The following is a 57,671-nucleotide window of genomic DNA, read 5'->3' as shown; positions in this document are numbered from 1 at the left end:
TCAGCTGTTAAATATGCTGGACCTCATACATTAGTTGAAATGGTTAAGGCTGCTTCTGATGAAATAGGTGTAGACGTAGCTCTTCACTTAGACCATGGTCCAAATATGGATGCTATTAAAACTTGTATTGATGCTGGTTTCTCTTCAGTTATGATAGATGGTTCTCATTTTGACTTTGAAGAAAATGTTAGAATAACTAAAGAAGCTGTTGAATATGCACACTCTAAAGGTGTTGTTGTTGAAGCAGAACTTGGTGTTCTAGCTGGAACAGAAGATGATGTTACTTCTGATGTTCATAAATACACTCAACCAGCTGAGGCAGTTGAATTTGTTGAAAGAACAGGAGTTGATTCATTAGCAATAGCTATAGGAACTTCTCATGGTGCTTTCAAATTCAAAGGAGAGGCTAAATTAAGATTCGACATACTAGAAGAAATCCAAAGCAAATTGCCAGGTTTCCCAATAGTTCTTCATGGTGCATCTGCTGTTGACCAAAATGCAGTTGCTACATGCAATGAATTTGGTGGAAATATAGCTGGTGCTAAAGGCGTACCTGTAGACATGTTAAGAAAAGCATCTTCTATGGCTGTTTGTAAAATAAACATGGATACTGACTTAAGACTAGCTATGACTGCTGCTATCAGAAAATTCTTAGCTGAAAATCCAAAAGAATTCGACCCAAGAAAATACATTGGTGCTGGTAGAGATGCTATACAAGCTGTAGTTGAAAGCAAAATAGATGATGTTTTAGGTTCTGCTAACTCTATAAACTAATATAACTTTTAAATATTTATAAAAGAAAAGAGATGACTTATAGTAATTAAATTTACTTCTAAGCCATCTCTTTTAAGTTGTATATATCTTTTTATATAAACAAATATATATTATTTTTCTACTTTATCTTTAATGATAGTACCCTCTTTAACGCCTTTATCTATTTCGTCTGGACTTAATTTATTAGAAGCCTTATCATATGTTTTTTCATTATCTGGGGTGATTTCATGCTCACCAGCGCCTTTTTTTGTATTTGCATCTTCATTCTCTTCAGTAGTTATTTCATACTCATTAGTAGTTATTTCATACTTATCAGTACCCTCCTTTTTATCTCCATTTTTATTATCTTCTTTCACAGTATCCTTAATTATAGTACCATCTTTAAGTCCTTTAGCTATTTCTTCTACACTCATTTTTATCTTATTAGAAGTATCTGCAAATGATTTATTTGTAAGCAAACCAAATCCACCTAAACCAATAAGTCCTGTTAATCCTAAAGCCATAAATTGTTTTTTCATAATTATTATCTCCTTTTTTGTTATTTTCTAAATAATATCATAATAATGTTTATTGAATGTTTATGTACTAATACAAAAAACACTTTTAGCAATAAGAATACTTACTATAATTGATATAATTATAAATGTATTATTCAATCTAGTAGATTCTTACTTTTTTAGAAAACTGGAACAAGTCAGATGAGTACAAAACCTATAGTATTTCTACCAAAAAACAAAAAAATATTACTGGAATCAAAAATTCTAGCAATATCTAATAATAAAAAATATATTTACATAAATCTATGTACATTTTTCTAATAAAGTATATTTTATCAATTCTAATTACTTTACTAAACTAATAGCTACACATGAATGTGTCCACTCTTTATTTTTCTATGAATAGTAGAAGGATATATACCTATAACTTCAGCAGCTTTTGTTATTGAACCATACTTATTTATAGCCTTACTTATCATTATTTGGTCTACTATTTTATATGCATCATTAAGATTCATAATTCCATTTACCACTATTGGTGATAAATCATCTGTTTCATTATCAATCATATCTAAATTTATAAGCATGTTAAATTCATCTTCTCCAATTACGTTTTTAGCTGATAATACTACGAATCTTTCAATGATGTTTTTTAATTCTCTTATGTTTCCTGGCCAAGAATATTCTTCCAATAACTCAATAACTTTAGGTGAAACTTCTACTTCTCTATTATACTTTTCATTGTAAAGTTTTAAGAAATAATTTACTAATGGTACTATATCCTCTTTTCTTTCTCTAAGTGGTGGTATTTTTACTGGAATAACACTCAATCTATAATACAAATCTTGTCTAAATTTAAGGTTATTTCTAAGGTCTTCATGAGAAATATTAGTAGCACTTATATATCTAACATCTATTTTTATAGGTTTACTGCCACCTATTCTAGTAATAGTATTTTCTTGTATAACTCTAAGTAATTTTTTTTGCATCTGCATTGGTAACTCGCCTATCTCATCCAAGAAAATGGTTCCACCATTCGCCTCTTCAAAAAGTCCCTTTTTACCTTTTTTCTTAGCACCAGTAAAAGAACCTTCTTCATATCCAAAAAATTCTGACTCTAATAATTCATTTGGTATAGCTCCACAGTTTATAGCTATAAAAGGTTTGTCCCTTCTTGAACTATACTTATATATTGTTCTTGCTATTATTTCTTTTCCTACACCTGATTCTCCATTTATAAATATAGAAGAATCTGATGCTGCTGCTCTCTTAACAACTTTTTTTATATTATCCATAATCTTACTTTGACTTATATACTCTGTGTCTTCTGATATATCATTATATTTTATCTGAGATTCAAGCTTAATAACCCTTGAAATATCTCTTCCTGTAAGTACACCTCCTGTAAGCTTTCCCTTAGAATCCCATCTTGGAACGGCTGTATATGCAATAAGCTTTCCATCTGGGTAAACGATATTTCTATAAATCTTTTTCTTCACTTTAAGCATGTTTAATATTATTGGTTCTTCAACCAACCCTTGTCTCACAAGGTCTGTTATATTTCTACCAAGTACCTCAGTTCTTTTAAAAGGTAATATCTCATCACTGACAGTGTTCATCTTTTCAATTACCCCATCTTTATTAAACACAACAACAACTTCATCTATATGCTCTATTATATCCTCAATTACTTTATCAGATATTAGAGATTTCTCAAATAAATAAACTATATTATTTTCATTATCATTATCTTTCATATTGTATATATGTGCAGTCATCCTCAACTCTCTGAAAGCTATTTTCTTTTTAATATCTGTCAGTATTTCTGTTTTGTCAAAATTTGAATCTAATTCATTTATGTTTTTAGGCTTTTTTATATCTAGAAAGTTAAAAATACTATCTATTAGATGATTACAATATATTATTTCACCTGATTCTTTACATAAAATAGCTGGATTTTCTACATGTTCTATAAGCCCTATTAAATTATTATCCATCAATATTCTCACCTTTCATTAAGTAATTTATTGAACTACATACAAAATTTATTGTTTGCTTACAATAAATACCATTCGCACATATAACCAACTCCTTATAATATTTGTCTTTTTAGATATTTTACTTCATTAAAAAGTAACTGAGATATAATTTTAATGATTATGGTTTGTTAAAAATTTCATTTTGCTTTTAATTGTATTTTATCACATATTTAGTAATTATTTGTCTATTTAACACAATTTAATTAAATTTAAGATTTATTTCAAAAAAATAAAGATAATCCTTACAGAATACAACTCACAGTTTGTAAGCAATATACATATAAGGATTATCTAAATTATCTTGTATTATAAAATTTTATTCAAACAGACTTTTTAATAACTGACAAATACACACTAGCAATAACTTATCAAATGGTTAATAATTATGTTACTAACTAATAAGACTTATTCAACCAGTAATATTTATATAATTTGTGTCTATTAAGCTTTTATAGCTTCTAATAAATCATCAACGCTATCTAATTTTTCTATAAGCATTGGCACTATTTCATGTAAGTCTCCAACTACTCCATAATCAGCAATTTCTAAAATTGGAGCTGCTGGGTTTTTGTTTATAGCAATTATGAAATCTGATGATTGCATACCTGCTAAATGTTGTATTGCTCCTGATATACCACAAGCTATGTATAGGTTTGGTTTAACAGTAGTTCCTGTTTGACCTACTTGGTGAGAATGGTCTATCCATCCCGCATCTACAGCCGCACGAGAAGAACCAACTACTCCACCTAATTTGTCAGCTAATTTCTTAAGCATTTCAAATCCTTCTGGTCCACCTAATCCTAGACCACCTGATACTATAACATTTGCATCTGTAAGAGATACTAAATCTTTTTTAGTTTTAACTGTTTCTAAAACAGTAGTTCTTATATCATCTTGAGTTATTTTGTAGTCTAATGCTATAACTTCACCAGTTCTTGTTTCGTCTTTTTCAGCTTTATCCATAACACCAGGTCTAACTGTAGACATCTGAGGTCTATGGTTTGGACAAATGATTGTAGCCATTATGTTCCCACCAAATGCTGGACGAGTTTGTTTTATTTTCTTATCTTCTGGGTCTATTTCTAGTTTAGTACAGTCAGCTGTTAATCCAGTTCCAACTCTTGAAGCTATTCTAGGTGCTAAGTCTCTACCTATATGAGTTGCTCCAAAAAGCATTATTTCTGGTTTTATTTCATCTATTGCATCTTTTATTACTTTTGTATATGCATCAGTTGTATATTTTTCTAAAAGAGCATCATCTGCAACATAAACTTTATCAGCTCCAAAAGTGATTAATTCTTTAGCTAATCCATCAACATCTTTTCCTAATAATATTGCACAAAGCTCTGCATCTACTTCTTTAGCTAATTTTCTTCCTTCTCCTAATAATTCGATAACTACTGGAGCTATTTTTCCTTCTCTTTGTTCTGCAAATATCCATACGTTTTTATAAGAACTTAAATCTTTTATATCATTCATAGTTTGTACTCCTCCAACTTATATAATGTGCTTTTGTTTTAGACCGATTATTATTTTACTAGCTATTTCATCAGCTTTACCTTCTAAGATTTCTCCTTTTCCTCTTGGCTCAGGAGTAAATGATCTAAATACTTTAGTTGGTGATGCTTTTAAACCAACTTCTTCTTTATTTACATCTAAATCATCAATTGTCCAAACTTTTACATCATGTTTATATGCTTTTACTATTTTATCAACAGACATATATCTAGGTGTATTTAACTCTTTTACTGCTGTTAAAAGTACAGGTGTACTTACTTTTATTAATTCGTATCCATCTTCTAATTGTCTTTGAACTATTATGTCTTTTCCTTCTATTTTGAAGTCTTGTACATATGTAACTTGAGGAATGTCTAATTTCTCTGCAATTTGTGGTCCAACTTGTGCAGTATCTCCATCTATCGCTTGTCTTCCTGCAAATATTATGTCATAGTCGCCTATTTTAGATATTCCTGCTGCAATAGTATTTGATGTAGCCCAAGTATCAGCTCCTCCAAATGCTCTATCGCTTAATAATACTGCATCATCAGCCCCCATGGCTAAACACTCTCTTAGCATAAAGTCTGCTTGAGGAGGTCCCATTGTTATAACTGTTACAGTTACATCATCATACTTATCTTTAATTTTTAAAGCTTCCTCCAATGCATTTGCATCATCTGGGTTTAATATACTTGGAACTCCATCTCTTATAAGAGTACCTGTTTCTTTATTTATTCTTACTTCGTTAGTATCTGGAACTTGTTTTACGCAAACTAATATTTTCAAAGTATATACCTCCAATTTCATTAGATTATTTATTATTTTAATACGTTTGATGAAATTACCATTTTCTGAACTTCTGATGTTCCTTCGTATATTGATACGATTCTAGCATCTCTGTACATTCTTTCGATTTCATAATCTTTTATAAATCCATATCCACCGTGAAGTTGTAATGCTTTATAAGCAACTTCATTTGCAATTTCTGATGCATAGTATTTAGCCATAGCAGATTCTTGAGCAACTCTCATTCCTGCATCTCTCTTTTGTGCTGCATCATAAACTAATCCTCTAGCTGCACAAACTTTTGTTTCCATGTCAGCTATAGTAAATTGAGTATTTTGGAATTTAGCTATAGGCTTACCAAATTGAACTCTTTGTTTTGTATATTTAACAGCTTCATCTAAAGCACCTTGAGCTATTCCTAGAGCTAAGGCAGCAACACCTATTCTACCTACTTCTAGAGTACCCATTGCTATCTTAAATCCTTGACCTTCTTTTCCAAGTAAGTTTTCTTTTGGAACTTTAACGTTTTCAAATATTAAGTCAGAAGTTTCAGTTCCTCTTATACCCATCTTATCTTCATGAGCTCCTGTTGAGAAACCATCCCATTTGCTTTCTACTATAAATGCTGATGTTCCTCTAAGTCCTTTACTTCTATCTGTAACTGCTATTACTATAGCCACATCGCAGAATGGTCCATTAGTTATGAAAGTTTTTCTACCATTTAATATATAGTGGTCTCCAACCAACTCTGCTGTTGTTTGTTGTCCAGCTGCATCAGAACCAGCTCCTGGCTCAGTTAAACCAAATGCTCCTATTAATTCACCTGTTGCTATACCTTTTAAGTATTTTTGTTTTTGTTCTTCAGTACCATTGTAAAGTATTGGTAATGAAGCAAGAGAAGAACCTGCTGTAACAAAAGTAGCTGTTGAAGCACATCTTCTAGCTATTTCTTCCATTATTATAGCGTAAGAAACATATCCTGCTCCTCCACCGCCGTACTCTTCTGGGATATTACTACTTATAAATTTTGCATCAGCTAATTTTTTGATTAATTCCTTAGGCATTACACCTGTTTTATCCATTTCTGCTGGTAAAGTATCTAATTCTTTACTAACAAAATCTCTTACTGCTTTTCTTAAAAGTTCTTGTTCTTTGTTATATAACATAGCTTCCTCCAATTTTCACATTTTATAGTAAATTTATTTTAATGAACTTACGCTAAACTCATCATCTCAGCAAAAGTCTGAATACGAGTTCTGGCTTGTTCATTATTCTGAGTTTGTTGGTCGATTTCAACATATAAAGTAGGTATTCCACTGTCTTCTATATCTTTTCTAACTAAAGGATAATCGTACTCTTCTGGGTCACAGAATTTCATCATACAGAAGATAACACCATCTATATCTTTCTTTTTAACTTCATCTACTATAAGTGACCCACGTTTTTTCTTAGGGTCATAAGCTAATGAACATCCTTCTATATTTGACCATTGTCTTGCTAATCTCTCTAACGCATCATCACCTGCTGGTACATCTGTTCTGAATTGTCTTGTTTCTTGAGCTAAATCGTCAGCTACAACTGATATATTGTTGTCTTCTAAAATATCTAATATATCTTTAGAATCGGCTAATATACCTGTTAATAAAACTTTCTTTCCAGAACAAACCTCTTCTGGCATAGCATTTAATTTTGCTATTAAATCTTTTACCAACTTAGTGTGTTCTTCTTTTCTCATAAAGAATCCACTCTTAATTACTAAGCTTCTTATTGATGGTTTTATAGTATTAGAATGTTTATAAGCTGCTTCAACAAAATCTCTCATAGTTTTTCTATGTTCATTGTAAACTTCTATACTTTCATGAATTTTTGCTTCTTCTATTTCATAGCCACATATTTCTTCAAGTTCTCTTTTTACACCTTTATACTCACTAATTAAGTATTTTACACCAGCTTCAAGTTTTCTATTTTGTGGGTGTACTAATGATATATATTTTATATGAGGTACTGCTGATTTCCAGTTTTGTCCTAAACAAATTAGTGTATCACACATACCTGGTATAATAACTCCAGATAATTCATCATAAGCACCTTTTAATCCATATTCTAAACATGATTGCATTATTGAACATGCAAATGCAGGGAAATATTGTTTAGCTAAATCTAATTCTGTTTGTCCTCCCCATATACCAACTGGAAGCATTCCAGCTGCATGTATAATCTCTTCTGGGCAATAAACTGGAAAACAACCTATAGCTTTTTTACCAGTTTCACTTTTATATTTTTTTACAGCCTCATTTGGATTTTCAACTACTTCTTTCATTTTAGATAAAATAGCTTCCATTATATCTCACCTCTATTAAGTTTTTTTCTTTCTTCCATTACTTCAACTAAACCTTGAATCCTTGTTTCAAACTGAGCATTAGTAAAAGCTCTAGGGTCTGCTTGGTCACCATCAAATCCAGCATATGGTAATCCAGTTTCTTCAGCTGCTCTTCTTTGCATTTCATATTGTATTAAACTCATAAGTTTACAGCTTCTATTCATATGATAGAATGCTCCATCACATTTACCCTCTACTAAAGAATCAACTCTATATTTTGTCATACGGTCTAAGTTTACATTATTAAACATAGTACTGTATGCTACTGCCATTCCATCTAAATCATTAACTTCATATTGTAATGCCCAAGCATGTGGATAAACACTACCTGTCATATTAACTCCAAATTTAGCTAATGTTTTCATTTTATATCCTATATATGGCCAACAAGGTATACCTTCCATCATTATTCTGTATTTTTCTTCTCCTCTGAAAGAAGATTTACCAGTTTTCATATTGTCCTCTAATTCTTCTATAAGTAACTTAAATGCTTCTGTAGTTTCTTTCTTACCTCTAGCACAAACTATTACAGCCATATAAGTAAATAAGTCAAATCCATTCATTGGAGAAGGAGAAGAATCTGCTGGTAAACTCATAGAATATTTCCATAGTCTTCCGTTTTCAGCTGATATTTTCATTACTTCTTCAAACTTCTTAGGGTCAAATTTTTTCCCTGATATAACTTCTAATTGCTTTATAGCCTCCTCAAATTGAGCTTTAATATAATCAATTCTTGATTGAGTAACTTCATCTTCATTATTGAAAGTTGTATCAATCATTATTAGAGGTATATCTAATTCTCTTGAAATATTTTCATACCATTTTATAACTTGGTTGCATATATTGTTACAGCAAAGTAGGAAATCTGGAGCTGGCATATCTAAAGCTTCACAGCCACCATTTTCTAAAAGACCAAAGTTTGTTCTTGCATATGCACATAGGTCGATAGAATATCCTTTAGATTCAGCCATTTCACATAATTCTAAAGAACCTTTTTTAGCCGCTACCCCAGCTGCTTGGTTTTCTGGATATAATACATTTAAGTCAAATACTTCTGCTAATTCTTGAGGAAATACTGATGTTGACCAACCTACAGGTCTTCCTTCTTCTTTAGCTTTAAATGCATTTGCATATTGTTCAGCTAATAAATCATTAATTACTACTCTAGCTTCTTTTTTTTCAGACATTTTCATCCCTCTTTTTATATATTTTTCACTTCTTTTTGTGATGTTTTTGCTTCATCAAAAGCGTATAACGCTGCTCCTAAAGCACCCGTTAATTGAGGTATATCAGGTACAATAATTTCTGTGTTGATTTCTCTTGCCATAGCTCTTACGATACCACTATTTCTAGCAACTCCACCAACCATAACTACATTTCTTTGTACTCCTATTCTTTTTACTAGGCTAGAAACTCTCTTTGCTACTGAAGTATGGATACCTGCTACTATATCTTCAATTTTTGCATTTTCAGATAAATGTGATATAACCTCAGATTCTGCAAATACTGTACATGTACTGCTTATTGATACTTCATTTTGAGAATTCATAGATATACTTCCAAGTTCAGATACATCAACCTCTATTATCTTTGCCATTACATCTAAAAATCTTCCTGTACCTGCAGCACACTTGTCATTCATAAGAAAGTTCAGTAGTCTTCCATTATTATCCAACTTTAATACCTTTGCATCTTGACCACCTATGTCAATAATAGTTCTTGTCTCTGGAATTATGAAATTTACTCCCCTAGCATGACAGCTTAATTCACTTATTTGCTTGTCAGCATCTGAATAATTCATTCTTCCATATCCTGTAACTACAACTTTTTCAATATCTTCTCTTGCAAGACCTGTCTTGCCATATAATTTTTCTAAAACTCTTGATGGTCCAGTAGTCCCAGTACCAGAAGATATTGTTTCATAAGCTACAATATCTTCTCCATCTTTCAAAATTACTCCCTTTGATGCAGTTGAACCTATATCTAATCCCATTGTGTACATCTTTAGCATTCTCCTTTTATAAAATCTAGAATTACTAATTAGTATCTTACAACTTTATCTTCTTTTAAGTTATTTATTCTTGATTCATCATAACCTAAAGATTTTAATACTTCTACAGTATGTTGACCTACTTTTGGTGCTGGTGTATAATCTTTAATTCCTTCATTTCTAAACATAACTGGAGTATTAACTAAGACACCTGTATTTCCGCTATCATATGTTTTCTTAAATAAGAAGTCATTTGCCCAAGCCTGTTCGTCATCTAATAAGTCTTCACAGCTTTGGATTTTTTCAAATGGTAAGTCTGCTTCTTCTAATAGAACTGACCACTCATCTAATGTTTTTTCTAACATAGCTTCTCCAACTATCTTAACTAAGTCTTCAATATGATTAACCATTGAGTCTATGTTATTGTATCTATCGTCTTCTAATATATATTCTCTATTTATAACCTTACAGAATTTGCCTAACCACTTGTTGTATTGTATTAAAGCTAATTGAATCCATCTTCCATCTTTACATTTATATGTAGTCATTAATGGGCTGTTTGGATTTTCTCTTGATAAAGGCATCTCATTTCCATATTGTGCTGTTGTTATCATTGTTCCCATTCCATATATAGCTGTATGGAAAAGACTTACTGTTACTCTTTCGCCTTTACCAGTTTTTTCTTTTTTATGTAATGCTGCTAAGCTTCCTGCTGCTAATGCTAAACCTGCATAGTGGTCACCAAATCCTGCTGCTGTATTTGCTGGAGATGTCCCTTTTTCCATAACAGATTGGCTAACTCCTCCTCTTGCAAAGTATGCAGTATAGTCAAATCCTGGTTTATCTTTTAAAGGTCCTTTTTCTCCATACCCTAATATTTGAGAGAATATTAATCCTGGATATTTATCTTTTATTTGGTCATAAGCGATACCCATTTTTTCTAATGCCTGAACTCTAACATTAGTTACAAATATATCTGCTTCTGATATTAATTTATGTAATATTTCTATTCCTTCTTTTGACTTTATATTAATACTTACACCTTTCTTATTTCCATTCTCTAATTCAAACATAGGATTTTCATCATCTGATGCTGGAGATTTAAATGTTCCACCCATAACTCTTATTCCATCACCTTCTATAGGCTCAACCTTAATAACCTCTGCACCCCAATCACCTAACATTTTTGCACAACATGGTGCTGCAATGAAACTTGAAAGTTCTACTACTTTAACTCCTTCTAAAAGCATAACGTTTTCCTCCTTAATAGTATCAATTATAAAAATTCAATTAAATCACACATAAAATACTTTCTTTCTGATATTAACTATTTGATGTCAAAGTTCCTAATCTTGTTAAAATAACTTAAAAGTTATTAAAATTATTTTTAATTATTTTATTGTCTTATATCTATATTGTTAAGCATTTATCGTGCCAACTTTATATTCAATCAAAATATCGCTTGATTTGAATGTTTTTTAACAATGTATAATTGAATAACCATTTTCATACCGTGGCATCTTGCAACTCTCCATTGCATTTTGCTATTTTTTTCATACTTTCAAAAGTTTTTTTTATATATTTTTTTATGAAAAAGCTTGACATTTCAAAAAAAGTTTTCATTGCTAAACTCAAAAACACATGTTATTATTGTAATTAATCAGCAAGTTAGTTAACTAATTTCAAACTTAGATAATTTTTTAATAATAATTAATCTAAAAAATAACAATTTCTTTGATAAATTTTTAGAGTAATTATTACGTTAAATAAAAAATAACTAAATATCAAAATAAAACAGGGAAAACAATTTCAAAACTAAATTTTTAACCTTAAAAATTTTGTATAAAAAATATAACCTTATATGCTACATATTATTTCTAAATGAAAAATTACCATATAATTTAATAATTACAGGAGGGTATTGATATGAAAATACTAGTATTTGGAGCACGCGATTATGAAGAACCAGTAATAAAGAAATGGTCTGAAGAACATAAGGATGTTCAAGTGGATATTTATCCTGAAAATATGACTGAAGAAAATGTAGTTAAAGCTAAAGGATATGATGGTATATCTATACAACAAACTAATTATATAGATAACCCTTATATTTATGAAACTTTAAAAGATGCTGGGGTTAAAGTTATAGCTTCAAGAACTGCAGGGGTTGACATGATACATTTTGATTTAGTTAATGAAAACGGACTTATTGTTACAAATGTTCCTTCTTATTCACCTAATGCAATAGCTGAATTGGCTGTTACTCAAGCTATGAACCTTTTAAGAAAAACTCCTTTAGTAAAGAAAAAAGTCTGTGAAGGTGATTACCGTTGGATAGCTGAGCTTCTTGGAACAGAAGTTAGATCTATTACAGTTGGTGTTATAGGTACAGGAAAAATAGGTGCTACTTCTGCAAAATTATTCAAAGGTCTAGGAGCTAATGTAATTGCATTTGACCAATATCCAAATAGTGATTTAAACGATATATTAACTTATAAAGATTCTTTAGAAGACCTTCTAAAAGAAGCTGACCTTATAACATTACATACTCCTTTACTTGATGGAACAAAACATATGATAAATAAAGATACTCTAGCTATAATGAAGGATGGAGCTTACATAGTAAATACTGGACGTGGTGGTTTAATTAATACAGGTGACTTAATAGAAGCACTAGAGTCAGGAAAAATTAGAGCTGCTGCCCTTGATACATTTGAGACTGAAGGATTGTTCTTAAATAAAAAAATGAATCCAGGTGAATTAACTGACCCAGAAATAAATAAACTTCTTTCTATGGAACAAGTTATATTCACTCATCACCTTGGTTTCTTCACTAGTACAGCGATTGAAAATATAGTTTATTCTAGTTTAAGTAGTGCTGTAGAAGTTATAAAAACAGGAACTGCTACTAATAGAGTAAATTAGTATTTTATAAATATATTTTTTTATTAATTAGCTATTATCTAACAAAATAGCCTTTAATTTCCCAAATATAAGAGAGTCAGCTCAATATATATTGAGTATACTCTCTTATATTATTTTTTATATTAAACCTGTACACCTCTTATTCATACCAAATTAAATTTATATTTATATATATTTTACCTATTTTTACTTTTCTAATTATATACATTTGAATGGGTACAATCTGTATTTTACAAAAAAAACACCTAACAAACTATGAAAATTGTATGATTAATATTAATATATTTATAAGAAAACATAACAATTATGTTAGCTCTGGATTTTTAGGGAGGGAGTATATTGGAAAAAATGAATAAAGTTACTTCTAAAAAAACTACCTATATTGTTACTTCAGCATTATTTGCATCCATAATATGTCTGACAATAGCGTATATACTACATATTCCAGTTGGTGGAAACAATGGATATGTTCATATAGGAGATGCTTTTATTTATCTAGCTGCAACTATTTTGCCAACAAACTATGCTATAGCTGCTTCTGCAATCGGCGCTGGTCTAGCTGATTTATCTACAGGTGCAACTATCTGGGTAATACCAACTATAATCATAAAACCAATACTTGTATTATTTTTCACTTCTAAAAGTGACAAGATAATAAATAAGAGAAATATAGTTGCTTCGGTTGTAGCAGGTATAGTAGGATTAGTTTTATACATGTTTGCTGAAGGTATAATTATTGGAAGTTTTACAAGTGCATTTGTAATGAGCTTACTTGGCTTATTACAGCCAATAGGAAGTTTTATTGTTTTTATAATCTTAGGTATGGCACTTGATAAACTTGACTTTAAAAAACGTTATTTTAATTAAGAATTTAAATTTATGGAGGGAAAATTATGAATATCTTATATACAATTGAAAATAGTATCTATGTAAATATAACTAATACATGTCCATGTAGTTGTGTTTTTTGTATAAGAAACGAAAAAGATGAAGTTGCAAATAGTGGTAGTTTATGGTTGGAGCATGAACCAAGTGTAGATGAAGTAAAAGAAGCCTTCAATAAATACAACTTAGACGCCTATGATGAAATCGTATTTTGTGGATATGGCGAACCATTAATGAGAATAAATGAATTGATAGAGGTAGCAAAGTTTATAAAAGAAAAAAGTAGCATAAAGATAAGAATAAATACAAATGGTCTAAGTGATTTAATACATAACAAAAAAACAGCTATTCTGTTAAAAGATGTTATAGATGCAGTATCAATAAGTCTTAATGCCCCAAATAAAGAGGCTTACAATAGAGTTACTCAACCAAAGTTTGGAGAAAAATCATTTGATTATATGTTAGATTTTGCAAGAGATTGCAAAAAATATATAAAAGAAGTGGCTTTTTCAGTAGTAGATGAAATATCTCCAGAAGAAATAGAAGAATCTAAACAACTGGCAAAAAAACTTGATATACCATTAAGAGTTAGACATAAGAACTAACAAGTAAAACTTCAAAAAATTAAGGGGCTGTCTTAAAATAGAGATTGTACCGAGACACCCCTCATAATCACATAAACTTCTTTTAACTATTTACATATTTTAATTATAAATATTTACTTAAATTTTTAACAGGATACACTCATAAAATAAACACAATGCACAATAAAATAATATGTATCAGTTTCTTTATATACTTTACCTTCTTTCGATTTTCTACCATGTAGACAGTTAAGATAATATTCGCAATTCACTCTATTGATTAACTCGTGCGATATGGACAACCAAGAAAGCTATTTCCTCATTTGTTAACTTTTTTCCATATTTCTTTTCTAAAAAATCTCTAACTTTTAATGCAATTGACATCTCTTTTGGATTTGACCTTTTCATTTGATTAAATAATAAATCATCCCCACTACTTAACATACTATCTGAAAAAAATCTTTCCACAAAAAATTTTATATGTGTTATAAATCTCATATAATGCATACTCTTTTTATCTAAGGTTCTATTCAGAGAAAAAACAAAAATATTAATTATTTCTCCAATTACTTTGGCATATTTAATCGTATCATATGAATTTCCATCTGAAGCCATAGCATTTGCAAAATGGAAAGCAATATTGGCTGCTTCTTCTTCTGGTAATTGAATGCCCAATCTCTCTTCTACCATATAAATTGCAATCATTCCAACCTTAAACTCATTTGGATAATAATTTTTTATTTCCCAAAATACTCTATTTGTAATTTTTATTCCTTTACGCATCCTTTCAATTGCAAAGTTAAAATGGTCTGCTAATATCAGGTATAAGTTTTTATTAAAAGATGAGTTCAATAACTTTTTTGCCTCTACTATTATTTCCTGTGTTATCTTTAAAATGTCGACAGGAATATCATCCATTAATTCTAAAAATTGTTTTGATTTTGTATTTTCAACAGGGACAAACATTTGATTATCATTGGAACCACAAATATATTCTCCTGTTTTTTTGCCATATCCAATTCCTTTCCCTATCAAAATAAATTCATTATCATTTATATCATGAACTAAAACAACACTTGAGTTCAAAACTTTCTTTATTATGTAGTTCATTTTATTTGCTCACCTTCTATTGGTCATTTAAAATCTATACTATTATTTTCAATTACTTTTTTATACCAATAAAAACTATCTTTCTTATATCTATTATATGTCCCCTTTCCATAATCATCAGCATCCACATAAATATATCCATAACGTTTTGACATTTGCTTCGTTGATTCACTTACCAAATCAATACAACCCCATGAAGTGTATCCCCAAAGTTCAACACCATCTTCGATAATCGCATCTAACATACATTTAAAGTGTTCTTTTAAATAATCAATTCTATATTGGTCATGAACTTTTTTATCTTCAGTTAAAATATCTTTAGCCCCTAATCCATTTTCAACTATAAATAAAGGCTTTCTGTATCTATCATATAATTCAATCAAAGATACACGTAGACCAATTGAATCAATTTGCCAACCCCATTCACTTGTTTCTAAATAAGGATTTTTTACAGCTAATAGTGTATTCCCTGGTGTAACATCTAATCCAATTGTATCAGATGCTTCACAAGAAGACATATAGTAAGAGAATGAAATAAAATCTACTGGATATTTTTTCATAATTTCGTCATCATGTTCTTCTTTTGCTATTTGAATATTATTATTTTTAAAATATGACAATAAATATACTGGATATTCACCAAAAACTTGCGTATCACTGTATGCATAAATACTTCTCATTTTTTGTTGAGCTGCCAAAACATCTTCTGGTCTACATGTGTATGGATAATATGTTAATTTCGTCAACATACACCCCACTTTTGAATTTGGAATAATCTCATGACAAATTTTTGTTGCAAGAGCACTAGCTACAAATTGATGATGCATAGCTTGAAAAATGACTTCCTCAAAGTTTTTATCCTCAAATCGGTCTCGAACCAAACCACCAGTAGTGTATGGATGACGAATCATAGAATCAACTTCATTAAATGTAAGCCAATATTTCACTTTGTTTTTATATCTTTCACAGATAGTTTGTACATACCTAACAAACATATTGATAACTTGTCGTGAATACCATCCATCATAGTTTAAAACGATATTTAATGGTGGTTCATAATGTGACATAGTAACAAGTGGTTCAATTCCATAACTTATTAACTCATCAAATACATCATCATAAAACTGTAAACCTTCTTCGTTTGGTTCTTTATCATCTCCATTTGGAAAAATACGAGACCAAGCAATACTCATTCGATATGTCTTAAATCCCATTTCTCCCATCAGAGCAATATCTTCTTTATAGTGATGATAAAAATCACTACCGTGACGTTTTGGATAATTTACTTCATCTTCAGGATGTGCTAATCCTTCTTCTATATCTTTTGTTGTGATTTCATTATTGGATTTATAGTCTTTTACATCTGCATCAAAGTGTGCTTTTGCCACATCTGATACAGACCATCCTTTACCACCTAAATTCCAACCACCTTCAAATTGATTGGCAGCTGTAGCTCCTCCCCAAAGAAATCCTTCTGGAAACTTTCTCATATTTATATTCCTCCCTTTACATCAAACAAGATACTTCCTTTTTCTACATTGCCATAAGACTGGTTTAACACTTTATAAGCATACTCTGACCCATTATTATTTACAATCATAACAGTTGAATCTAAATTAGCATTTGAGATTTTGTCTAAATCAAACTGAATTAATAAATCTCCTTCTTTTACATTATCGCCTGTCTTAACAAATGTTTTAAATCCATCTCCATTCATACTTACAGTATTTATTCCAATATGAATCAAAATCTCAGCCCCATTTTTTGTTCTTAAACCAATTGCATGTTTTGTCTCAAATAGCATCACAACTTCTGAATCACAAGGTGCGTATAAATTTCCATTGGTCGGTATAATTGCAACTCCATCTCCCAAAGTCTTACTTGCAAATAGTTCATCATTAACTTTGCCTAAATCGATTACTTTTCCTTCTACGGGAGATACTAAGATATTTACTTCTTTTTCTTCTTCTATTAGTTCTTCTTCAACAACACCTTCAATTGATGGCTCTGCTCTATTTGTATTTTCCTTCCAAATAATCAGTGTAATAATAAACGAACCTAATATTGCAACAACAAAACCAATGATTGCAAAAATTAAATTGTTTCCATTGTTTGGGTCAATAAACATCGTCATACTGGCAAGTCCTGGTCCAACAAGTACAAATCCTCTTACTGCAAATAATCCTAAAAATGTACCAGAAATTGCACTTGACAATACAACACCTAATATTGCTCTTTTATGTTGTAAAGTAATACCATATAAAGCTGGCTCTGTAATTCCCATCAAGGCAGAGATTCCTGCAGATAATGCTGTTTGTTTTAATGTTTCGTTTTTTGTACGTAAAGCGACTGCAAAACAAGCACCACTTTCAGAAATATTGTGAGCTAATGAAGCTGTCATATACAATGCTTCATAACCCAACTTACCAATTGTATTAATTGCATAAGGTAATAATGCTTTGTGCATTCCTGTTGCAACCATAAATGGAAGAATAGCAGCTAGTAATCCTACAGCTAAGAATCCCATTTTGTTATATAAGAATAAAATAATGGTTGTAAAAATTGTACCAACGTTATATCCTAAAGGCCCTAAAATAGTTAAAGTAATTGGAACAGTAATTGCCAAAGACATCATCGGAACAAAAAAAGTTCGAATTGGTTTTGGCGAATACTTGTTAAAAATTTTTTCCATTATTGCCAAGAAAGATACACATAATATAGATGGGAAAACCTGTGCATTATATGCAATATTTGGAATTGTAAATCCAAATAGTTCAACACCTTCACTTAAAGCAGTCGTTGTTGCGGGAAGTAATAAGTATCCTACAGCAGCAATAGCTACTAAACGATTACATTTCAATACATTGGCAGTAGTTACAGCTACCATGATAGGTAAGAAATAGAATGTTGCATCTGAAATAGCAACTAACAATGTATATATAGTAGAATCTGATTTTAAAATATTAAACATTGCTAATAACATCAACAGTGATTTTAAAATACCAGCTCCTGCAATAGCAAAAACCAGTGGTTGAAAAATATTAATAATAAATTCTATAAGTCTTGTTCCTAAGTTTATTTTTTCTTCAGTTTTTATAGCACTATCATTTGTATCTAAAGGGCAAACTTTTAAAATTTCATCATAAACATCAACAACACTATTTCCAATGACAACTTGAAATTGTGCCCCATTAACTATACTCATAACACCTTGTACTCTTTTTAAAGCATCCTGATTCACTTTACTTCTATCAATCAACTTAAAGCGAAGTCTAGTTGAACAGTGTTCTAAAGCTAAAATATTTTTTGAACCACCGACTTGTTCAATAATGTCAATGGCAGTTTTTTTATAATCCATCTTGTAATCTCCTTCTCCATAATTTTTTATGAATGGCCATTCAAGATGCAAAAAAGGCAGAACCTATATAAACACCTTGAAAAATCAAAGCAATATATTCGATCCTGCCTGCATTACCAGTAACATGTCTTCTATTTATACTATTTTGTACTATCATATTAACATTTGTCTAAAAGAATTGTCAATACTTTTTTAAATTTTCTGATACTAACTAATAACGCCTTTATAATTCATTTTTTATATCAATTAAAGCAACAGTAGCCATCCACCAATTAGTATCAAGATTGAACCTGGTATTTTTTCTTTTATATTTTCTTTGAATATAAAATGAGCAAGTATTAAAGTTATTATCATAGATACTTGAGAAAATGGTTCTGCTATACTAAGTTCTAGATTATTTAAAGCAATTAATAATGCTAAATAAGAATATCCATTAATAGCACCACTTAAAATTGAAAGCCCTTTTTTATTACTAAAAATCTCACAAATTACTTTTTGTTTCTTTTTAAATGCTAAAAATATGAATAAATTTAAACCTACGAAGAAATACAGTATAGTTGAATATAATATAGGAGATACTTGTACAAAAAAAGCCTTGTCCAATACCCTTCCTACTGATTGTAAAAATATGTACAAAAACATTAATCTACATGGTAAATTATTGAAAATTACAGAAACATTCTTTAAAAAAGAGCTTACTTTTTTTAATATAAACACTCCACCAATCATAATTATGATTCCTGCAACTTTTGCTAAACTTAAACCTTCACCTAAAAATACAACTGATAAAAGCAGTAAAAACAATGAATTTAAACTGTTTATTGGAGTAACAAGTGAAACTTCTCCAGTTGCTAAAGATGTTACATATGCTACTGAGCCAATTGAATAGACTAAACTACTTATATAACATGGTATTAAAAACGACCAATCACTAACTCTATCCATTATGCTAAATGGAAGTAAACATACTCCCCCTATAAAGAAAAATAGAAATGATGAAGCTATATTTTTATAAATATCTCCTTCTTCATCACCTAATAATCTTACAACTACTCTTTCAAAAGCTAATAGCACTACTCTAATTAATAATGCAAAATAAGATAATATCATTTTTGACCTCACTTAAAAATTAATCCGACTTATTGTTATATTACAAGTTTTTAAAATATCTTGGATTTGAATTTCCACAATATCAGTTTGCCTCAAATCCATTATTTCCTCACAACACTTTATCACATTATTAGCTACTGGGTCTTTCTTCAAATCATTACAAAAGAAAAAAACTGCTTTTTTACTATTCATCTGTAAATCACACTCTTATAATTTAAATATAATATGCTCTCCCACCTAAAATCATCTAAATATCGCTATAGCTCCATTAAGTTATTTATACATAATAGACTACCATACTCATTTTAGCTATACCTTCGCCTGAGTTTCTATATATATGTGATACATCAGCTTTAAATCTTATAGAATTTCCACTAGATACAATGTAATCTTCTCCATTTATTTTAATAGTTACCTCACCACTAAAAACAGTTATAAACTCTTGAGTTCCTGGAAGTTCAGCATTTGAATCTAAATTTCCACCTTCTTCTATTTCAATCATAAATATCTCAAATCTTCTTTTGGAGTCAAATGGAAATATTGGATAGCTTATATATTTTCCATCATCTTCAACAAAATGGTCTATATCACTTTTTTGAATCAATTCTATATCACTTTCCTGTCTCTCCATTAATGATGTAAATGAGATTTTTAGTCCATTAGTTATTTTCTTTAAAGTAGATATGGTAGGATTTACCTCACACTTTTCAATTTGAGATAGCATACTCTTACTTACACCACTAAGTTGAGCAATCTTGTCTAAACTGAGGTGCTTTTCTTTCCTTATCTTTTTTAAATTCTCAGCAATTATTTCATTTAAACTTTGCATAAATACCCCCTAATATATACTAATATAGGACAAGTTATTTTGATTATTAAATAGATTTACTAACTTAATACAATCTTTTTATCCATTATAATGTACATTATGTTTAATATATATTACTTTTTTAAGAATGTAAATAGTTTTCTGAAATTTTACGAAAATGAACAAATAAAAAACTAGTAACCCATATTTTTACAAGGCTACTAGCTTTTATTATAATAATATTTAATTTTAACTATAAAACTTAGATGCACCTATAAGCTGTCTCTTAGAAACAATCTTAGCTAGGTTTGCTAATGAAGAAATTTTTATATCTTTAAAAGAAACTAAAAATACAAACTTAAAATCGGTAAATTCTTGATTTATATTGTATATATCAAAATAACATCTTAAATTATCAAATAAGTAATTATCTTGTAAATCTGCTTCTATCTCATCAGTAGCATCTTTTAAATATGCTCTTACATCTTCAAATAAAACACTAAAATAAGACTCATCTATTTCTTCACCTAACTCTTCCAATATTTCTTCTATATCTAAATCATCCATATCAAAAGAATTTCCTGCCAACTGGCAATCAAATACCAATATATTTTCTTGATTTATAGTATTTGATATATCTTGTACATATTCGAAGTCTGGACGTAATTCTAAAATGTCTTTTATTTCACTGCTCTTTACATGGATTTTTCCTTTTCTATTTTCAAGTTTTAAATCTATCATATGCTCCCCCTTTCAATCTACAAATCTTTAAATACCTTGTTTTATAATCTTTTCAATATCTATCCAATTATTAACTCTAACTATATTTTGATGTTTAACATCTTTATTATAGTTAGTATCCAGAAGTATTACTTTAACACCATCATCAGCTAATTGCACTGAGTTTAGAGGATTATCTTCTATAAATATGTCACAACTCAGTTCTCTTGCCTTTTCAACTTTATAATCACTTCCTAATAAGTAAACATCTATATCTGAAAATCCTTGTCTCGATAGCCAATTTTTAGTTACATCAGTTAAACACTCATGTCTAGCCGTTACAAAAGATAAATTATGTCCTTTAGATAATGCACTAATTACCTCTGTCGCACCCTCTACAATCTTTGCTTCATCATATGAATGTATATACTTATTATTAAACTCCGCATATACATCTCTTATTCCCGAACCATATAATTCTTCCCAATTATGTGTTATACACTCTGCTTCAGTTATGTTTTTATTAAAAATATCATTTAGGTATGGAAGAAAATGATAAGGGCTTGTTATTGTTCCATCTATATCAATACATATATTCAATTTGTTCATTTTTACCTCCATGTAACATTTATTGATTTGATTAATCAAATATTATAGCACAGCTTTAATTATAAATCAAAACTCTAGATATGACTATACCTATATAATACCAAAAAGCTTGCATATTTAAGCAAGCTTTTCGTAAATTTTACATTTTTAACTAATATATAAGTTTTTCTAAGGTTGGTTCCACTCCAAATTGTGCTTTCAGTTCTTTATATTCTTTTAATGCTTTATCATTATTTGTTTTAGTTTTTATCGCTCTTATCATTAAATTTTTGGGTGTATCAAGCGGAGATATGTATTCTACCACAGAAGTATCATATCCATTGCCTTCTAATAACAATGTTCTTAGACCATCAGTTATCAAATCTGCAAATCTAGCTTTAAATACTCCATGTTTTAATATTGGCTCCATAGCTTCATATCTATATTGCCATAATAACTCCTTATGACAACATGGTACTACTACTATAGCTTCAGATTTTGCCCTAATTCCTAGACCTATTGCCATATCTGTAGCCGTATCACAAGCATGTAGGCTTATTACAAGGTCAACATCTCTATTAGGCGTATAATTAGTCAAGTCCTCTTTTATAAATGACATATTCTTATAACCTAAGTTTTTAGCCATATTTCTTGATGCTTCTATAACTACATCTGAATAATCTATACCTATAAAATAACAGTTTTTCTTCAATACTTCTTTTATATAAAAGTTTAAGACAAAGCTTAGATAAGATTTTCCACAGGCACAGTCCAAGATAGTTATACAGTCTTTATCCTGTATTTCTTTTAAGATATTATCTATCAATTCAACAAAATGGTCTATCTGATTGTACTTTCTTATTTTATCATTTTTTATCTTACCATCTTTTGTAAGTACTCCAATTTCTTTTAAAAGTGCATTTGCCTGTCCTACTTTTACATAATAATCTCTGTTCTTTATTTGAGAGGCTGTAAATTCATCTATTTTGGGTACTTCTTCTTTATTGTCTAGATATTTTACATTTACCTTCTTATTGTCTCCTTCAATTACAACAATAGTTCCTCTCTCAACATATTTAAACACTAATCCATCATAGTTTTCTGCCTCTTTAGAAATATTCTTAAGCAATTCATTAAATGTATATAAATCTGATTTTCCTTTAAAATTAAATTTATACTTATTATCTTCCTCTATTGCAATTCCTTTAAACTCTTTTCTTCCAGATTTAAAAATCACCTCTAACTCAATAAAAAAATCCCTATTATCGAGGTTCCTTTGAGTAATCCCCATAAAAAACATATTTAGTTTTCCTATACTCTGCTTATTCATCGTAATCTCCCTTTTAACTTATATCATTAAATCTTATTAGTTGATATTATTTGTTTCTTCGTTGTTTATTTCTTCTTTTAAATCATTCAATCTATTTTTAAAACTTTCTATCTGATTATCTGACAAATCAAGATACTCAGTTATCTTCCCTATATATTTAGGGCTTTTAGTATTTATTAATTTTAAAGCACTTTCCATAGATTTTTCTCTAAGTTCATATGCTTTCTTTACATCATCTCTAGCATTACTCAATGTTTCTGTATACTTCTCCTTAGAAAGTTCTGGAATCTGCATATTTTCATATTCTTTTACAACTTCTTTACACTTGTTTCTGGCATTTGTAACATCTTTTTTTATACTAGATAATTTAGTTATATTTTTTACTATATCCTTAGTGTAAGGTATGCATTCTCTCATTGGAACTAAAGCTACTCTTTCTATATTATAAATTTCTTTCTTAAAAATTCCTATACTTTCTATATCTATTTTTTTTATATCTTCACTATTTTTTTCTTTAATTGTATATCTATTATTTTCTTTTGTAGTATCTTCTTGTTTTTCTGATTTATTATTCACTGAAACATTACTGTCAGAATCATTCTTTTCTTTTGCATCATTACTTTCTTCTTCATTACTTTCTTTATTCTGTGTATTTTTATCTTGTTTACCATTTAAATCTTTACTCTTTGATGACTCTTCATTCTTTTCCTTATCCTGTTTTAAATCAGTACTTTCTTTTTCATTAAAATTTGATACATACTTTTCATCATATATCTCATCAGAAATATAATTATGGTAATACATAGATTCTTTTATTTTATTAAGTCCACTCATATAAATATTACTTATCATTATTGTTGTAGCCAATACCACATAAATACTACTGTAGATACAAGACCTCTTAAAATTCTTGTAATTTCTGAATATCACTACTAAAGGAATAAGATATAAAAATATAAAAACTAATATCCACCTCATAAGTCGTGTCTCCTTTCTCAAAACCGAAATCCCTCAAATATTTATTTTTAATCATGTATCTTATAGTATTTACCAATTTATGTTTTTTAATCGTGAACTTTTATTAAATTAAATTCTGTATAGTCACAAGATGCTAATGTATATTCTACTCCATTTCGAATCCCCTTCAATCCCATTTTGAAAGATTCTTTACCATGCAAGTGACCATAAATCACCTTTTCAACATTATATTCTTCAAATAACTTTGTAAATAAAGATTCATCTAACTTGTCATTTGTAGGGGGATAATGAGTAATCACAATTATTTTTGAGTGACCACTTTTACGAGCAGATTCTAATGATAGTCTAAGTCTATGTTCTTCTCTTTTATAAACTTTTTCATCAGTCTCATCAAATTTAACATTATTAGGACATATCCAACCCCTACCTCCACAAATTGCATAATCTTTATATTCATAAAAGTTAGTCTGAATAAAACGCATATTTTCATATAGCTTATTTAAACTTGTAACGGTTGTCCACCAGTAATCATGATTTCCTTTTATAAGTATTTTCTGACCTGGAAGTTTGCTTATTATATCTAAGTCTTTTTTAGCTTCTATTAAATTAATTCCCCAAGATGTATCTCCTAGCAATAAGACCATATCTTCTTCCTTAACAACTTCTTTCCAATTATCTATAATCTTCTTTTCATGACCATCCCAATTACTTCCAAAGATATTCATTGGCTTATTGACTGATGTTGAAAAATGTAAATCACCTATAGCATATAAACTCATAATATCATTCCTTTCTTGATTACACTAAATAGGCTGTCTCTTTTTAGAAATTATTTTCCATTAAGAGGCAGCCCCATTAATATTTAGCAAATTTTCTACAAGTAGTTTTTACTGAACTACTTTATCATCTACCTTAGTATCCTTATATTGCTCTAGTAATATATCTATTTCTTGTTTTAATTCCAAAATTTCAGTTATATTTTTATCTGTTTCGGTTCTATCGAGTTTTCTTTGATACTGCATAGCTTTATGTGTATCACCCAAGTCATATAACTCTTGTATTCTATTTAGAGTATCTCTAATAGCTATAGACTTCATTTGGTACATAGCCTGAGCTTTCATTATGTCCTCTCTTATTTCACTCATTTCTTGGTCTAAAAGAAAGGCAGCATCAGATGCTCTTCTAAGTCTTTCAGCAAGAGTCTCAGGTATGTAATGGTCATATTTATATTTTAATGAATGTTCTATTGTAGCCCAGAAATTCATTGCAAGAGTTCTTATTTGTATTTCACATATAATTTCCTTTGAACCCGCAATGGAGTTTATAGGGTATTTTATTATAACATGATAACTTCTATAACCACTATCTTTGTAATTTGTAATATAATCTTTTTCTCCTATTATAGTCATATCATTTCTTACTTTTATCAAATCAACTATAGCATATATATCCTCAACAAACTGGCACATTATTCTTATACCAGCAATGTCATCAATTTCAGTTTCTATATCTTTTGCATTTATCCTTTTTAACTTAGATATTATAGAAGATATTTTTTTTGTTCTGCCTGTGACAAACTCTATGGGAGAATATTCACCTTTTGCTAAATATTCTTTTCTTATATTTTTAAATTTTATTTTCAATTCCTCTACTGCATGTTCATAAGGTGCTAGTATCTCATTCCATTTTTCGTATTCCATATTGCTCACCCTTTATTTGTTTTTTATGACCTTCTTTATTTTATCATAATTTATTTTGTTTTTGTATAGTAAAGCAATTCTCCATTTTCCAATATATACCCTATTTCTTCTAAATCAACTAAGTAACTTATAACAGATACTAACGAAGATTTAAAAAAATGATACTCTTTATAATTATTGCTTAAATTATTGTTATTTATAATGTTTTTTAATAAAATTTCTAAAGATTTCGGTTCTGCAAGCAATGCTCTTATTTGATATAAATATTTTTCTATAGCAATCAAATGTTTTTCGATTAATTTATAAGAATCTTCTTTTGATATAACTCGCTTGCCATGCCCTAAAACTAAGTACTCAAAATCTACATTTTTTAATTTTTCTAATGAATTTATTTGTTCCTGTATATCATACAGAAACAAGAAGTCGTATTTTGAGAGAATTTCATCTCCTATCAATAAATCGCCAACAAAAATCACCTTATCTTTCGTCAAAACGGCTATACTACCAGGTGTATGACCTTGAAACTCGATTATGTCAAACATTTCATTGTTTAATTCAATTTTTCCAGTTTCTACAGATTTATCTATCTTTATATCATCTAACATTTTATTTTTTAAGATGTTGTCCATAAATACATTGCTCTTTCCCCCAACAATATACTTTGAAAATAATTCTGGATTTTCTATATATAATTTATCGTATTTAGATGACATTATGCACACATCTTTATAATACTCTTTAAATTGATTACATGCTCCATAGTGGTCATCATGACCATGAGTATTTATAATATATCTAACCTGTATATTATTTTCATCTAATACTTTATTTACTCTCCTAGGTCTTGAACCACATAACCCTGGGTCTATCATAAGTGCTGTGTTATCTTCAAATACATATATTCCTGTATTCGTGCCACCTTTTATAAAAAAGGTATTTCCTTTTACTTTTGTAAGATTCACCTTCTTCACCTCGTTTTGACAATATTTATGATACAATTTATTACCTACTAATATAAAACTATACAAGAACAATCCTTTTTATTCTATCTATCGTTCTTTTTCTTATTTTGTGTTCTTTAGATATCCTTATTTTCACATTATATGCTAAATTTCTATAAAGTAATGACTCTATAAAATATTCAACTATACCTCTATCCCTAAAGTCTATATCTATATTTCCACTTGAATAAATCTTTGAGTCTAATATCATAAGCTCGTCAAAAAAGCTTAATCTCTCAGATTTACTTAAATAATCTTTATTTGGAATAAATCTATCACAATAATCTATCCTGTAATTTACTACTTCATCATTTATTTCAAATCCATATTGCTTTTTCATTAACTCTCTATAGTTATTATTTTTCTCAATAACATTATCTAAATTTTTATTATAATCCTCTTTTTTCCAATGTCCAAACATCCTACAATTTAATGGTCTAACTTCATATATTAAACATCTATTATTATTATCTTTAAATGGACATGGGTTCTTTCTTGTGTACTCTTCAAAATAATAATCTAATATTTTACTTATACAGCTTTTTTTTAAATCAACTCTATCTTCAAGATAACAAAATATATTCAAAAACTCAATTAAATTTATACCAACTGATTCCATACAACAATTTCCACATCCAGAACAATCTCCTGCTGGCAAGGACTCATATACATCATTTAGTTTGTCAAAGAGCTTATTTTTAATGGAATAATCTATACAATTTAAAATATCTTTATTTTTTATACTAGTCATTATTATTACTCCTTGTTATAATTATTAAGTTAATACAAACAATTATTATAACATATTTTTTAAATTTAATCGCATATGGAGGTATTTTATGAATAGATATACAAAAATAATTAACATGATGGGAAGTTATTACACAAAAGACTTCGAAAAAGAAAAAAAGAATGTAATAAAAGTTAGAGAAGTCAAAGAAGATACAGTTAGAAAATTTTTCTTACAAGGAGACTGTGAAGTTCTTGTGGTATTTGAGGATACTGGAAAAGAAATACTTCTTGATGATTTTTCTCCTGAAGAAGACATCAAAAAATATTTAGGAGCAAAATTCATAAACAAAAAAAGATAGTTATCAAAAATAGTTCTAAAATTAAAATTTAATAAATGTACAGTTATAATTCTATATAATTATAGTTAAAAGCTATCTTTTATTGCTTTTTTAGACTTTAAGATAGCTTTTTTTCTATTTTTTGTAAAATAATTCCATAATTCACATTAATAATTCACAAAATGATATAATATAACAAATAGATAAACTTTTAAATTTCTAAATACATAATTAATATTTTGCGAGGTGATTTTATGCAAATTTATTTTAGAGTTAAGGCTGTTGGCAAACGCAAACCTATGCTAGAACTTACCCCTTTTGATGTATCTGACAACATCAATTGCCTAAAAGAAGCTATCTCTGAAATTGTATCTAAAAATGTTCTTGAATATAACGAGAAAACCCCAGAAAAAACAATAATAAGCTTCTTAACTAATGAAGAAATTGAATCTCAAGCTAATATTGGAAAAGTTGGATTTGGTTCTATTTATAATGAAAATAAACAATCTGTAGAAAAAGCAATAGAAGTCGCATTACAAGCTTTTGAAGATGGAATCTACAAAGTGCTTATAAATGAAGATGTTATTGAAGAGCTTGATTCCCCTATAAATCCGAAAAGTGGGGATATATTTACTTTTATAAGACTTACCTTGCTTGCTGGAAGAATGTTTTAAAATAAATAATTTGGAGGTAAATAAATGTTAGAACGTACTAGAGTAGAAAAAAATCCTAAAATAATTGAAAATTTTAAAAATAATTTTACTAAATCTTCTTCAAAAAAGTACTATGACTTAGCAAAATCTCTTTGGGACTGCATAGAAAATAGTTCATACTATTATAGAGAACCTGAAGACAAATTCTTAAATATGATAAAGAAATACTACAATTGCCACTACTACGAGATTAAAAATATGGACGAACTCCTTTCTGGACCTTTAAAAAATGCATTAGAATTAATATTTACTTCTGAACAAGTAGAAGAACTTTGTCAGTTAATTAAAAGAACAATGGATTATACATATTCAAGAGGATATTACCGCAAAGGTTACCGTTCAAATAGACTTGTAGATTATTTTAGAGGTATAATAAGATTTATTTCAAGCTATGTTGATTTGATTTATTATGATTTTTCAGTTATAGATTATCTTACTCTTCCAAATAAAGTCTTGTACTACGACTCTATAATGAGTGATAAAATAGCACTGGAAATAGATAAAGGAAATCAAGAAGTAATAAGTGCCTTGGAAGAAGTAATATTTGGAGAAAATCAAACTGCCCTACTTACAAGACAAATGATAATTGGTATTATGAAAAGTCATAGTGAGAAATGCTATGAAATGCTTTCTAAACTTCTTTTAGCAGCTAAACAACAAGAAGGGCTTAGACAGCAAATTGTAGAGAGTTTAGATGAGGGTACAATTCCTGCATCAATATACATGTTAAAAACTATTTTGGACAATAATTTAGAGAGATTTAGTTCTGTTATAAGAGCCTTGGATACGTGGACAGGACTTGGTTTTTCAGACCAAAAACCTGGAATAATACGTAAATGCTTAGAACTCTCATATAAATCATTGACTGATGAAAAGTTCCGTATAGAATCAATTAATAGCAATGATAATCTTGAAATTTATTTTGCCTTATGGGCTACTGCAACTTACAACATATATGACTCTTACTCTCTTATTGAAAATTTACTTTCTTATCAGGAAAAATATAAAAAGCTTGTAGCTCTTTACTTCCTATCACATACAGAAAGTACATATTTTAAACATTCTATAGCATCTAAAAATATTAAGGGTGATGATTTAGAGATTCTAGTATGGGTAATTAGAAACTTTTATGTGGAAAGTTCTGTTGGCTACTACTATAATTGGCAAAACAAAGAAACTGGTTTTGATTTGTCAAACACTCCTATTGACAAAAACTTTGATGCTAGAAAAGAACAATTTGAAAGTCTAAAACATACTTTAGAAATTTTAAATTCAAAGACAAAATCATTTTCGGGAAGTGTATTTCCATGGACTTGGATTGAAATTTCTTCTCACGAAATACTTAAGTGTATGATGACTCTAACAGCATACGATATGAATGCCCAATTTATAGATGTTCTTATGGAAAATTGTCATCTTATGAGTTCAGATTTAAGAGCTTCACTTATAGTTAATTTCATAAATGAACCAAAAACAGATAAACAGCGTAATTTCTTATTGGAATGTTTAAGTGATAAGAGTGTTTCCAATAGAGAAACTGTATTGAGTCTACTTAGAAAACTTGAACTAACAGATGTAGAATTAGATAAGATAACCAATCTACTATCTTTAAAGACAAGCTCTATTAGACAAACAGTAATAAAAATTTTACTTGAACAAGATGATTCAAAATTGGAGAATATTGCTTCTTCACTTATAAAATCTTCAAATTCTCAAAAATGCCTTGGAGGTCTTGAAATTGTAAACTTATTAAAAGACAATGCTGATAAACAAGAACTGTATAAAAATCTTATTTTATCGATAGAAGATATTAATAAATCTAAAAAGAATACATCTCAAGTTCAAATACTAATTGATAATTTGTTAGGTAAAGCAAAAAATGATTATTGCAAAGAAAATGGTTTTGGAATATATAACCCTGAAAACAAGGTTCAAATTCCTGAACAGTTTGCTTTTAAAGATGATTCTTCTAGTTCATCAAAACTTAATAAAATTATTTCAAATATAAGTTTATCTACTAGTGAGGATTCTGTTTCTTTAGCAACAAAAAAAGAAGCAAAAAAAATTCTCGATACAAATATAAATAAAATAATAAAAGTTTATGAAAAATTTGATGAGCTTATTACTGAAAATGCAGATTATGAATATGAAGTTGAAAGATGGTCAGGTAATGTAGACAAAGTACTTTTAGGTTACTCTACTTATAATTTGACTCCTATTAAATATAAAGTTTCTAATGATACTCTAGATAATTATCCATTGGCAGAACTTTGGAGAAAAACTAGTAAAAAACTTAAATTAGACTACAAATTAATACTTGATATTTTATTTTATAGTATAAGTACATGCGGATATAATGAAACAGAAAAAGATTGGTTTTCATCTATCTATTCAAATGTCCTTGACTATAAAAAACAAAAGAAAATATATACAAAACTTGAAAAATTGAAATTTAATACACTTACAAGAAAACTTTTAAGCGTTTTACTAAATGAGTTTGACCATAAAGAAGTATTTGACTATTGTTTGGAAATATACTATAAACTTAGAAACTTATTGACTATAGAACAATGTAAAAAGCAAAGAGTTGAATTTACTAAAAACTATTATAGGAAAAATGAATACTGCCCTGCTTTAGATGCTCCTATTTTAAATTATTGGCTTGATAAAGCACATTCATTTATTTACGATGATATTTCTTTTACTAAGTTTTTCTACACTACATTTTCAAGCTATCAATTATTAGAATATAAATTTCCTTTCTATACTAGCATAGGTATATTTGCTCGTGCATATGAATTAGGATTAATGACTGAAGAACAAGTGAATAGAGAAATGATAAGTGGATACAATGCACCAAATATAATAAGAACGCTAACAAATCCTAGATGGTCTGGTGACACATTAGAAAAATATCCTTGGCTTAAAGATAACTTAAAAATTGTTACAAACAGAATTATAGAAATTGAATCACGTAGAGGTGATATGCCAACAGAAGTATCTCATCTCGCTAATAATATACAATACTTTGAAGGTATAAATTATTTTGTAAACATCTTAGTTGCTCTTGGTAAAGAAACTTTCCAGAGAGGATATTCATATGGTAGCAATTATTCAAAAAAAGATGTTTTAAGTTCTCTGCTTAAAAATTGCTATCCTACTAAAGAAGACAACTCAAAAGAGTTGAAAAAATTACTTAAAAATACTGACATTACTGAACTTAGATTAATAGAATCTGCTATGTACGCCCCTCAATGGGTCAATATAATTGAAAAATATCTAAACTGGAAGGGTCTAAAAAGTACAATTTGGTACTTCCATGCACATATAAATGAAGGTTTCTCTGCACAAAAAGAATCAGAGGTTGCTCTATTCTCCCCTATTTCACCAGGTAGTTTTATTGATGGGGCATTTGACATAGACTGGTTTTTAGATTCATATAAGACTATTGGAGAAGAAAAATTCAATATACTTTACAAATCAGCCAAGTATATAACTAGTGGTGGTAACTCTCATAGACGTGCACAACTCTATGCTGATGCTACACTTGGTAAGCTTGATAAAGACATATTAATGAAAGAAATTGAAACGAATAGAAATCAAGATAAATTGAGAAGTTTCTCTTTACTTCCCATGAAAAAAGGAGACCTTAAAGAAGCAACTTTCCGTTATGAATTTATCCAAAAATTTGCTAGAGAAAGTAAACAATTTGGAGCACAACGTCGTGAAAGTGAATCAAAGGCTTGTACTATAGCACTAGAGAATCTAGCTAGAAGTGCTGGATTTGGAGATGTAAATCGTATGATGTGGGCTCTTGAGACTGAAAAACTAAATGAAGTTATTCATCTATTTAAACCAAAGGATATTGATGGTACTTCAATTTGGATAGATGTTGATGAAAATGGAAAAGCATCTACTAAAGTTCAAAAAGGCGATAAAGCTTTAAAGAGTATACCAAAAGCTATTGCTAAACATCCATATGTACTTGAACTTAAATCTGTTCAAAAAGATTTAAAGAGCCAGTATTCTCGTGCAAAACAGAGTTTAGAGCAAGCTATGAAAAATGAAATAGTATTTACAGTTAAAGAAATTTCCAATATCTATAAAAATCCAGTTATCTGCCCTCTGATTAAAAATTTAGTGTGGGTATGTGATGATAATATTGGATATGTTTATAATGATAAGTCTAAGTTCTTTATTTGCAATATAGAAGGTGAAACTTATAAATTGACCACAAAAAATAAATTAAAACTTGCACATCCAGTTCATTTGTTTGAGTCTGGTAAATGGAGTGAGTTCCAACATGACTTATTTAGTAAGCAAATTGTTCAGCCATTTAAGCAGGTGTTCCGTGAGTATTATAGAATAAATAGTGATGAATTATCTGAAAAAACTATATCTCGTAGATATGCTGGGCATCAAATCCAGCCGAAGAAAACTGTAGCACTTCTTAGAAATCAACTTTGGACTATCGATTATGAGGAAGGTTTACAAAAAGTGTTTTACAAAGAAAATATAGTGGCAAAAATGTTTGCACTTGCTGATTGGTTTTCACCAGCAGACATTGAGCCTCCTACTATTGAAACAGTAGAATTCTTTGATAGAAAAACTTATAAAGGCTTAGAATTGGATTCAATACCTCCAATTATATTTTCAGAAGTTATGCGTGATATAGACCTTGTTGTAAGTGTCGCTCATGCCGGTGGTGTTGACCCTGAAACGAGCCACTCTACTGTAGAAATGCGTATAGCAATTGCTAAAGAACTTTTATTATTATTAAAAGTTAACAATGTCAACTTTGAAGGCTCTCATGCTCTTATCGCAGGTAATTTAGGTGAGTATTCTGTACATATGGGTTCTGGTATTATACATAAAAAAGGAATGGGTGCTTTAAATATACTTCCTGTACATTCTCAAAGTAGAGGTAAGATATTCCTTCCATTCGCTGATGAAGACCCTAAAACTGCTGAGATTATGTCTAAGATATTATTACTTGCTGAAGATAATAAGATTAAAGACCCTAGTATTTTAAGTAATTTATAAATATAAAACTACATCTAAAATATATTGGACTTTCTAATTTTTTAAAGAAAGTCCAATATATCCTACATTATAATTTATATAGATTAAATCATAATTACAAATAATTTTTATATAAACTTCTCTTATACATTATCTTTACAGTACTTATTATATTACATAAAAAGAATTTTTCTTCTCTTTTCACTAGAACCTTTTAACCCTATAAAATCTATATAGAAAATCTTTTTCTAGAGATTTGTTTAATATGGCATTTTCTTGAAAATTTATAAACCGTATCTCTAATGAAGATTTATTTATAGGTATAACCTTATGTATAAACCTTAGATTTACTATGTATTGTCTATGAGTCATAAAGAAATTAGGAGGTAGGCGTTTTTTTAAATCATCAAAGTTTTCATAAAACTTTATTATATCTTCATCTTTAGTGTATAGATTAATTGCTCTTGAATTTTTCTCAAACATAACTATATCATCAAAATTAATCATATGTATCTGCTTCCTTATTTTATATACAAAAAGAGTATCTTCTATAAAATTATTATTAGCAATTTTATGGGAGTTAATATGGTCTATTGCTATATTAATTGAATCAAGTATTTTTTCTTTTTTAAATGGTTTAACTATAAAATCTATAGGATGCACTTTAAAGCTTTCAAGACTATAATCAGCAAAACCTGTCACAAATACTATATGTATATCCTTATCTATTGAAAGAATTTCTTTAGCAGAATCAATCCCATTTTTATATGGCATATCAACGTCAATAATTAATAAGTCTATTTTCTCGTTTTTTATAAATTCGATTGCCTCTATGCCATCCTTAACCTTTTTAACATAATCTACATATCCAGATTCTTTAACTATGTTTGCTATATCATCTCTTACAATTTTATCATCGTCGCAAATTAAAACTTTTATCACAGACTTCTCTACTCCTAACTAATAATATTTGGGGATTAAGATTACAAATTCAGTTAAAAAATCATCACTATTTACAATTATACCATAATCATACTTATCTAATATATTTTTAACTATATATAACCCAAAACCTCTATCCTGTCCTTTTTTAGTACTATAACCATCCCAAAATATACTTTCAACATTAGGTATTTTAGGACCATTATTTTTTATGACTATAATATACTGAAATTCATCTTCATATGCATGTAATCGTATATATTTTTTTTCCTTTTTTATAGTAGACAAAGACTCTATTGCATTGTCTATTATATTTAATAGTACTGAACTCATATCATTAGGTTCAATCTCTAAATTATCCATAAAATCTTGAATATAGACATCAAAAGATATGTTCTTTTCAAGGCATTCCTCATATTTTAAGGAAACTATAGCATCTAAATAAGATATTTTCCCATATCTTGAATTTTTTGACTCAAAGCTATTTGACATACTCATTATATATACTTTGGCATCTTCAGCTAACCCAGTATTTAATAAAGAATATACTACTTGTAAATGTTTTAAATAATCATGTTTTTGACTCCTTAATTTTACGATTATATTGTCCTTATGATTTATTTTACTATCTAGTTTTTGTAGCTTGTACTCTTGTTGATTGTTATTATTTATCAATTTTATAAATTTAAATCCTGTATAACAACTTAAAATACTTAAAATAAAAAAAAGTATAATATTTAATACTCCTTCAAGTAAAAAGTTATATCCTAAACTTAATCGTATATATTGAATACCCTCCATAAATAATATCCATACAAAACACGACACAAAAAATGTCAATATTCCTCTTTTTAATATGTCTAATTCTTTATAAAACCTGTACTTATTCATTATAAGATTACTAAATATAAACAAAGTTAGTATTGCTATAGGAAATATAAAATCAGTCTCCATAATTCTCCTCCCCATAAACACTTCATATGAGTATTATATCATTTTAAAAAAATTATGTAAAAAATAAAAATTTACATGTATATTGATTAAACTTGCAAAAAAATACCTAAACTTATACAACTAGGTACTTAAAACTTGAAAATACTTATTTTGCTATATATTTTAAATAAATATATAATTGACTTAATTAAGAAAGGAAGTGGTAAATATGAAAGATAATTTGAAAATAGTACTAAGATACATAAAAAGTTATAAAGCTAGATCTTTAGCAATTATTCTGAGTATAGTTCTTGCTACATCACTCATTGTTGGTATTGGTACCCTCTCAAGAAGTGCTCAGCAAGCAGAAGTAGATTTATTGAAAAGAGAACTTGGAACTGACCATGTATACTTTAAAGATATAAATAAAAATCAATTAGAACTCATAAAGTCTAGCAAAGATATTAAAAATTTAGGTATAACATCTCACTATGGGCATACAGATATTAATGAAAAATTACCTATAAACATAGAATATGCAAATAAAAATTACTTAACTAGTCAGTCTACACTTATAAAAGGTCACCTTCCAAAAGCTAGCAATGAGGTGGTAGTAGAAAAATGGATTTTAAATAGTATGGGTTTAAAACCAGAAATAAATCAAGACATCACTTTAAAATTATATCAAAAAGAAAAGCCAGAGACGTTTAAGGTTGTAGGAATACTTGAAGATAGATTTAATCCGAAAAAAAAAGGTTTATGTGAAATTTTTTTAAATCTCAATGAATCAGAATTGGACAAGTTTTCTTTTACTTATGTTGAATTTAATGAGCACAGTGATATAAATAAAAACATAGATAATATAGTAAAAGATGCTAAGTTGGATAAGAATAGTATGGGAAAAAACAAAATGCTTATAGAGTCTACTATGGAAAATGGTATTTTAGATAACTCAAGTAAATATACTGCAATTGTTATGAGCATATTTTCTGGTATTGTAATATATAGCATCTATGTTATATCAATATACCAAAGAATACAAGAATATGGTATCTTAAGAGCTATTGGAGCAACCAATTTTAAAATTTTCAAGCTTATGTTTTATGAACTTTTTATACTTGCTTTGATAGCAATACCTCTAGGTATATGTATAGGTATTGGTGGTGCACAAATATTTAATAGAACTGCAGGAAATATTCAATTTGAAGGAAATGTGGAGATTACCCCTTTTGTTATTCCAGATAAAATAATACTTTTATCAATTGGATGTATAATACTAACAATACTAATTATAAGTTTCTTTACATATTTAAAGATAAGAAAAATCTCTCCTATCGATGCTATAAGAAAAACTTTTGGAACTGATAAAAATATAAATAAAGTTAATTCTTTAATATCAAAATTAACTTTAAATATATCAGTGACAAAATATATCTCTGCTAAAAACATCCTTAGAAATACAAAGGGATTTATTATAATTATATTATCCATGAGTATAGGAGGTATAATGGTCATAAGGGAGAATTATAAATATTCTTTTTCAGATATACAAAACAAAAGTGGTCAAGAAAAAACATATATGAATGCAGATTTTATTCTATCAAATCTTACTTTCAAGCTAAATGAAGATTATAAGGCTAATTCTATCAAGGATATAAATGGTCTTAACGATGCTCAGATAGACAAAATTAAAAATATAGATGGAGTTGAGAAAGTCAAAACTGCTAGCCTCTTAAATACAAGAATAGAATTAGATAAAATAAATAAATTGGATTACTACGAAATTATGAATTCAACGCCTTATCATAAGGACTATCCTCTATTAACAAAAAATAAGACTACTGGTAAATATACGCTAACACAAAAGTTAAGAGGTTATAATGATGAGATGATAAATTCATTAGAAAAATACTTAGTAAGTGGAAGTATAAACTTGGAAAAAATGAAAAAGGAAAACCTAGCTATAGTATATGTTCCACAAATTTCTAAAATAAATAAATACAACAAGAGTTATATTCCTGGTGTAGGAACACCAGTTGTAAATATAAAAGTAGGAGATACTATAAAAATCAAATATCCAAAAGGTGAAATAGATACAGAACTTTACTTTAGTCAAAAAGATAATTATGAATATCTAGAATATGAATTTAAAGTTGGAGCTATTGTAAGTTACCCTTTTGCAGATAACGAGTCGTACTCTTCGGATGATGGCATAGATGTAATAACGAGTAGCGAATATCTAAGAAAATTAACTGGCACAGATAAATATAACGCAGTTTATATAGATGTTAATAAAAATGCAGACATTAAAAAAATAAATACACTTTTAGGTAAAATAGGAAGTGAAGCTCCTGGAACTACAACAGTAAATATGTCAGTGGAAAAAGAAACCTCTGATAATATGACAGCTAGAGCCCTGATTTATGCTTATGGAATAATAGCCGTTCTGTTCATAATTAGTGTATCTAACATAATAAATAACATAAGTTATAGCTTGACTTCAAGAACTAGTGAATTTGGAATGTTAAGAGCTATTGGTATCTCTGAGAGAGGATTTAAAAATATGATACTCTATGAGGGAATATTATATGGAACAATCTCAAGTGTAATTACCATTGTAGCAGGACTTATAATACAGTTTAGAATGTATTACACGTATGATTATGTATCATATGGATTGGGATTTTCAATAGATTACAAAGTATATATCCTAGTTACTTTAGCAAACATAATCGTAGGTATTCTAGCTACATACATTCCATCAAGGAAAATAAATAAAATTAGTATAGTTGAAGCTATAAACATCACAGAATAGGAGGAATGATTATGTCTATATTAGAAATTACTAACTTAGGTAAGATTTATGGAAAAAAGGAAACATCTGTGCATGCACTAAAGGATGCAAATTTAAAAGTAAATAAGGGTGAGTTCGTTGCGATAATTGGGCCAAGTGGAAGTGGAAAAAGTACATTTCTACATTTAGTAGGTGGTCTTGAGAGACCAAGTAATGGTACTATAAAAGTTGCTGGTAAAGATATATGTTGTCTTTCAGATAAAGAACTAGCAAGATATAGAAGACAAAAAGTAGGATTTGTCTTTCAACAGTATAATCTAATTCCTGTATTAAATGTAAAGGAAAATATAGAATTACCATTAAAGTTAGACAATAAAAAAATAGATAAAGAATATATTGAAGACCTTATAAATTTATTGGGGCTTAATGAAAGGAAAAATCATCTTCCCAATCAATTATCTGGTGGTCAACAGCAAAGAGTTGCTATTGCACGTGCTTTATCTGCAAAGCCAAGTATAATACTAGCAGATGAGCCAACAGGAAATTTGGATAGTAAAACTACAGAAGAAGTCATGGATTTACTAAAAAGTTCTATAAAAAAATATAACCAAACTCTTATAATAATAACACATAATGAAAATATTGCTAGAAAAGCAGATAGAGTTATATCTATAATAGATGGAGAGCTTAAGTTAAACTGACACTCTAAACTACTTATAGAAAAGAGGATTTAAATGTTATTTGTTTTAGGTAATTTAAATTTAGACTTGGATTTTGACTACAGAATAATAAGAGAAGAAAACGATGATGTAGATATATTTATAGATATTAATTATCGTAGCTTAGATATAAATACTGATGGCTCTAACTTATTTAATTCTAGAATCCAATTTCCATTTGTAAAAGCATTAATTTTGAGGTTAAATAGAAACAATCAACTTATGACAATCCATTTATTAAGAGACATAGATTTATTTTCTGCTTTTACCAACTTTGAAGTAGATTATACTGACTCTATAATAAATATAAAAAATCAAAATGAGAAAGTTATTCTAAATAAATCTATCAAAAAATAGTAAGGGGGCCTTAATAGGCCCCAATTCTTTTTGTTTTCTAAACTTATTATATCATGATAAATAAATTAGTCAATAGAATTTTCTGAATATTTTTATAATTTTTTCATAAAGTTTTTTGCATATTATGCTTTAAAATTATATGTAATAAAAAAATTTTACGACTAATTTTAAAGTTATTTGATTAAATATACATATATAAGATTTTTCTCTAATATAACAACATTAGTAAGTTCGATTGAAGGTACATCTACCCAACCTATAAAGTCCTTTTGGTGCACCCGCCTTAACTGATGCTTCATGTACAACTCTAGCAGTTTCTATAGTACAGTATGCTTCATCTTTTTCTATTACACCACAAGTTTTAGTATCTTTATAAGTATTATAGGTATATTTAGGCAATTTATTTCAAATAAAAGTAAATTTAGTTAAGTATGTGATTGGGTAAAAGTATAATATAATAATAATTTTTATATCAAATTCGTAGTATTTATGTAAGAAATAAAATTTTATATAATCTTTTTTCATTAAATTTTTTTCTTTTTACAACAAATACCCACCACCTTTTGATATAATGTTTTTATCAATTATTATTATATTCAAGTTTTGAAAGGAGTATTAAAATGAATTTATTAGTTTTCGGACATAAAAATCCAGATACAGATTCAATATGTTCTGCAATTTCATTAGCACATTTAAAAAACAAACTAGGAATAAAAGCAACAGCTTATGCTTTAGGAGATATCAGAAAAGAAGCTAAATATGCCTTAGATTACTTTAAGGTAGATGCACCTGAAATTTTAGATAATGTTAGAATACAAGTTAGAGATTTAAATTATGATAAAGTAGTGCCTTTAACTCCTACTTCATCTATATTAGAAGCTTATAATCTTATGGATGAAAAAAATGTTAAAACGCTACCTGTAACTTATGATGACGGAACTTTTGCTGGTATTATTACTATGAAAGAAATAGCTAAAAACCTACTTCATCAACACTTTACAACTATACACACATCACTATCAAACATTTGTAAAAACCTTAATGGTACTATACTTGTGGATTGTGGTGAAGATATAAAAGGTAGAGTAGTTACTTTATCATTTGGGATGGAGACTCTAATAGAGACTTTAAAAGAAGGAGACATAGCTATTGTTGGTGATAGATATGATAGTATTGAATACGCTATTGATACAAAAGTTAAACTTTTAATACTTACTAATCATACAGAGATTTCAAAAGATTTGTTAGCTCTTGCTAAAATAAATGGAGTGTCTGTTGTTTCTGTTGAAAGTGACAATTATAAAACTTCTAATGTAATAAATCAATGTAGTTTCTTAGACTCTATAGAAGCCACAGAAAATCTAATTACATTCAAAGAAGATGACTACATGGATGAAATAAAAGAGATTATGCTAGAGACTAACTTCAGATCTTATCCTATATTAGATGATGATAACAAGTTTTTAGGTTTAATTTCAAAAGGTCATCTATTAAATCCTTCTAAAAAGAATGTCGTTTTAGTTGACCATAATGAATATGCCCAAAGTGCTGATGGAATTGAACAGGCAAATATAGTTGAAATAGTTGACCATCATAAACTTGGCGGTATTTCTACTGATGTTCCTATGTCTTTTAGAGTAATGCCTGTTGGATGTAATAGTACTATAATTTATCAAATGTACAAAGAAAATAATGTTGAAATACCTTATGAAATAGCTGGTCTTCTTTTATCTGCTATATTATCAGATACATTATTATTTAAATCTCCAACAACAACTGACATGGATAAGAAAGCTTGTGAAGAATTAAGTAAAATAGCAAAAATAGATATGGAAAAGTATGCTATGGATATGTTTAAATATGGTACTTCTTTAGATGAATATACTATAGAAGAAATAATAAATATGGATTTTAAAGAGTTTAATATGAGTGGACATAGAGTTGGTATTGGACAAGTATTTACTTTAGACATAGACTCTATATTCTCTAAAAAAGATGAGTTTTTATCTTATATAAATTCAACTGATTATGATAAATTAGTTCTTGCAGTTACAGATATAATCAAAGAAGGTTCTTATTTAATTTATAAAGCAGAAGATAGATTAATTGCCAACGCATTTGGTGTTCAAGGTGTTCAAGGTACATTTGCACCAGGTGTTGTATCAAGAAAAAAACAATTAGTTCCTAATTTAACTACTGCAATCAAAAACTTTAAATAATATAAAATTTTTAAACAACAAAAAATGAGTGTCTTAAAATGAACTTTTTAGTTCATAGGGCACTCTTTTTTTGTATCAAGCCAAATATATTTTCATCATTTCAACAATGAAAAAAAAGCTTATCTCTATTTTGAGACAATCCCTTTCTTATTTATACATATATTAAATATAAAACTAAGTCATAATAGTATCAGCTATTCTAAATATAGTCAAAGTAGCTGCTGTCCCTGCTGATTGACCATTTAGTATTCCTACTGACACAGATGAAAAATTATTTATAGTAAATGTAGTTCCACCAAATAGAAAACCAACGAAATATCCAGAGATTAAACCTCCTCCGCCTGGTTCAGTAGTAAGACCTGCTAAGTCTTTCCCTCCTAAAATAGGAAATAAGAACGAGAAAGAGTATTTATTTATACTTGATGAACCTGGTTGCAATGCTATTGAAACCGAGATATAGTACACACCATTTTCTTGTACTTTGAATACACCATTTGCATCTACTGTTATACTTGAACTATTTCCTAGCACTTCCTGCCAATTTTTTATAGCTTCCCCATTGCCTAAAATTTGTGCAGATGGTGCATTTAAAAGAAAGTTAGCAATTGGCTGTGAGGAATTTCCCGTCGCTCCTGTGTTTCCTGTTGGACCTGTTACTCCTGTTGCTCCTGTATTTCCTGTTGGACCTGTTACTCCTGTTGCTCCTGTATTTCCTGTTGGGCCTGTTACTCCTGTTGCTCCTGTATTTCCTGTTGGACCTGTTACTCCTGTTGCTCCTGTATTTCCTGTTGGGCCTGTTACTCCTGTCGCTCCTGTATTTCCTGTTACTCCTGTCGCTCCTGTGTTTCCTGTTGGACCTGTTACTCCTGTCGCTCCTGTATTTCCCGTTGGACCTGTGTTTCCTGTTGCTCCCGTTGGACCTATTTCTCCTGTCGCTCCTGTATTTCCTGTTGGGCCTGTTACTCCGGTCGCTCCTGTGTTTCCTGTTGGGCCTGTTACTCTCATTGGAGGACACCCTAATTTAGGAGAACAACACTCTTTTTTTCTTTCTTCAAACGTTATAAGTATATATGGTTTGTTACACCCTCTACTAGAGGTAAATTCCATAATTTTACAAGGATAGTTTAAAGATAAAGCTAATCCATAATTAGGATATTTACCTACTGCCCATGATTTTACAACATTTGTAATGTTTAAACAAATATAATTAGATGTATTACTTATACCAATTGGCAAATATCCTCCAATATTTTCTATAGGCAATTTATCATTCCATGATATAGTCCTTGAATTATAATATTCGACTATTCTTTTTACTTTAATATCTATTTTTTCATTAAAAATATAATTATTTCCTGAATTAATATGAATAAATAACTCTGCCTTTAATATATTTTTGTCTTTTAATATCTCTGGTATTCTTACTTTGAAAAAAGTAAGGAGCTTTTCTTCTGCAAAAGTACTTGAATATTTAGTTCCTATTAAACAATATTCTAAAAAACTAAAGTTTTTATCTGGATATTTTTTTGATATAAAAGTATCATCATTTAAATAAAGTATAATGTTTCTCATTTATAATCCCTCCATTTTGGGTCTATATTATACTATGTTAAAATACATATTTAGTTACAGTATAGTTAGAAATTTACTATCTTAAATATTTATATAATAATACTAATTTCTACAAAAAAAGAACATGCATTAGAAATTTCTAATAACATGTTCTCTTTCATTATTATATATTACACTTTAAATTATTCCTTGACTGGCTTAGCTGGTGTAAACTAAACCAGTCTCTCTAAAATATTAAGCACTTTTTTCTTCTTATGTTTTTTAGGATTTATTGTCTCTATTATTGTAAACCAAAGTTGTGAAATTGTAAATAGAAGATATTACCATAACAATATTTTTTTCTAAACAAAAAGTACAAAAAACTTATTTTTCTTAAATAAAATAGATAAAATAATTTCAAAAAATACTGGAATAAGTGTTTTCCATATATATTCTGTATTTATTTAATATATTATTGTATAAAAACTTAGATAAAAATAATTTTAGTAAATTTTTTTTAATTACACTTTACTTTTCAATTAAAATTTCATAATAACAGATAATAGTAGTTTTATGGAATAAGTAACTTAAAATATAATGCTATTTTTAGTTAATATATTTTGTAATTTAACATTTGATAATATGATATAATTTTTCCTTATATAAAACAAATAAAAAAATGAGATGTATTCGTCTAAAGACGCAACTACATCTCACTTTATCTTCATTTAAAAAATATATTTTTACTTTTACTTATAGTTAACTTTTATATATGTTTTAGTTTTTTTCTACATCTGAATAATCTATTCCAAAAGTTTCTACAGTAACAGATTTCATAATTTGTGGACTTTGTGGCTTATCAGCTGCATCTGTTCTAACTGATGCTATTTCATCAACAACATCTATACCTTCTATTACTCTACCAAAACCTGCATATTGACCATCTAAATGTGGTGAGTTTTTATGCATTATGAAAAATTGAGAGCCAGCTGAATTAGGTGCCATAGTTCTAGCCATTGATATAACTCCTCTTTCATGTTTTAAATTATTAGTAAATCCATTACCACTAAATTCACCTTTTATAGAGTATCCTGGTCCACCCATTCCTGTACCATTTGGGCATCCTCCTTGTATCATAAATCCTGGTATTACTCTATGAAAGATTATTCCATTATAGTATCCTTCATTTACTAATGATACAAAATTTTTAACTGTATTTGGAGCTATATTTGGATATAACTCAATTTTGATTTCTTTTCCATTTTCCATTTCTATAGTTACTATAGGATTTTTATTTTCCATAATTTATTACCTTCCTTTTCATTAGTTAAATTACACAATTATATTTATTATATTATACTCTAAATTAAAGTCTATCAAGTATATTTTTTCCTATTTCATATCCTTCTCGATAAATAGTTTTACAAAACTTATCATCAAAATTAAGAGTGTCTTTAGGTGCAAACTTAGTATTAGGTCTAACCACTACAATTCTATCTTCATCATAGATTTTTTTGATATCATCTGGCAACTCATAATTATGTTTTGTGGATATTAAAATAATTTTATCCACATTATCCCCAGTTAGTGGTTCAATTAACGCACTCCTAATTAGACCTCCATCTAATTTGAAACCATCATAAATTCCTTCTTGTACATCTTTCACAAATTGTTCTTTAAAACCAAGAGTAGCATTTGGATTTGCTGGTAGCAATCCACTATACGAAATGCTTATAATAGCTTCATTACGAGACATTTTTGAGACATCAACAATCTTTTCTGATACTACCTTATTATCAACTTCTACATAATTAACATAAAATTTCATTTCTTCTGTCTTGCTATCATCTAGTTCCCTTAAATTATCTATAGCAGGAGAATTATCCACAGTATTATTTACTATTTTTACATTTCCATTCTGGATATCTTTTATATTTGTCCACATTTTTTCTAATTTATCAACATTACCTGTGTATAAGTAATATCCATTTATAGCTCCTATTGATGTCCCTGAAATTGAATAAAATTTATTTATTCCTCCATCATATAATGCTTTTACTACTCCTGCTTGATAAGCTCCTTTTGCGCCTCCACCCTCTAAGCATAATCCTAATTTCATAGTCTCATCTCCAAATTGTTTATCTTATATTTATATTTCAAAAAACTTACTAAATGTTTTATATATACTGTAGTGGTCCTCAACATTTCCTAATTCTCTTATAGAGTGCATTGCTAAAATTGGACTTCCCACATCCACAGATGGTATATCTATATGAGTAGAAGATATTGGACCTATAGTGCTTCCACCTCTTTCATCTGACCTATTGACAAATTCTTGATACTCGACATTAGCTTCTCTACATATATTTTTATAAACAGCTATAGAATATCCATCACTTGTGTATGCCTGACTAGCATTTATCTTTATAACTGGTCCTTTTCCCATAACCGGTTTATTAGTTGGGTCATGTTTTTCTGGAGTATTTGGATGGATAGCATGAGCCAAATCTGATGATATCATAAAAGATGAATAAATAGACTCAAAGAACTCCTCCCTATCTTTACCTATTGATAAACATATTCTCTCTAATATATTTAACAACATGTTTGAATCTGCACCTTGTTTAGTAGAACTACCAACTTCTTCGTTATCAAATACAGCCATTACATTTACACCATGTTGACCCTTAGTATCAACAAGAGCATTCAAACTAGCATGTACCATTGCAAGATTATCTTGTCTTCCAATAGATATAAATTCATCATTCGCCCCTATTAAGCTTCCTTTTTCAAATTCATATAAAAATAAATCAAAATCTATAATATCTTCCATATTTACATTCAAATTAGATGCTATTTGTTTTAAAAGAAAATTATCTTTTTCTAATGTATCATTTAACAGACCAACTAAAGGTAACATATCTTTTTGTTTGTTATATGAATGACCATCATTTATGCTTCTATTTAAATGTATAGCTAGATTTGGTATTATACAAATTGGCTTTTTAAAGTCTATAAGTTTTTCGTTTGGTTTTAATATATTATCACCTTTTAAAACTACTCTACCAGCTATTCCAAGAGGTCTATCTAACCATGTACTCAATATTGCCCCTCCATAGCACTCTGTATTCAACTTCAAATAAGATTTTTCGACTTCCATTTCTGAATTTGGCTTAATACTAAATGTAGGAGAATCTGAATGAGAACCTATTATCCTAAATCCATCTCTTTCTATATCTTCTGAATTTACTACAAAGCCTACTATAGCTGATAAATTTTTAGTAACATAATATTTTCCACCAACTTTTAGATTCCATTTCTGATTCAAAACTAATTCTTCAAATCCATTTTTATCTAAGATTTCCTTAGCACTCTCGACTGCATGAAAAGACGATGGGCTATCATATATGAAGTCTATTAAGTTTTTAGCAAAGTTTATACTATCCATTTCTCATTTACCTCCATTATAAAATATTTAGTGTTGTATATTCTTTATTTATTTTTTTAATTCCTTGCTTGTCAAAAGCTATAGTAATATCTGTACCAATTATGGATACTACTGTCCCAACCCCAAATTTAGGATGATGTACTTTAGAGCCAAGTTTTATATCATCTGGATTCGTTTCTTTATTAGAATCTTTTATCGTTGCATTAACTTTATCTGCAACTTTAGATTTACTTATAGTATTCATATATTTTTTAGTATATTTATCTAACATATTATAGCTTGCTTTGGAATAACTTAACTCTTTTTTTACTTTGTACAATCTTTCTATACATTCTTCTGGCAACTCTTCCATAAATCTTGAAGCTATTGCAACATTTGTTTTACCATATAATGTTCTCTTCTCTGTTAATGACATATATAGTTCTTCTTTAGCTCTAGTTATACCAACATAACAAAGTCTTCTTTCTTCTTCTATCTGTGAATCACTCAGAGACTTTATAGCCCTTGATATAGGGAATAACCCTTCTTCCATGCCTATTAAGAACACTACAGGGAATTCCAGTCCTTTAGACGTATGAATTGTCATAAGAGAAACCCTGTCATTGTCTTCTTCATCATTTGATTCAGATGTAAGTGCTATACTAGTTAAGAATGTCTCTAAGTCTTTATTTTCATAATTCTCATCATTACTACTTTCAAACTCTAAAGCTATAGATATAAATTCTCTTAAGTTGTCAATTCTATCTTGGGCTTCTTCACCTTTACCAGTTAAATCTTTTTCATTTTTATTTCTTATCTCTACTAGCTCGTCCATATATCCTGTAGTGTCCAAGACTTTTTCTATAAGTTTACTAACAGGATAAACTTCTTTTATAGTTCTAAGAGTGCTTATAATATCAACAAATCCACTTATACTCGCTCTTGCTTTAGTAGATATATCTGAATTTGTTTCTATATCAATTAATACTGAATATATACTTTCTTGTTTTAAATTAGCTCTGTCTTCAATTTTTTCTATAGTTCTAAGCCCTATTCCCCTTCTAGGAACATTTATAATCCTTTTTATAGATATATCATCCTGTGGGTTTTGAATAACTCTTAAATACGCCAACAAATCCTTTATTTCTTTTCTTTCATAGAATTTTGTACCACCATATATATTGTACGGGATTTGACTCCTATTTAAAGCATCTTCTACAGGTCTAGCTTGTGCATTTGCTCTATAAAGTACTGCGAAATCCTTATAAGGTCTATTCTCTTTTCTAGCTATTTGTGCAATTGAGTCAGCAATGAAATCAGCCTCTTCTATTTCGCTACTAGTTAATTGTATTTTTATAAGCTCTCCTTCTTTTTTTTCACTCCAAAGTTTTTTTCTTTTTCTTTCTATATTATTAGATATGACTTTATTAGCTGCATCTAATATTACTTGTGTAGACCTATAATTTTGCTCTAACTTTACAACATGTACATTGTCATAATCCTTCTCAAATTCAAGTATATTTCTTATATCGGCCCCTCTCCATCCATAAATACTTTGGTCATCATCTCCAACAACACAAATATTTTGATGTTCTCTTGCTAGTAATTTTATCAATTCATATTGAGCCTTACTTGTATCTTGGTACTCATCTACCATTATGTATCTAAATCTACTTCTGTAATATGCTAATACTTCATCATTAGCCTTGAAAAGTTCTACAGTTTTAAGAATTAAATCATCAAAGTCAAGTGCACTATTTCTTTTTAAACGGTCTTGATATAAAGCATAAATATCCGCAATCTTAACCATTCTATTATCTGCCATGTTAATATCTTTAAACTGTTTTGGAGTATAAAGCTTGTCTTTTGCTCCTGAAATTGCACTTATAACTGCTTTTGGTTCAAATACTTTATCACTTAAATTTAATTCTTTAAGACAATCTTTAACCAATGTAACTTGGTCTGCTGAATCATAAATTACAAAACTTCTGTTGTAACCAATCTTATTTATATCTTTTCTGAGTATACGAACACAACAAGAATGGAATGTACTTATCCACATGTCCTTAGTTTCAGGACCTATGTTTTGTTCAACTCTCTCTCTCATTTCATTTGCAGCTTTGTTTGTAAATGTTATAGCTAATATATTTGGTGCTTGTACACCTTTATCTTCTATAAGGTATGCTATTCTTGTTGTTAATACCTTAGTTTTACCTGAACCAGCACCAGCCAGTATAAGTACTGGACCTTCAGTCTTTTCTACTGCTTCTCTTTGAGCAGGATTTAATGTATCTAAATTCATATTTCTCCTCCTGTTAACAGCCATAAATATATTTTAATCTAAAATATGAATTACTTCAAATTATAATTATGTATTATATTAATAGATTATTTCCAATATATTACAATTAAATAACACTTTTCCATACAATTTATTTTATTACTCAAAAAAATAACCTTATGATTTGGGGAATCATAAGGCACCTTTAAGGGGTCTAGGTTAAGGGTTATTATATATAAATCTATTTTTTTAAAATAGGTTTAGGGCTTAATTATTTGTTTGTATTAAGTTCTCTTTCTTTCCAATACTTATACAAATCTTCTTCTTTCTTAAATAAAGGTAAATTCATATTTTTATGTACTTTTACCAACCATGGGGATTCTAAGCCAGCTTGTATTATATTATTTTCATTTATAAATACATTTTCTGCCTTTCCTTCATCAATCAAAATCCCCTTATCCAATACATATATGTAATCACATATTTCATACATTAAGTTCATATCATGACTGGATATTACTATTTTTATATTATCTTTATTTAATCCCTTTATTATGTCTACAATAGACCTAGTACTTACTGGGTCTAAGCCAGCTGTAGGCTCATCAAGCAATATAATTTCATTTTCCATTGCTATAACTGATGCTATTGCTACCCTTTTTTTCTGACCATAACTTAAAAAATGTACTGGTCTGTCTATAAAATCTATTCCATTAACAGCTACTAGAGCTTTGTTTATTCTCTCTTTAATTGTTTTTTCATCTATACCAATGTTTCTCATTGCGAATGCTATATCATCATATACTTTTGAATAAAAAATTTGTTTTTCTGGGTCTTGAAAGACAATACCCACATTTTTTCTAAGATTATACAAACTTTTCTTATCATATTTTAATTTTTCTTCTTTAAAAAGAATTTCTCCAGATGTAGGTTTTAATATACCCATTAAATTCATAAATAATGTTGATTTTCCTGAACCATTTGAACCTATTATACCTATAACATTTCCTTTTGAGAAATCCATATTAATGTTTAATAATGCATTGGCATTCTTTTCATATCGATAAGTTAAATTATTTATTTTAAACATCATTATCCCCTACTATGTGAAATTTACCATCATACAATTTTATGTCTAATGATATACACATATCATCATACCTTGTCATAAGTCTTTTGTACAGCATACTTCCAAGAATTCCTAAGGATTTATATGAAGTTTTTAAATTTATGTACCCAAATCTTAGCTCTTGTGACTTATATATTTCTGAAAATTCTTCTAGAAATATAAATATAAACCTATATATTAACATTGATAGCTCAACAAAAGTATCAGGTAAATGCAGTTTTTTAAAGAAGAATATTAACTGATTAAAAGGTGTTGTAAGTATACAAAAGTACACACAAGTCAAACAAGACATAGCCCTAAATAACACGTGAATGGACGTGTCAATAGATGCTTTTGATATTCCTACATTGAAACTAAAAATTTTAAAACTGTATAATAAGTCTGCCTTATTAAAAGATATATTTACAAGAGTTATTCCTATACTAAGAAATAAAAAGTACATTGGTATTCTGAGTAATTTTAAATAATTCTTTAAATCTATTCCAGCCACACAAACAACTAGAATACTCATTAAAATCATAATTCCACTTAAAACAAATATATTTTTTATTACCATAGAAGCAATCAGAAAGATTACTCCTATGGCTACTTTTTTATTTGGATTTACTTTACTTAATCTATTTGTATATGCATATTTATCAATTATAAGCATAATTAACTTCTCTTTCCTCTTTGAAGACCTAGTATGTACCCTATTACACCTGCTCCTAGAGCTGCCTGTGCAGAGAATAATAAACTTTCTATTTCTCCACTTGGTGGCTCATATGGACTACTAAACCATGGCTCATAATCTGGATTTATCTTAGTAATTTCACTTTCAGCTTGACCATCTGCCCCTCCATATTCAGCACCTGAGTTAACAAGTAATGGGAATATGATAAGAGCCACTACTAATAAAAGTAGTAATATATTAGTTTTCGTCTTTGTTTTAGCACTCATTAGCTTTAACTCCTTTATCACTATTTTCTAGTATACTTTTTTCTCCATTTTCTGTAACTAAATTATATACAATTACAGTAAGAATACCTTCTGCTATTGCTATTGGTATTTGAGTCATAAAGAAAATTCCTAAGAATTTAATTGCTGAAGCCATCACTCCACCTGATGGATCTGGGAAAGCCAGTGCCAACTGTATCGAAGTTATTGTATATGTAGCCAAATCTCCTATTGCTGCTGCAAGAAATACTGGCATTGCATTATTTCCGTCTTTTTTCTTTAATGCTTTAAATATTAAGAATGATATAATTGGCCCTACAATAGCCATTGAAAAAGCGTTCGCTCCTAAGGTAGTTATTCCTCCATGTGCTAATAGTAACGCTTGGAATATTAAAACTATAGTTCCAAGAACAAACATTACACTTGGTCCAAACATTATTGCTCCAAGACCTACTCCAGTAGGATGTGAGCAACTTCCTGTTACTGAAGGTATTTTTAGTGCCGATAATACAAATACAAATGCTCCACATAGTGCTAATAATACTTTCTTTTTAGGGTCCTGCTTTACTATTTTACCTATTGATTTGAGTCCTACTAAGAAAAATGGTATAAATATAACTCCCCATGCTATAGACCATTTTACTGGTAAATAACCTTCCATTATATGCATTGCATTTGACGTAACTGGAGTTAAAATGATTAACATAAGTGCAGTGATAACCCCTAACTTGATATTCTGTTTCATTTTAATATCCCCTCTCTCCTTTTCCAATAATTAAAACATAAATAATATATATCTGATTTACCTAATAAAATAAAAAAGCCTAACTCGATGGTTAGGCTTCCAATTTCCGAAAATCCAAATACAAACACATAAAATAAATATATCTGCATAATTATTATAAGAAACTTTCTCCATCCCCGAAGAAATTACTTTAATATTTTAGGCAGGTCTCCTGACTTAGCTTCATCCTACTTCTCTTCCTTCCCATGAAATATAAAAATATATCATCATAGTGGCTAACAAAAGTTTCGTCTGCATCACAGTAGCGGGGACTGTAAAGGAATTTAACCTTTTTCCCTATTAATCTTACTTAAAGAACCTATAATATTATATATTTAATTTTTAAATTATTCTTAAATCATTTCTATACAAATCATTGTATACCTTTTCTGTGAAAATTTCTATGTTTTTCACAAATTTTATTTATTTTTATATTTTTATGCATATAAATTATTTTTTATAATTTTGATTAATTTCTAATTATCTTCTTTAAATACATTGAAACCACATCAGAAAATCTAGTTATATCTCTAGAATATATAAAATCATTTCCATATATTAATCTTTCAGCCTCAAGTTCTGATTCTTTTCCTGTAAATACTCCTAATACCAATATATTTTGTTTTCTAGCCTTTCTTACCTCATTGGCTGTATCTCTCAAACCAACTATACCTCTATAAGCTTTTTCTCCCCTTAAGGTTCTCTCACTATTTTTTCCTATCTTTACATCATTTGGCCTTCCATCGCTAAGAACTATCAAAACTTTATTTTCTTCATCTCTATTTATTAGACCACTACATATAGATTTTATAGCCAAACCGTCTCTATTATTACCAGCACAAAAGTATTCAAATATATTTTCGCTATTTTTTAAACCATCATCATAATCTTTAAATCTTTTTAATATTGTATAGTCTAAAAAACTAGAGAATCCCATAACTCTATTTGGTATACCAACTTCTGTTAGAGCATTTGCAATTATATAAGCCTGAATTGCTACATTTCCTTGATTTCTACTTTGAGAACCACTTGCATCCAATAATATATCAATAACATATTTCCCTTTTTCATTTTCTATATCTTTATAAAATATTTTATTATTATTACTTCTACCCACTCTCCAAGCTCTATTTGCTAATATAGTGCCACAATCAGAGTACACTCTAGTTTTAGCATTTTCTTCTATTAAAATTCTAGCTAAACTTTCTTTTAATCTCTTTATCTGCTGTCTATACATTCTAGCATGTTCTCTAAATTTCCCTAAATTATTTTCTTTTTGCCTTGTTACATATTTTAACTGGAATACATTATTACACTCACTTCTAAGAACTCCATCTGTAAAGTGTATTCTACACCCTTCATGAACATTTCTACAATTTTGTGTTTCAATCTTTTTAATTTCACCTTTACTCAAATAAGTTTTCCCATAATAATGTTCTATTTTTGAATATATTTTATTTGCAGTCTCTTCATCAACATATATAACCCTGTCTGCTGAATTACTAGATTGAGAATCCTCAAAATCTCCTACTCCTTCTATAAGAATAGATGAAGATATAGAGTCTATATCACTTTCAATAATATTTTCTTCTTCATCACTATAAAGTTCTTCATACATAAAGTCAGCAAATGTATCAAAATTTACGTCAACATCTTTTACATTACTTTCATCATATGTAGAACTACTTTCTTCTCCATTTAATATATACTCAAAGTAAGTTAAATATATTACATCTAAGGACTTTAAAATCTCCATAATATCTTTATTTGTATCTATATTTCTTATGTCATTAACTATTCTTCTAGTTAGGCTGTCTAATGCTGGATGCTTGTCCATATTGTAAAGTATAAAGGCATATTTAATTTTATCCATAATATTGTCATTGTGTATTTTGGTAAAACGTGAAACAATATCTTTATAAGCATTTCTTCTTATATCTTCTATCCCTGGTCTATCTTTAATAGCCTTTTCTTCAACTATTGTATTTAATATAACTTGAATCAGACCCAGTATAATATCTTTATCATATCCTTTTCGTATTCTATTTGTAAGGTATTTTTTCACTATGCCCCAATCTACATATTTTCTTCTAGCACCTGCAATTATTGCAAAGTATAAACCTACTTCTTTTGAAGAATAATCTTTTTCTGATATATCTATACTTTCATTATAATCTCCAGCTATTGTCCAAGATAAGTTATTTGCTCTGTTTTCAAATTCATAATCATCATATATCCATTTCATAATCTCACCTATATTAAATATGACTTATTGGAAATACATCTATACTCTCCCATTTATTAGGTATTCTAGTTTTAATTACATCTCCAACCATTTCTTTCTCATATATATCAAAAGTCTTTCCTGTAAGTCCCATATTAATTGCAAGAGTTGGTTTTAATCCTCTTCTTATAGTCTTAAGAGATGCCATAAGACCACGTAAGTCAATAGCTTTGCTAGATATCTCACCATTTTGAGACTTCAATTGTAAATCTAAAAATATTCCTGCAAAATGTATTAATTTTTTTTCATCAGCATCTGGAAATTCATTTTTTAAAATCATCATTAACTTATCTTCTTCTATAGAAGGAATATCTATCACCATAAATCTAGATACTAGTGCTTCATTAAGCTCTTTTGTTCCTGCATATTCATAATTCATAGTTCCAATAAATCTTGTTGCTGGATGTAGATTGACTCTCTCATATCCAGGTACATCAATTATTCTTCTATAATCTAAAGCTGAATGTACTACAACTATAGCATCATTCTTTGCCATATTAATTTCATCAAATACACCAAAGCCCCCATTTATAGCACATTCATAGACTGAACCCCTTCTAAGCTTAACTTCATTATCTATAAAAGTATCTGTACCTATAAGTGTTGAACTGTCCGTATTTATATGAAATGATGTATTCCATTGAGGTCTATTAAATATCTCCCCCAAATTATCAGCAAGTAAGTTTTTTCCTGTTGCCTTTGGTCCTGATAACAATATATTTTCTTCTTCTAAAATAGCTGCTATACACATAGACAAAATTTCTTTTCCATAAAAATAAGTTTTAGACTTTGTTACTCTGTATTCTAAATCTTTTTCTAGACCATAATAACGTCTAAAATATAGCACATCTTCAATAAGCTTCTCATCTACCCCTTGTACCCTTAGATTATCTATTATATCCATATTCTTACCCCTTTTATATAAATAGTATTTGTTTCATTTCTTAACACCATTTTAGCATAAAAGGATATAAGCTAAAATCGATTTTATAAATTAATGATACCTCTTTCTCAACTTTAAAGAAAAAATCACTCGTAGATATATCTTATAGATTTTTTTGAGGAAATAATTGAAAATTATCAGGTTACAGCTTATTTCAATAGTCATATACTGAGCTTTATAGATATATTTCATGATGGACAACCTTACTGTATCTGTAAAAAATACACAGTATATTGACCAATATATCAATTATTGTATTATTCTCTCTTTTATATTTATTATCTTGACAATACTTATTTATAAACCTATACTGTGCTTAACCAACAAATACAGTAAGTACAGTATAAGAGGATTAAATATCCCCGTTTCCAGACTGGACTAAAAACGGGGATTTTGATTATTGGAAATTATTTCAAACATTTAGATACTACAATAAGTATAGAAAATAATGAAAAAATCTACTGATTTTTTATAATCTTACCTTGTGGTGTTTTTTATGTATATATGACTTAATAGCAAATCCAATAAGGATTACAGATATTGGTATAATTAAAACTAGAAATTTATAATCATTATAATGAGACATTATTTTTACCCAACTCTCTGAGAAAATATACCCAATACTAATTAAGGAAATATTCCATATGGTAATTCCCACAAGAGATGATATTACAAAAGTTATAATATTTTGACCTGCTATACCTGCTATAAAAGATATGTATGTTCTACATAATGGAATTAATCTACATACGCAGACGGAAATAGAAGAATATTTATTAAAATAATCCTGAGATGCAAATATTCCTTTCTTCGCCTTTGGGCATATTTCTATTATTTTATTGATGATAGATTTACCACCCCAATTTCCTACTGTGTAACAAAATATTGAACCAAGTATACCTGCAATTATACTCAAAATTAGAATTGTCAAAAATCCAAAATGATTTCTTGCCGCAATTGCTCCACATAATGGTAAAACAACTTCGCTAGGTAATGGAAAACAAGCATACTCAATCATAATTAATACAAATACAGAGATTAATCCATATTGTAAAATAAAACTATTGATTACAGACACTTACTTATCTCCTTTCTTATTTAAAAGTACATATCTATAAGAGCTCCCACCCTATATTTAAAGAATCAATCTCTTTAAACTATTATATGTATTTATACAAAGTATTTATAACATACTTTAAAAATAGTACTTTAAAAATAAGAAACTTAATAAATAAAAAAAATTACGTGGCTACGTCCTACTCTCCCAGGCAGTTTCCCACCAAGTACCATCAGCGCTAGAGAGCTTAACTTCTGTGTTCGGAATGGGAACAGGTGTATCCTCTCTGCTATTGTAACCACATAATCTCTATGCTTAATATTTCTATTAAGTTTTAGTAAGTTTTTAGAATCTAGTAACACTAGTTTCTTTAGAGTTAACACTCTAAAAACTACATATATATCTTAATTAATGAACATCAAATAAATATTGGTCAAGTCCTCGACCTATTAGTATCGATAAGCTAAATACATTGCTGCACTTACACCTTCGACCTATCAACCAGATAGTCTTTCTGGGGTCTTACCCTTGCGGTGGGAAATCTTATCTTGAAGTTGGCTTCGCGCTTAGATGCTTTCAGCGCTTATCCATTCCGTACATAGCTACCCAGCCATGCCCTTGGCAGGACAACTGGTACACCAGAGGTACGTCCATCCCGGTCCTCTCGTACTAAGGACAGGTCTTCTCAAATTTCCTACGCCTGCGACGGATAGGGACCGAACTGTCTCACGACGTTCTGAACCCAGCTCGCGTACCACTTTAATGGGCGAACAGCCCAACCCTTGGGACCTACTACAGCCCCAGGATGTGATGAGCCGACATCGAGGTGCCAAACCTCCCCGTCGATGTGGACTCTTGGGGGAGATAAGCCTGTTATCCCCAGGGTAGCTTTTATCCGTTGAGCGATGGCCCTTCCACGCAGAACCACCGGATCACTAAGTCCGATTTTCATCCTTGCTCGACCTGTATGTCTTGCAATCAAGCTCTCTTTTGCCTTTACACTCTACGTACGATTTCCGACCGTACTGAGAGAACCTTTGAGCGCCTCCGTTACCTTTTGGGAGGCGACCGCCCCAGTCAAACTGCCCACCTGACAGTGTCCCAAGACCAGATTCATGGCCTATGGTTAGAGTCCCAGTACTACAAGGGTGGTATCCCAAGGATGGCTCCGCCAAAACTGGCGTCCTGGTTTCAAAGCCTCCCACCTATCCTGTACATGTAGTACCAAGACCCAATGTCAAGCTACAGTAAAGCTCCATGGGGTCTTTCCGTCCTGTCGCAGGTATCCGGCATCTTCACCGGAATTACAATTTCACCGAGTCTGTTGTTGAGACAGTGCCCAAATCGTTACGCCTTTCGTGCGGGTCGGAACTTACCCGACAAGGAATTTCGCTACCTTAGGACCGTTATAGTTACGGCCGCCGTTTACTGGGGCTTAAGTTCACTGCTT

The 57,671-nt window shown here is 29.1% G+C and carries 47 protein-coding genes, 2 rRNA genes, 1 pseudogene and 1 riboswitch (2 of these 51 cut by a window edge); of the genes and pseudogenes, 11 read left to right on the top strand and 39 right to left on the bottom strand.

Annotated features, from left to right (window positions below; genetic code table 11):
- On the top strand, nucleotides 1–774 hold the 3' portion of the coding sequence (gene fba, locus JJC02_02435; GenBank protein UDN55071.1) for a class II fructose-1,6-bisphosphate aldolase. 153 nt of this gene lie to the left of the window's left edge; the window shows 774 of its 927 coding nt (coding positions 154–927); the start codon falls outside the window, past its left edge; it ends in the stop codon at nucleotides 772–774.
- Nucleotides 775–884: 110 nt separating this feature from the next.
- Here the strand turns inward: fba and JJC02_02430 are convergent, their stop codons facing one another.
- The 9 genes from JJC02_02430 to hadA all read right to left on the bottom strand — a co-directional run bounded on the left by JJC02_02430 (nucleotide 885) and on the right by hadA (nucleotide 11,213).
- Nucleotides 885–1,292, bottom strand: a complete 408-nt coding sequence (locus JJC02_02430; protein ID UDN55070.1) for a hypothetical protein — start codon at nucleotides 1,290–1,292, stop codon at nucleotides 885–887.
- A gap of 344 nt (nucleotides 1,293–1,636) precedes the next feature.
- Nucleotides 1,637–3,268, bottom strand: coding sequence for a sigma 54-interacting transcriptional regulator (locus tag JJC02_02425; GenBank protein UDN55069.1), 1,632 nt, complete (start codon nucleotides 3,266–3,268; stop codon nucleotides 1,637–1,639).
- 483 nt (nucleotides 3,269–3,751) lie between these two features.
- Entirely contained in the window at nucleotides 3,752–4,789 is a 1,038-nt protein-coding gene (locus JJC02_02420; protein ID UDN55068.1) for an electron transfer flavoprotein subunit alpha/FixB family protein, read from the bottom strand.
- 18 nt (nucleotides 4,790–4,807) lie between these two features.
- The gene (locus JJC02_02415) at nucleotides 4,808–5,593 is read right to left on the bottom strand and encodes an electron transfer flavoprotein subunit beta/FixA family protein (GenBank protein ID UDN55067.1); all 786 of its coding nucleotides are present in this window, start codon (nucleotides 5,591–5,593) and stop codon (nucleotides 4,808–4,810) included.
- A 32-nt stretch (nucleotides 5,594–5,625) separates the two neighbouring features.
- Entirely contained in the window at nucleotides 5,626–6,759 is a 1,134-nt protein-coding gene (locus tag JJC02_02410; protein ID UDN55066.1) for an acyl-CoA dehydrogenase family protein, read from the bottom strand.
- A 47-nt stretch (nucleotides 6,760–6,806) separates the two neighbouring features.
- The gene (hadC, locus tag JJC02_02405) at nucleotides 6,807–7,934 is read right to left on the bottom strand and encodes a (R)-2-hydroxyisocaproyl-CoA dehydratase subunit beta (GenBank protein UDN55065.1); all 1,128 of its coding nucleotides are present in this window, start codon (nucleotides 7,932–7,934) and stop codon (nucleotides 6,807–6,809) included.
- The gene (hadB, locus tag JJC02_02400) at nucleotides 7,934–9,160 is read right to left on the bottom strand and encodes a (R)-2-hydroxyisocaproyl-CoA dehydratase subunit HadB (protein UDN55064.1); all 1,227 of its coding nucleotides are present in this window, start codon (nucleotides 9,158–9,160) and stop codon (nucleotides 7,934–7,936) included. Before hadB ends, hadC begins: the two co-directional genes overlap by 1 nt.
- Before the next feature lie 14 nt (nucleotides 9,161–9,174).
- Nucleotides 9,175–9,975 (bottom strand): 2-hydroxyisocaproyl-CoA dehydratase activator HadI, encoded by an 801-nt coding sequence (gene hadI, locus JJC02_02395; protein UDN55063.1) that lies wholly within the window; start codon nucleotides 9,973–9,975, stop codon nucleotides 9,175–9,177.
- 38 nt (nucleotides 9,976–10,013) lie between these two features.
- The gene (gene hadA, locus JJC02_02390) at nucleotides 10,014–11,213 is read right to left on the bottom strand and encodes an isocaprenoyl-CoA:2-hydroxyisocaproate CoA-transferase HadA (GenBank protein UDN55062.1); all 1,200 of its coding nucleotides are present in this window, start codon (nucleotides 11,211–11,213) and stop codon (nucleotides 10,014–10,016) included.
- Between the two features lie 676 nt (nucleotides 11,214–11,889).
- Between hadA and JJC02_02385 the strand changes: the two genes are divergently transcribed.
- From JJC02_02385 to JJC02_02375, 3 genes are all read left to right on the top strand, one after another.
- Complete coding sequence (locus tag JJC02_02385) at nucleotides 11,890–12,888, top strand: D-2-hydroxyacid dehydrogenase (GenBank protein UDN55061.1); 999 nt, start codon at nucleotides 11,890–11,892, stop codon at nucleotides 12,886–12,888.
- A gap of 339 nt (nucleotides 12,889–13,227) precedes the next feature.
- Nucleotides 13,228–13,755, top strand: coding sequence for a TIGR04002 family protein (locus tag JJC02_02380; GenBank protein ID UDN55060.1), 528 nt, complete (start codon nucleotides 13,228–13,230; stop codon nucleotides 13,753–13,755).
- Between the two features lie 26 nt (nucleotides 13,756–13,781).
- The gene (locus JJC02_02375) at nucleotides 13,782–14,378 is read left to right on the top strand and encodes a TIGR04100 family radical SAM protein (GenBank protein UDN55059.1); all 597 of its coding nucleotides are present in this window, start codon (nucleotides 13,782–13,784) and stop codon (nucleotides 14,376–14,378) included.
- A 252-nt stretch (nucleotides 14,379–14,630) separates the two neighbouring features.
- On the opposite strand, the gene JJC02_02370 is transcribed toward JJC02_02375, so the two are convergent.
- The 13 genes from JJC02_02370 to JJC02_02310 form a co-directional block, all read right to left on the bottom strand.
- Nucleotides 14,631–15,467, bottom strand: coding sequence for a PRD domain-containing protein (locus tag JJC02_02370; GenBank protein UDN55058.1), 837 nt, complete (start codon nucleotides 15,465–15,467; stop codon nucleotides 14,631–14,633).
- Nucleotides 15,468–15,490: 23 nt separating this feature from the next.
- A complete protein-coding gene (locus JJC02_02365; protein UDN55057.1) occupies nucleotides 15,491–16,957 on the bottom strand; it encodes a family 1 glycosylhydrolase in 1,467 nt (488 codons plus the stop codon).
- Between the two features lie 2 nt (nucleotides 16,958–16,959).
- Entirely contained in the window at nucleotides 16,960–18,825 is a 1,866-nt protein-coding gene (locus JJC02_02360; protein UDN55056.1) for a PTS glucose transporter subunit IIA, read from the bottom strand.
- Between the two features lie 246 nt (nucleotides 18,826–19,071).
- The gene (locus tag JJC02_02355; protein ID UDN55055.1) at nucleotides 19,072–19,935 is read right to left on the bottom strand and encodes an EamA family transporter; all 864 of its coding nucleotides are present in this window, start codon (nucleotides 19,933–19,935) and stop codon (nucleotides 19,072–19,074) included.
- Between the two features lie 277 nt (nucleotides 19,936–20,212).
- Nucleotides 20,213–20,764 (bottom strand): helix-turn-helix domain-containing protein, encoded by a 552-nt coding sequence (locus JJC02_02350; protein ID UDN55054.1) that lies wholly within the window; start codon nucleotides 20,762–20,764, stop codon nucleotides 20,213–20,215.
- A gap of 228 nt (nucleotides 20,765–20,992) precedes the next feature.
- The gene (locus tag JJC02_02345) at nucleotides 20,993–21,484 is read right to left on the bottom strand and encodes a hypothetical protein (GenBank protein UDN55053.1); all 492 of its coding nucleotides are present in this window, start codon (nucleotides 21,482–21,484) and stop codon (nucleotides 20,993–20,995) included.
- Nucleotides 21,485–21,511: 27 nt separating this feature from the next.
- Nucleotides 21,512–22,072 carry a hydrolase gene (locus tag JJC02_02340; GenBank protein ID UDN55052.1) on the bottom strand — a complete coding sequence of 187 codons (561 nt, stop codon included), beginning with the start codon at nucleotides 22,070–22,072 and terminating at the stop codon, nucleotides 21,512–21,514.
- Between the two features lie 151 nt (nucleotides 22,073–22,223).
- On the bottom strand, nucleotides 22,224–23,381 hold the full coding sequence (locus JJC02_02335; protein UDN55051.1) for an SAM-dependent methyltransferase: 1,158 nt from the start codon (nucleotides 23,379–23,381) through the stop codon (nucleotides 22,224–22,226).
- Nucleotides 23,382–23,417: 36 nt separating this feature from the next.
- Nucleotides 23,418–24,359 carry a hypothetical protein gene (locus tag JJC02_02330; protein ID UDN55050.1) on the bottom strand — a complete coding sequence of 314 codons (942 nt, stop codon included), beginning with the start codon at nucleotides 24,357–24,359 and terminating at the stop codon, nucleotides 23,418–23,420.
- A gap of 86 nt (nucleotides 24,360–24,445) precedes the next feature.
- Nucleotides 24,446–25,138 (bottom strand): metallophosphoesterase, encoded by a 693-nt coding sequence (locus JJC02_02325; GenBank protein ID UDN55049.1) that lies wholly within the window; start codon nucleotides 25,136–25,138, stop codon nucleotides 24,446–24,448.
- A gap of 108 nt (nucleotides 25,139–25,246) precedes the next feature.
- Nucleotides 25,247–26,059, bottom strand: coding sequence for a GTP pyrophosphokinase family protein (locus JJC02_02320; GenBank protein UDN55048.1), 813 nt, complete (start codon nucleotides 26,057–26,059; stop codon nucleotides 25,247–25,249).
- A 50-nt stretch (nucleotides 26,060–26,109) separates the two neighbouring features.
- Nucleotides 26,110–27,021, bottom strand: coding sequence for an MBL fold metallo-hydrolase (locus JJC02_02315; GenBank protein UDN55047.1), 912 nt, complete (start codon nucleotides 27,019–27,021; stop codon nucleotides 26,110–26,112).
- Between the two features lie 58 nt (nucleotides 27,022–27,079).
- Nucleotides 27,080–27,811, bottom strand: coding sequence for a YkgJ family cysteine cluster protein (locus JJC02_02310; protein ID UDN55046.1), 732 nt, complete (start codon nucleotides 27,809–27,811; stop codon nucleotides 27,080–27,082).
- A gap of 88 nt (nucleotides 27,812–27,899) precedes the next feature.
- Here JJC02_02310 and JJC02_02305 point away from each other — a divergent pair, with 88 nt between their 5' ends.
- The 3 genes from JJC02_02305 to JJC02_02295 all read left to right on the top strand — a co-directional run bounded on the left by JJC02_02305 (nucleotide 27,900) and on the right by JJC02_02295 (nucleotide 33,886).
- Nucleotides 27,900–28,151: a hypothetical protein gene (locus tag JJC02_02305; GenBank protein UDN55045.1), complete on the top strand. Its 252-nt coding sequence runs from the start codon at nucleotides 27,900–27,902 to the stop codon at nucleotides 28,149–28,151.
- Between the two features lie 233 nt (nucleotides 28,152–28,384).
- Complete coding sequence (locus JJC02_02300) at nucleotides 28,385–28,804, top strand: hypothetical protein (protein UDN56363.1); 420 nt, start codon at nucleotides 28,385–28,387, stop codon at nucleotides 28,802–28,804.
- A gap of 24 nt (nucleotides 28,805–28,828) precedes the next feature.
- Nucleotides 28,829–33,886, top strand: coding sequence for a DUF4132 domain-containing protein (locus JJC02_02295; protein UDN55044.1), 5,058 nt, complete (start codon nucleotides 28,829–28,831; stop codon nucleotides 33,884–33,886).
- A 183-nt stretch (nucleotides 33,887–34,069) separates the two neighbouring features.
- On the opposite strand, the gene JJC02_02290 is transcribed toward JJC02_02295, so the two are convergent.
- Both JJC02_02290 and JJC02_02285 read right to left on the bottom strand, forming a co-directional pair.
- Nucleotides 34,070–34,807 carry a response regulator transcription factor gene (locus JJC02_02290; protein UDN55043.1) on the bottom strand — a complete coding sequence of 246 codons (738 nt, stop codon included), beginning with the start codon at nucleotides 34,805–34,807 and terminating at the stop codon, nucleotides 34,070–34,072.
- Nucleotides 34,808–34,825: 18 nt separating this feature from the next.
- Nucleotides 34,826–35,761: a GHKL domain-containing protein gene (locus tag JJC02_02285; GenBank protein UDN55042.1), complete on the bottom strand. Its 936-nt coding sequence runs from the start codon at nucleotides 35,759–35,761 to the stop codon at nucleotides 34,826–34,828.
- A 208-nt stretch (nucleotides 35,762–35,969) separates the two neighbouring features.
- On the opposite strand from JJC02_02285, the gene JJC02_02280 reads away from it, so the two are divergent.
- From JJC02_02280 to JJC02_02270, 3 genes are read left to right on the top strand one after another with little or no spacing between them, the layout of a single operon-like run.
- Nucleotides 35,970–38,555, top strand: coding sequence for an FtsX-like permease family protein (locus JJC02_02280; GenBank protein ID UDN55041.1), 2,586 nt, complete (start codon nucleotides 35,970–35,972; stop codon nucleotides 38,553–38,555).
- Nucleotides 38,556–38,566: 11 nt separating this feature from the next.
- Nucleotides 38,567–39,235: an ABC transporter ATP-binding protein gene (locus JJC02_02275; GenBank protein ID UDN55040.1), complete on the top strand. Its 669-nt coding sequence runs from the start codon at nucleotides 38,567–38,569 to the stop codon at nucleotides 39,233–39,235.
- 33 nt (nucleotides 39,236–39,268) lie between these two features.
- On the top strand, nucleotides 39,269–39,610 hold the full coding sequence (locus JJC02_02270) for a hypothetical protein (GenBank protein UDN55039.1): 342 nt from the start codon (nucleotides 39,269–39,271) through the stop codon (nucleotides 39,608–39,610).
- 194 nt (nucleotides 39,611–39,804) lie between these two features.
- Here the strand turns inward: JJC02_02270 and JJC02_02265 are convergent.
- Nucleotides 39,805–40,003, bottom strand: a pseudogene (locus JJC02_02265) (hypothetical protein).
- Nucleotides 40,004–40,230: 227 nt separating this feature from the next.
- Here JJC02_02265 and JJC02_02260 point away from each other — a divergent pair.
- On the top strand, nucleotides 40,231–41,829 hold the full coding sequence (locus JJC02_02260) for a putative manganese-dependent inorganic diphosphatase (protein ID UDN55038.1): 1,599 nt from the start codon (nucleotides 40,231–40,233) through the stop codon (nucleotides 41,827–41,829).
- Nucleotides 41,830–42,003: 174 nt separating this feature from the next.
- Here JJC02_02260 and JJC02_02255 read toward each other — a convergent pair whose 3' ends face one another.
- From JJC02_02255 to JJC02_02190, 14 genes are all read right to left on the bottom strand, one after another.
- On the bottom strand, nucleotides 42,004–43,401 hold the full coding sequence (locus tag JJC02_02255) for a collagen-like protein (GenBank protein UDN55037.1): 1,398 nt from the start codon (nucleotides 43,399–43,401) through the stop codon (nucleotides 42,004–42,006).
- Between the two features lie 756 nt (nucleotides 43,402–44,157).
- Nucleotides 44,158–44,682, bottom strand: a complete 525-nt coding sequence (locus JJC02_02250; protein UDN55036.1) for a peptidylprolyl isomerase — start codon at nucleotides 44,680–44,682, stop codon at nucleotides 44,158–44,160.
- Between the two features lie 64 nt (nucleotides 44,683–44,746).
- Nucleotides 44,747–45,499, bottom strand: coding sequence for a patatin-like phospholipase family protein (locus JJC02_02245; protein UDN55035.1), 753 nt, complete (start codon nucleotides 45,497–45,499; stop codon nucleotides 44,747–44,749).
- Between the two features lie 30 nt (nucleotides 45,500–45,529).
- On the bottom strand, nucleotides 45,530–46,828 hold the full coding sequence (locus JJC02_02240) for a M18 family aminopeptidase (protein ID UDN55034.1): 1,299 nt from the start codon (nucleotides 46,826–46,828) through the stop codon (nucleotides 45,530–45,532).
- Between the two features lie 16 nt (nucleotides 46,829–46,844).
- Nucleotides 46,845–49,109 carry a DUF3553 domain-containing protein gene (locus tag JJC02_02235; protein ID UDN55033.1) on the bottom strand — a complete coding sequence of 755 codons (2,265 nt, stop codon included), beginning with the start codon at nucleotides 49,107–49,109 and terminating at the stop codon, nucleotides 46,845–46,847.
- 250 nt (nucleotides 49,110–49,359) lie between these two features.
- On the bottom strand, nucleotides 49,360–50,178 hold the full coding sequence (locus tag JJC02_02230; GenBank protein UDN55032.1) for an energy-coupling factor ABC transporter ATP-binding protein: 819 nt from the start codon (nucleotides 50,176–50,178) through the stop codon (nucleotides 49,360–49,362).
- Nucleotides 50,171–50,869: a cobalt ECF transporter T component CbiQ gene (gene cbiQ / locus JJC02_02225; GenBank protein ID UDN55031.1), complete on the bottom strand. Its 699-nt coding sequence runs from the start codon at nucleotides 50,867–50,869 to the stop codon at nucleotides 50,171–50,173. Before cbiQ ends, JJC02_02230 begins: the two co-directional genes overlap by 8 nt.
- Before the next feature lie 2 nt (nucleotides 50,870–50,871).
- Nucleotides 50,872–51,156, bottom strand: coding sequence for an energy-coupling factor ABC transporter substrate-binding protein (locus JJC02_02220; GenBank protein UDN55030.1), 285 nt, complete (start codon nucleotides 51,154–51,156; stop codon nucleotides 50,872–50,874).
- Nucleotides 51,146–51,898, bottom strand: a complete 753-nt coding sequence (locus tag JJC02_02215; GenBank protein ID UDN55029.1) for an energy-coupling factor ABC transporter permease — start codon at nucleotides 51,896–51,898, stop codon at nucleotides 51,146–51,148. Before JJC02_02215 ends, JJC02_02220 begins: the two co-directional genes overlap by 11 nt.
- Nucleotides 51,899–52,081: 183 nt before the next feature.
- A riboswitch (cobalamin riboswitch) is annotated at nucleotides 52,082–52,275 on the bottom strand.
- 131 nt (nucleotides 52,276–52,406) lie between these two features.
- Nucleotides 52,407–54,182 carry a nitric oxide reductase activation-like protein gene (locus JJC02_02210; protein UDN55028.1) on the bottom strand — a complete coding sequence of 592 codons (1,776 nt, stop codon included), beginning with the start codon at nucleotides 54,180–54,182 and terminating at the stop codon, nucleotides 52,407–52,409.
- A gap of 13 nt (nucleotides 54,183–54,195) precedes the next feature.
- Nucleotides 54,196–55,125, bottom strand: coding sequence for an AAA family ATPase (locus tag JJC02_02205; protein ID UDN55027.1), 930 nt, complete (start codon nucleotides 55,123–55,125; stop codon nucleotides 54,196–54,198).
- A gap of 508 nt (nucleotides 55,126–55,633) precedes the next feature.
- A complete protein-coding gene (locus tag JJC02_02200) occupies nucleotides 55,634–56,242 on the bottom strand; it encodes a DedA family protein (GenBank protein UDN55026.1) in 609 nt (202 codons plus the stop codon).
- A 165-nt stretch (nucleotides 56,243–56,407) separates the two neighbouring features.
- Nucleotides 56,408–56,524: ribosomal RNA gene (gene rrf, locus JJC02_02195) — 5S ribosomal RNA — on the bottom strand.
- Nucleotides 56,525–56,650: 126 nt separating this feature from the next.
- Nucleotides 56,651–57,671, bottom strand: a 23S ribosomal RNA gene (locus tag JJC02_02190) (it continues 1,876 nt past the right edge of the window).

The organism is Clostridioides sp. ES-S-0054-01 (genome assembly GCA_021561035.1).
GTDB lineage: Bacteria > Bacillota > Clostridia > Peptostreptococcales > Peptostreptococcaceae > Clostridioides.
Note: the sequence above shows the minus strand (reverse complement) of the source record. Positions and strands in the feature narration are given on the sequence as shown.

Excerpts from the sequence above, each read along its gene's own strand:
- JJC02_02335 (UDN55051.1), bottom strand. The coding sequence starts at position 23,381 with ATGAATAAGCAGAGTATAGGAAAACTAAATATGTTTTTTATGGGGATT.
- JJC02_02255 (UDN55037.1), bottom strand. The coding sequence starts at position 43,401 with ATGAGAAACATTATACTTTATTTAAATGATGATACTTTTATATCAAAA.
- hadI (UDN55063.1), bottom strand. The coding sequence starts at position 9,975 with ATGTACACAATGGGATTAGATATAGGTTCAACTGCATCAAAGGGAGTA.
- JJC02_02430 (UDN55070.1), bottom strand. The coding sequence starts at position 1,292 with ATGAAAAAACAATTTATGGCTTTAGGATTAACAGGACTTATTGGTTTA.
- JJC02_02270 (UDN55039.1), top strand. The coding sequence starts at position 39,269 with ATGTTATTTGTTTTAGGTAATTTAAATTTAGACTTGGATTTTGACTAC.
- JJC02_02365 (UDN55057.1), bottom strand. The coding sequence starts at position 16,957 with ATGAGAAAGTTTCCAGAAGGATTTCTTTGGGGAGGAGCTACAGCTGCC.
- JJC02_02295 (UDN55044.1), top strand. The coding sequence starts at position 28,829 with ATGTTAGAACGTACTAGAGTAGAAAAAAATCCTAAAATAATTGAAAAT.
- JJC02_02325 (UDN55049.1), bottom strand. The coding sequence starts at position 25,138 with ATGAGTTTATATGCTATAGGTGATTTACATTTTTCAACATCAGTCAAT.
- JJC02_02260 (UDN55038.1), top strand. The coding sequence starts at position 40,231 with ATGAATTTATTAGTTTTCGGACATAAAAATCCAGATACAGATTCAATA.
- JJC02_02305 (UDN55045.1), top strand. The coding sequence starts at position 27,900 with ATGAATAGATATACAAAAATAATTAACATGATGGGAAGTTATTACACA.
- JJC02_02385 (UDN55061.1), top strand. The coding sequence starts at position 11,890 with ATGAAAATACTAGTATTTGGAGCACGCGATTATGAAGAACCAGTAATA.
- hadB (UDN55064.1), bottom strand. The coding sequence starts at position 9,160 with ATGTCTGAAAAAAAAGAAGCTAGAGTAGTAATTAATGATTTATTAGCT.
- JJC02_02310 (UDN55046.1), bottom strand. The coding sequence starts at position 27,811 with ATGACTAGTATAAAAAATAAAGATATTTTAAATTGTATAGATTATTCC.
- JJC02_02300 (UDN56363.1), top strand. The coding sequence starts at position 28,385 with ATGCAAATTTATTTTAGAGTTAAGGCTGTTGGCAAACGCAAACCTATG.
- JJC02_02320 (UDN55048.1), bottom strand. The coding sequence starts at position 26,059 with ATGGAATACGAAAAATGGAATGAGATACTAGCACCTTATGAACATGCA.
- hadC (UDN55065.1), bottom strand. The coding sequence starts at position 7,934 with ATGGAAGCTATTTTATCTAAAATGAAAGAAGTAGTTGAAAATCCAAAT.
- JJC02_02250 (UDN55036.1), bottom strand. The coding sequence starts at position 44,682 with ATGGAAAATAAAAATCCTATAGTAACTATAGAAATGGAAAATGGAAAA.
- JJC02_02220 (UDN55030.1), bottom strand. The coding sequence starts at position 51,156 with ATGAGTGCTAAAACAAAGACGAAAACTAATATATTACTACTTTTATTA.
- JJC02_02245 (UDN55035.1), bottom strand. The coding sequence starts at position 45,499 with ATGAAATTAGGATTATGCTTAGAGGGTGGAGGCGCAAAAGGAGCTTAT.
- JJC02_02240 (UDN55034.1), bottom strand. The coding sequence starts at position 46,828 with ATGGATAGTATAAACTTTGCTAAAAACTTAATAGACTTCATATATGAT.
- JJC02_02425 (UDN55069.1), bottom strand. The coding sequence starts at position 3,268 with ATGGATAATAATTTAATAGGGCTTATAGAACATGTAGAAAATCCAGCT.
- JJC02_02275 (UDN55040.1), top strand. The coding sequence starts at position 38,567 with ATGTCTATATTAGAAATTACTAACTTAGGTAAGATTTATGGAAAAAAG.
- JJC02_02355 (UDN55055.1), bottom strand. The coding sequence starts at position 19,935 with ATGATATTATCTTATTTTGCATTATTAATTAGAGTAGTGCTATTAGCT.
- JJC02_02280 (UDN55041.1), top strand. The coding sequence starts at position 35,970 with ATGAAAGATAATTTGAAAATAGTACTAAGATACATAAAAAGTTATAAA.
- JJC02_02210 (UDN55028.1), bottom strand. The coding sequence starts at position 54,182 with ATGAAATGGATATATGATGATTATGAATTTGAAAACAGAGCAAATAAC.
- JJC02_02285 (UDN55042.1), bottom strand. The coding sequence starts at position 35,761 with ATGGAGACTGATTTTATATTTCCTATAGCAATACTAACTTTGTTTATA.
- JJC02_02235 (UDN55033.1), bottom strand. The coding sequence starts at position 49,109 with ATGAATTTAGATACATTAAATCCTGCTCAAAGAGAAGCAGTAGAAAAG.
- cbiQ (UDN55031.1), bottom strand. The coding sequence starts at position 50,869 with ATGCTTATAATTGATAAATATGCATATACAAATAGATTAAGTAAAGTA.
- JJC02_02345 (UDN55053.1), bottom strand. The coding sequence starts at position 21,484 with ATGATAGATTTAAAACTTGAAAATAGAAAAGGAAAAATCCATGTAAAG.
- JJC02_02330 (UDN55050.1), bottom strand. The coding sequence starts at position 24,359 with ATGAGGTGGATATTAGTTTTTATATTTTTATATCTTATTCCTTTAGTA.
- JJC02_02230 (UDN55032.1), bottom strand. The coding sequence starts at position 50,178 with ATGTTTAAAATAAATAATTTAACTTATCGATATGAAAAGAATGCCAAT.
- JJC02_02420 (UDN55068.1), bottom strand. The coding sequence starts at position 4,789 with ATGAATGATATAAAAGATTTAAGTTCTTATAAAAACGTATGGATATTT.
- JJC02_02215 (UDN55029.1), bottom strand. The coding sequence starts at position 51,898 with ATGAAACAGAATATCAAGTTAGGGGTTATCACTGCACTTATGTTAATC.
- JJC02_02340 (UDN55052.1), bottom strand. The coding sequence starts at position 22,072 with ATGAACAAATTGAATATATGTATTGATATAGATGGAACAATAACAAGC.
- JJC02_02375 (UDN55059.1), top strand. The coding sequence starts at position 13,782 with ATGAATATCTTATATACAATTGAAAATAGTATCTATGTAAATATAACT.
- hadA (UDN55062.1), bottom strand. The coding sequence starts at position 11,213 with ATGCTTTTAGAAGGAGTTAAAGTAGTAGAACTTTCAAGTTTCATTGCA.
- JJC02_02410 (UDN55066.1), bottom strand. The coding sequence starts at position 6,759 with ATGTTATATAACAAAGAACAAGAACTTTTAAGAAAAGCAGTAAGAGAT.
- JJC02_02360 (UDN55056.1), bottom strand. The coding sequence starts at position 18,825 with ATGGATTATAAAAAAACTGCCATTGACATTATTGAACAAGTCGGTGGT.
- JJC02_02350 (UDN55054.1), bottom strand. The coding sequence starts at position 20,764 with ATGCAAAGTTTAAATGAAATAATTGCTGAGAATTTAAAAAAGATAAGG.
- JJC02_02370 (UDN55058.1), bottom strand. The coding sequence starts at position 15,467 with ATGAACTACATAATAAAGAAAGTTTTGAACTCAAGTGTTGTTTTAGTT.
- JJC02_02205 (UDN55027.1), bottom strand. The coding sequence starts at position 55,125 with ATGGATATAATAGATAATCTAAGGGTACAAGGGGTAGATGAGAAGCTT.